Genomic DNA, 57,671 nt, shown 5'->3' on the forward strand with positions numbered 1-57,671 from the left:
GTCGCCGAGTGCAGCCAACACCCCTACAGATTGAAATATGACGAGGATATCAAAGTTTAAGGCGGCCGGAGAGCGAATGGGATAACGTCGTACTATCTACAAGCTCCAACTCCCCCCCCACTGGAACCCCGTGGGCGATACGGCTCGCCGTCACCCCATATTGCGCGCACATTTGCCCAATATAGTTTGCCGTTGCTTCGCCTTCCACCGTCGGATTGGTGGCTAAAATCACCTCGACGATTGATTCGGCGGCTAAGCGCTCTTCAAGCCGATCCAAGCCGATATCCATCGGGCCAATACCATCTAGCGGTGATAGATGCCCCATCAGAACGAAATAACGCCCTGAAAATTGCCCCGTTTGCTCAATAGCGTAGATATCCGCAGGGCTTTCCACCACACAGATCAAGCCATTTTGTTGGCGGCGGGGGTTATCACAAATATTGCATACATCTTGTTCAGTAAATGTTCTGCAATCACGGCAATGGCCAATTTCAGACATCGCACGTGTTAACGACTGCGCTAAACGCATCCCACCACTACGGTCACGTTGTAGTAGTTGGAAAGCCATTCGCTGCGCTGACTTTGGCCCAACACCAGGGAGACAGCGCAGAGCTTCCATTAATGATTCAAGAAGCGGACTAGTTTGCATTAGAATGGCATCTTAAAGCCTGGTGGTAATTGCATACCACTAGAAACACTCGCCATTTTTTCTTTTTGCGTCTCTTCGATACGACGTGCTGCATCATTAAATGCCGCAGCAATTAAATCTTCCAGCATTTCTTTGTCGTCTTCGAGCAGACTAGGGTCAATTTCTACGCGACGACAGTTGTGTGAGCCATTGATAGTGACTTTAACCAGACCCGCGCCAGATTCGCCTGTAGCTTCTAGTTGAGCGATTTCTTCCTGAACCTTTTGCATTTTGTCTTGCATTTGCTGGGCCTGTTTCATCAGGTTACCCAATCCACCTTTACCGAACATAGTTTTCTCTCACAACTGAGGCTACAGCTAAATATAAGACTGTAGCGTTAAACGGGGCGAATACTCTCTTCGTCCAACTGCGCATCAAACATTGAGCGCAGTTTTTGAATCGTCTTATCCGCAATAATAGACTGGCGAGCTTGTGCCAGTTTCTCTTCATAAATCGCCTGTCGCCATTCCAGCGGGGTTTTCACCTCACTATTATCATCGTGAACGATTTTCAGTTCAACAGTACGACCATACAGTTCACTCAGAGCCTCTTCCAATGCTCTATGGGCAGAGGGTTTATCAAGGTGTTTCTGAGCGGGACGCAAATGCAAAGCAATTTGCGACTCACTTAATTCTTCTATATATGAATTCAAAGCTAATTGTTCAACTAGCTTGGGAATATTTAATTTTGCAATTTGACCTGACCAGCTATCTCGTTCACGCCCTTCTTCGATAATTTTTACTGCTAATTCAGGGGTTTTCTCATATTCGAGCGCCTCTTTAATCTCCGTTGGCGTGGTGACCGCCTCTTTCGAGTTCATAACGGCTTCGTTTTGTGGCTTCCACTGATACTGCTTCGGTTTTTCTGGTTTTGCAGACCCCGATGCTTTGTTTTCCACATTTTGTTGATGTTTGCTGGTCACGGCGGCCAGCCTTTCCAGTGCTGATACCGCCGGCTTTGCCCTTTCAGACATCACCGGTTTAGCCTTTTTTGGGCTAGGATCCTCACTTTGTGGCACTTGCAGCGCCTGCCTTGCTTTGAGCAATTGCGCTGTCGGGCTATTTTCAGGCAAATTTTCTGAACGAGGCATCGAAGGTGCAACACGTTGCTGAGTAACGGGCTGGTTCACAACAGCCGCTTGCTGCACTATTCTTGGGGGCGGTTCAATCTCTTCAATCACGCTCTTTGGGTGAAAAGCTAACGCCCGCAATAGCGTCATTTCAACCCCCATACGCCGCTCTGGCGCATAAGGCAGCTCTTTTCTGCCCACCAACAGAGTTTGGTAAAAAAGTTGCAAATCCGCAGGGGAAACCACCCTAGCCACTTGCCGTAAACGCCCCTCTGTTGAAGATGGGTCGGTTTCTTGTTCCGCAGGCAGTAATTGGATCATCGCGATGCGGTGCAGTTGCGATAGAATTTCCACTAATAAGTTTTCCCAATCAGCACCGCGACTTGCCGCGTGCTCCACTTGGGTCATAACCGCAATGCTATCTGCTCGAACAAGGGCTTCGATAATGGCTAAAGGTTGCTCATCATCCAACGTTCCTAACATTTGGCTGACTATGTCTGCGGTGACTTTACCTTGCCCCATAGCAATGGCTTGGTCAGTTAAACTTAATGCATCACGCAAGCTGCCATCCGCAGCACGAGCAATTAATTGACGTGCACGTTGGTCGTGCTCAATATTTTCTGCATTGAGAATAACCTCGAGCTGTTCACTGATTTGCGTGACGTCCAACGCTTTAAGATGGAACTGTAAGCAACGCGATAAAATCGTCACTGGCAATTTTTGTGGATCCGTCGTTGCCAATAAAAACTTGACGTGCTCAGGCGGTTCTTCGAGGGTTTTTAACAGCGCATTGAAGCTGTGCCGTGAAAGCATGTGAACTTCATCGATGAGGTACACTTTAAAGCGCCCTCTCGCAGGTGCATATTGCACGTTGTCTAGCAATTCACGCGTATCTTCGACCTTCGTTCGCGAAGCGGCATCAATTTCAATGAGGTCAACAAAACGGCCTTGCTCAATTTCAAGACAGTTTGCACATTGGCCACAAGGCGTTGCTGTGATCCCTGTTTCGCAATTGAGCCCTTTAGCAAAAAGGCGTGCGATTGTGGTTTTCCCAACACCGCGAGTCCCCGAGAAAAGATAGGCGTGATGAAGCCGCTGGTGCTCCAGCCCATTAGCAAGTGCAGTCAAGACATGTTGTTGGCCAACAACGTCTGAAAATTTTTGAGGTCGCCACTTACGGGCAAGTACCTGATAGCTCATGGATCCCACAGTAATTTAATAATGGTGTGTGAATAAAGGTAATCATAGTACATGCTACCACAGCCTCAACCTCTGCGGCGAGACTGTGATAAAAATAGAGGAAAAATAAAGATTAATGGCCAGGGAATTCAACCAAGCTGTATGAAGAAACGCCTTCTTTTTGTAAGCGTTCAACGCCACCTAAGTCAGGTAGGCTAATGATAAATGCAGCCTCAACTACATTTGCGCCAAGTTGCTTGATCATTTTCACGGTCGCTTCAACTGTTCCGCCTGTTGCCAGCAGATCGTCAATCACCAGCACATTATCTTCTGGACGAATGCTGTCTTTGTGGATCTCAAGGGTATCAGTGCCGTATTCAAGATCATAAGTCATACTTAATACTTCGCGCGGTAATTTTCCTTTTTTACGAACAGGAACGAAACCCACGCCTAAACGTAATGCGACTGGTGCGCCGAATAGAAAACCTCGCGCTTCAGTTCCTACAATCTTAGTGACGCCTTTATTTTGATAATGCTCAACTAACATATCAATCGTTGCTTGGTATGCAGCAGGGTTATTTAACAAAGTTGTAATGTCACGGAAGATCACACCTTCGATTGGATAATCTTGAATGGATGCGATACTTTCTTTAATCAATTGCAGTTGTTGCTCTTTAGCGGTCATAATAAAAGCCATGTAGTAAACACGAAAGTGTAGAATCTATGTAAAGTACCATAAAAATGCAATAAGCAGCCGTCTATTTGCGGTGAGTTTTGTTGCTGAATATCAATTTTACGCGATTTTTCACATTTAATGGGAACAAAAAATGAAAATACAAGCTCTGTTGGATGCGTTAAAAAAGCAAATTGACGAGTTAGAAACCCGTGTCGCTCCCATTAAAGATAACGAGTTTTCCCACTCACGTTTTGATATGCAACTGTTTAGCCATAAATCGACGCGCTTAGGGGATTGCCAAAAAGAGTTAAATAATCTTTATCAGCAGTTGTGCAACAGTGTCACACTGAACCATACCGAACAAGTGAATTTTCTCACCGAAAAAATTGTGCATCAAATGCAGGCTATTTCCCGCGAAATTTCAACGCAATCGTTGCGTGAAAAAGAATCATCCTTTACCAAGAAAAAGGAACAGGTTGATTTATATGAACGTTTATCACAACATCAAGATTATGAGCGCCGCTTACAAGCGATGGTCAGTGAAAAAGAACTTCAATTATCAGGGCTAACAGACCACCGCTTACAGCACCAATGCCAAAAAGAGCTCGCAACATTAGCAGGCCGTTTGTACCGTTGCCGCCAAGCTCTTTTACGTATTGAAAAGGCCATAGAGCACCAAGAAAATCAGTATTTTGAATAATACGACACACCGCAATATAAGGAATACGAATGGACTCACTCAAAGATGCCTCCCTCGAAATACAGCTTGCAGTTGATTTGATTTACTTGTTAGAAACGTCAGATATTGAAACCGATATTGTTCTTAAAGCCCTAGATATTGTTAAAAATGATTATATTTTAAAACAACAAAAGCAAACGGCAGAAACAGCCTGCTTTGAAGAGCTTTAATTATTTCCCGCTATCTTCGCCATTTTCTTTCGAGGAACGTTGCACTTCCTGTACTTCCTCCCCTTTATTATTGTGCAGATGAACTTCCAGCTGATTAAAGGCGATATCAATGTCGTTTTCTCTGCACAGTTTATCAATCGCTCGATTCACTTCATCACTGGTCACGCTGCGATCGCCAATTTGGCGGACGTAGAAGCGCAGTTCATGGTCTAACGTGCTCGCACCAAACGTGGTGAAATAGACGCTCGGTGCGGGCTCTGTCATCACTTTGGCATTACTGGTGGCCGCAGAGAGTAATACACGCTTCACTTTGTCCAGATCCGATCCGTACGCTACGCCCAGTGAAATCGTGATCCGCGTAACTGTATCTGACAACGACCAGTTGATCAGCCGTTCAGTGACAAACGCTTTATTAGGAATGATCACTTCTTTGCGATCGAAATCAACAATGGTGGTCGCACGAATACGAATTTTGCTCACCGTGCCTGAATAGGTCCCGATGGTGACGGTGTCGCCAATACGGATCGGTCTTTCGAATAAGAGGATGATCCCCGAAACAAAGTTCGCAAAAATTTCTTGTAAACCAAACCCCAACCCGACGGTTAAAGCGGCAGCTAACCATTGTAATTTGTTCCATGTCACGCCAATCATGCCCAGAGACGCAATCGCACCGATCCCCACAATGATATACGTTAATATCGTCGTTATGGCATAAGTTGACCCTTGTCTCAATTTTAAGCGTGATAAAACAAGGACCTCTAATAGCCCAGGCAAGTTGCGGGTCATCACCCACGCAACAATAATAATCACCACCGCTAAAATGAGATTGGCGAGTGTCACGGACTGAAGAATATTCGTACCTTCAGGAGAAACATCGGTATAGCGCCACAGTTCCACACTATCAAAAAACGAGAAAATGGTAATAAAATCAGACCAAATACCATAAAACGCCAACGCAAAGATGATAAACAACACCATGGTTGTTAAACGCAAAGATTGCTGGCTAATCAGTTCAATGGTCATTGGCGGCTCTTTAATTGGCTCATTTTCCGCATCTTCCTGCGGTTCCTGCCTTTCTAGCCTTAATGCTTCACGACGTTCGACTGCACGTTGATAAGCCAGCTTGCGCGCCACCAGCGTCAAGCCCCTTAAACAGGCGTTATAGGTGATATACCAAAGCAACAACAAATACAAACTATCAAGCCAACGGTTTGCCAAACGTAGCGTTGTGTAATAGTAACCCGCCATCATCAGCCCCACTAAAATAAGCGGGGAAAACGTCAATAATGTGATGACAATCGTCCGCGTTAAATGGCTGCCTTTCTCTTGCCAGACTTGTTTGCAAAATGGCACGGTAAAAATACACAACAGCAGTAGCGAAACTAAAACTATCAATTGCCCAATCACATCTTCTGATACTTTTAGTGGGTTGATCACGCCATAAGTTGAAAAGAAGATTAATGGGATCAGCGGGATAGATAACCGTGACATACGGCGACGAGTACGTGAGATAGTGCCTTGGTCTATCCCAAAATGCTTCTGTGCAATGCCTTGTGGCTTCAATATGCGGAATGTCAGCTCAAACAACGCCCAAAAAATGGCAAGTTGTTGGCAAAACTGCCAAAAGAACGGCCCTTGGACATTACCTGTTTTTAAGAACCAATAACCTATCGCCAATAATAATAAAGAGATAGGCAGGGTTTGCATCAATGTCAGTAAGAGCGCTATTGGCGTGCTCAAAACACTGTCATTCCGTAGGCTCGATAAGCGTTGGTCAATCTCTTGTAAACGTCGGTTAATTTTGCGATGAAACCAAATAAAAATCACCGCAATCAATACCAGCGGGATCACCACTAACAACGAGTTTGTTATCCCGCGCTGAATACTGCGAGACGATAAACTGAAATCAAAACTGCTGATTTGAGCTGCCGCAGCTTCTGGGAAGGTTTTAATCCACTCCAAATCCATCGGTTTATTGCTGTTCACCCAAAATATTTGCTGAGCTAATGTATTTTCAAGGGAGCTTACCACACTCAATAATTGGTTTTGGTCGAGCTGCAAGTTAATTGCTTGGGAAATTTGCCCGCCCAGTTGCTGGTTAAGCTCATCTAACAAGCCACGCCTGACATCTAAAAGCTTGGTCAATGCGGCCTTATCATCTGTTGATAGCAATGATCCGCTGCTCTGTTCTTCACCTGTTTTGACGGCCAGTTGGCTCTCTAAACCAGAGATGTAGTCATTAGGTTGATACAACGCATCACGCTGCTGATTAATATCAAACTGTTCAAGACGTAAATCCGCAATCGTCACAGGCAAGTTTTTAGTTAAAATATCTGGCGGTAAATCGATTTGCTGTTGGAATAAGATACGAGATAGCAATAAGCTCCCGCGTAAAACGTTAATTTGCTCTTTCAAATTACGTTCTGACTGCGTTGCCCTTTCTAACCACGCTTTAACACGGATACCGTTTTGTACCAGTTTATTGCTTTCCTCGGTCACTTGGATCAATCGGTCACTGAGCGCATTATTAATAGCGACTTCTTTTTGAATAACGGGGTTTTGCTGTGCTTGAATATCCGCTTCAGAAGTATTTAAAGCTTCACGCACAGTTGATTGGGAATCATCTAGACGGCGATTACTGATAGCCGCTTGTAGCTGTTGAACCTGATCCTCAAGCTGCACAATATACGCTGCGGTATAATCACGTTGCTTTTGCAGAACATCTTGCAATTGCGTGTTAGTTTGCAAAATCCGTTTTTGGTATTCATTTTGTTGCTGCAAGAGATACTGCTCGACTTGTAGCATATCAACCTGAGAAGGCCGCAAGCTCACTGAGTCATTAAGTGTACTGTTTAATTCATTACGAATTTCTTGTAATCGCCGCGCATTATCTAACATCAACGCCTGCGCACGTTCTGGTTGAGTTTGTAAACCGATAAGTTGGCTATTATAGGTTGCTAGGTCGTTTTGTTCAGACTGTAAGTTTTCTAAGTAGGTCGATTGTAGGGTTTCTAATTGAGAAAGTGAGCTACTTTTTATCTTTTCAGCGAATTGGGAGGCTTGTCGTTCGCTTTCATTTCTAACTTGTTGCAAACCTTGAATAGCAATTCTTGATTCTTCACTTGTTCGATTAAGTTTTTTTTGCAGTTCTTCCGTTCGTTGCTCAAGTTTATCTAATTCATTATAAAAATCAGATGTTTTTTCTAAGTCCCCACGCACCAATTTTTCTTCTTCACTTAAGCTACTTTTTTTACTTAACGCAGTGAGCGAATTTTTAATGTCGTTTTTACTAGGCAGGTTATTGGGAGCTAAAGCAGATGCGGAGTAAGAAAAAAATATCATTGCGAGTAACAACACAGCGCTAATAAAATACCGCTCTATTCTTTGTTGTTTTATCATCATAATATTCTTATACCCGCTCATATTCTTTCTTTTGTTCCAGCTTTATCCAGAAAAGTAAAGTGCCAGTAATACATTACCAGCACATACGATTAGGCTAACATTTTAAACCAACAAATTAGAATGTTAAGACTTTATCTGATGTTAATGTCCAGCTAGCCAATTCCACTAGTGTGCCAACTTCAACGCCATCCGCTAAAGTTAACTCACTGATACCACGGGCATCGGTACATGTCTTACATAATTTAACAGGCACCCCTTGAGCCGTTAAAATCTCTAACATTTGCTGAAGGTTATAACCTTCTTTCGGCTTTTGAGCAGCTAAACCTGCACAAACCGCATCTGACATTAAAAAAATTTTTAAATCTAAATCTGAATTTTGCTCTTTTAGCGTGATAGCAAGACGCAGGGAGTTGAATAAAGTTTCACTACCATATGGCGCGCCATTGGCGATAATCAGAATAGAGGCCATCTGTTACTCCAGTTTATTATATTTGAGTGGGTTTAAGTCGTATTGCTGGGTTACACTTTAATGTCTCTAATAGTGTCTCAACCAACGTTATCGTGTGTTGATTTATATTAAAGTTCTCAGGTTGTAATAGCCAGTTTTCTAACAAACCCGACATTAATGAACGGATCATGATGGCAGCGCATTCAATATCAAGGTCAGCAGGTAATTGCCCAGCATCGATACAATCTTGCAAATTACCGACAATACGACACTGGCTAGCCACATAATTAGCCCGTTTAAAATCGACTAATTCAGCCATCTCACCAACTAATTCGCATTTTAAAAAGAAAATTTCCATCAACGCACGGTTTTTGGGATTGTCGATAAAATCGGTCAAAATAAAAACTAATAATTCTCTTAGTATTGAAAGTGGATCATTGGTATATTTAGAACGATAATATTCTTCAGCTTGGATTATTTGGTTATCGCCAAACTCACAGGCCTGATAAAAGAGATCAACTTTATTTTTAAAATGCCAATATATTGCACCTCGGGTTACCCCCGCTGCTTTTGCAATATCGGCTAATGATGTGGCTGAAACCCCTCGCTCAGAGAATGTTTTGATGGCAGCATCTAGTATTTCCTGGCGGGTTTCTTCAGCCTGTTGTTTAGTTTTTCGTGCCATTGTGACCCGTTTCTATCGAAAGCTGATTTACATACATTCGTGTATGTTTGTACTATAGCACAGTGATAAATCATATTGTTTACCATTTTTCTTATTTTTGTTTTGAACTCATATTGATTAATTGAGGTTAACTTATGCGAAAAAACAGAGGGGTGTTACCTCTGGCTCTGTTGGTTCTTTCAGGTGGCTTAGCTTTATCAGGTTGTAACGATGAACAACAAGGTGGCGGAGAACGCCCGGCGCCTGAAGTAGGAATTGTTACGCTGAAAGCCGAACCTCTGACTCTCAAAACCGAGTTACCAGGCCGTACATCTGCATTCCGTGTTGCCGAGGTTCGCCCACAAGTGAGCGGCATCATTTTAAAACGTAACTATAAAGAAGGTAGCGACGTAGAAGCTGGAACATCTTTGTATCAAATTGATCCTGCTCCTTTCCAAGCAACCTACGACAGTGCAAAAGCAGAACTTGCAAAAGCGCAAGCGAATGCAAATATCGCGGCTCTGACGGTTAAGCGTTATAAACCATTATTAGGGACGAATTACATTAGTCAGCAAGAATACGACCAAGCGACTTCAACTTATGCCCAAGCGCTTGCTGCCGTCAAAGCAGCCGAAGCAGCTGTTGAGACTGCGCGTATCAACCTGAACTATACCAAAGTGACCGCACCAATCAGTGGCCGTACTGGCAAATCGAATGTGACTGAAGGGGCGTTGGTCTCCACAGGACAAGCAACTGAATTAATGCGAGTTCAGCAACTTGACCCTATCTACGTTGATGTGACGCAATCGAGCGATGATTTTCTGCGTCTAAAAAATGAGATAGCACAAGGCGCTGTGCAAAAAGAGTCTGGTCAGGCACCTGTTAGTTTAATTAATAACAATGGCCAAGAATACGCACAAAAAGGTGTTCTCGAGTTCTCTGATGTCACCGTGGATGAAACCACAGGTTCCATTACTATGAGAGCCGTTTTCCCTAACCCGAACAAAGAGTTACTTCCGGGAATGTTTGTCCGTGCAATTTTAGAAGATGGCGTTGTTGAAAATGCAATTTTGGTTCCTCAACAAGGTTTATCGCGTACTGCTCAAGGTACCTCTCAAGTCATGGTTGTTGGCGCAGAGAATAAAATTGAAGTCAGGACGGTTAAAGCAGGACAAGCGGTTGGCAACAAATGGCTGATTAAAGACGGTTTAAAAGCAGGTGATCGCGTTGTCGTCATTGGCTTACAAAAAATCAAACCAGGAATTGTTGTGAATCCTAAGGAAGCAAACTTAGAAACGCAATCCATAGACAATCAGGCTAAACCTGAAGAAAAGTCTAAATAAGGGAGCGGCTGATTAATGCCTAAGTTTTTTATAGAAAGACCAATTTTTGCGTGGGTAATTGCGATTATCACCATGCTTGCTGGTCTGTTGGCAATTATCCAGTTACCTGTTTCTCAGTACCCGACCATCGCACCTCCAGCTGTTTCTATTTCAGCTAACTATCCAGGAGCGGATGCTGAGACGGTACAAAACACAGTAACGCAGGTTATCGAACAGAATATGAACGGTATCGATAACTTGGTATATATGTCATCGAGCAGTGACTCATCAGGTTCTGCTAGCATTACGCTTACCTTTGAAGCAGGAACTGATGGTGATATCGCGCAAGTACAGGTGCAAAACAAATTGCAACTGGCGATGCCATTGCTGCCACAAGAAGTTCAACAGCAAGGTATTAGTGTCGATAAATCAACAAGTTCGTTCTTAATGGTTGCAGGTTTCGTGTCCAACGATGGGTCGATGGGCCAATATGACATTGCTGACTACGTAGGTTCGAATATTAAAGACCCATTAAGCCGTGTAAATGGTGTGGGTGAAACACAGTTGTTTGGTACCCAATATGCCATGCGTATTTGGTTAAAACCAGAGCAACTCGTTAAATACAATATGACGACGACCGATGTCATTAATGCAATCAAGGTTCAAAATAACCAAGTTGCAGCAGGACAGCTCGGTGGCTCGCCGTCAATTGCAAACCAACGTTTAAACGTTTCAATCATTGCACAGACACGTTTAAACAGTGCAGAAGAGTTTTCTAATATCTTACTGCGTGTTAACCAGGATGGTTCGCAAGTTCGTATTAAAGATGTTGCGGATGTTCAATTAGGTGCGGAAAACTACAGTACCGTAGCGCGCTTTAACGGAAAACCTGCTGCAGGTATCGGTATTAAACTAGCGACAGGTGCGAATGCGTTAGATACCTCTAACAACGTACGTGCTGCGCTGGAAGAGATGAAACCGTTCTTCCCGCAAGGGTTAGAAATCGTTTATCCATACGATACAACACCATTCGTTAAAATCTCGATTAACGAAGTTGTTAAAACATTAGTTGAAGCAATCATGTTGGTTGTCGTGGTTATGTATTTGTTCCTCCAGAACATTCGTGCCACATTGATCCCAACAATTGCCGTTCCTGTTGTATTGTTGGGGACATTTGCCATCCTATCGGCATTTGGTTACTCAATAAACACCTTGACCATGTTCGCGATGGTACTCGCCATCGGTCTACTCGTCGATGATGCCATCGTTGTTGTAGAGAACGTTGAACGTGTTATGCAAGAAGAAGGCTTATCACCGAAGGAAGCGACCAAAAAATCAATGGGTCAAATCCAAGGTGCGTTAGTCGGTATTGCAATGGTGCTGTCTGCGGTATTTATCCCAATGGCCTTCTTTGGTGGGTCAACAGGGGCAATTTACCGTCAGTTCTCAATTACCATTGTTTCATCCATGATCCTCTCAGTTCTGGTGGCGATGATTTTAACACCAGCACTGTGTGCCACGATGTTAAAGCCAATTGAAAAAGGCAGCCATGGTAGTCAAAAAGGGTTCTTTGGATGGTTTAACAGAACGTTTGAAAAACAAGCTCACCACTACACAGACAGCGTAAGCCGCATGCTTAACGGCACAGGTCGTTACCTGGTGATTTACCTGATTTTAGTGGCAGGCATGGCATTCATGTTTGTTCGTTTACCGTCGTCCTTCTTACCAGCAGAAGACCAAGGTGTATTCCTGTCAATGGTTCAATTACCACCTGGATCAACACAAGAACAAACTCAAGCTGTATTAGATGAAGTCAACAATTACTACCATACTGACGAAAAAGACAATGTTGAATCTGTCTTTACCGTTGGAGGCTTTAGCTTTGCGGGTCAAGGTCAAAATATGGGTCTCGCCTTCGTCGTTCTGAAAAATTGGAGCGAACGTAAAGGTGATGAAAACCACGTTGATGCGATTGTACAACGCGCGAATATTGCGATGTCCAAGAAACAAGAGGCACTGATTTACGCCTTTAACCTACCCGCGATTGTTGAGTTAGGTACCGCAGACGGTTTTGACTTCGAGTTAGTGGATAAGGGTAACTTAGGGCATGACAAACTGATGCAAGCACGTAACCAATTACTTGGTTTAGCGGCTCAACATCCAGAAATGCTCCAAGGTGTTCGTCCAAATGGTCAGGATGATACGTCACAATATCGTATCTACATTGACCAACAAAAAGCGCAGGCACAAGGTGTCGCAATCAGCGATATTAACGCAACACTCAGCTCCGTCTTTGGTGGAAGCTATGTAAACGACTTTATCGACCGCGGTCGTGTTAAGAAAGTTTACGTACAAGGTGATGCAGAAAGTCGTATGTTGCCATCGGATATTAGCAACCTGTATGTTCGTAATAACCAAGGCAAAATGGTTCCATTCTCGGCATTCTTAGATGAATCCAAAGACCCTTGGAAATTTGGTTCACCACGCTTAGAACGTTATAACGGTGTGCCAGCAATGAATATTCAAGGCCAAGCAGCACCAGGAAAAAGTACGGGTGATGCGATGCTATTGATGGAAAAACTCACGACTGAAAACCTGCCAGAAGGTATTGGTTATGAGTGGACAGGTATGTCCTATCAAGAACGCTTAGCGGGTAACCAAGCTCCTGCTTTATATGCGATTTCCTTGATAGTGGTATTCCTCTGTCTGGCTGCTCTTTATGAAAGCTGGTCAGTGCCATTCTCCGTTATGTTAGTGGTTCCATTGGGTATTATCGGTGCATTACTCTTCACCAGTATTCGCGGTTTAGATAATGACGTTTACTTTAAGGTTGGCTTATTAACAACCATTGGGCTCTCAGCGAAAAACGCAATCTTGATTGTTGAATTCGCCAAAGACCTAATGGAAAAAGAAGGTAAAGGGTTAGTTGAAGCAACGCTAAATGCCGTTAAGATGCGTTTACGACCAATCCTGATGACATCACTGGCATTTATGCTGGGGGTTATCCCGCTAGTGTTTAGTAATGGTGCAGGTTCAGCTTCTCAGAACTCAGTAGGTACAGGTGTTCTGGGTGGTATGTTTGCTGCTACCTCTCTGGCTATCTTCTTTGTTCCTGTATTCTTCGTGGTGATCCGTCGCCGCTTCTCTAAGAAGTCTGAAGATATTGAACACAGTCATCCACCTGCAGCACACTAGTTGCTGATAAGTAACATATTAATAAGAGCCACTGAAATGTGGCTCTTAGGTTGTTGACAAAACAGGATAAAAGCGTGGTTTTTCCTGCTTTGTGTTATCAGCCGAAAATCAATAAACTGATTTTCCTGATTTATTTTCAAAACCTATCCAACCTGCAGTCAAACCTAATCGGTTTGTCAGCAGTCTGAGAGCCACTGAAATGTGGCTCTTATTTTCTTCTTAACTCAATATAATTACCCCCTTTTACCTGTTTCTATCAATCCCATACTATTTTTTGATTGCTTTGAAAAATGCATTCCCCCTTATACTCCTTAGCGATTAAGGGATTTTTTAATAGCAGGGAGCTGATAAATGAAATCAATAACGACACAAACTATCACTGTCTTTTTCTTATTTTCGCCATTCATTACTAATGCAAATGAGCTCAGTATTGATAAAGCCAAAATCATCAATATCAATGCACCTCTAAAAAACCATATTTCATTCAATACGTTCGAGACCTTATCTTCAAATGAACATGGTTTGATTTTTAATAATGATGTAGCGAGCAATAATAACTTGGGTGATAAGGCTGCAAAGTTAATACTCGCAGAAGTGACAGGTACCGAAGAAACTCAGATTCAAGGGGTATTAGGTATCAAGGGACAACGAGCAAACCTTGTTATTGCAAACCCAAATGGTATTTCTTGGAAAAAAGGCACGATAAATAATATCAATAGCCTGTCTTTAATTGCAGGGAAATTAGAACAGCAATACGTTAGAAATAAAGAAAATAAGAAGCAACTTGAACCTAAAAAAAAGGAGGATTACAGTAATCTTAAATTTTCAACCCACCCGGCTGGGCTAATCAGCATAAGCCAACAACAAGGCAATCCTATTCAGTTATCTAAAATGAATATATTTGCCGATCAAATAAAACTGCAAAATAACCTCAATATCAATGCTGCCTTGCAAAACTACATAAGTACGTCAGGTAGTGGAACACTTTCACCAAGTGAAGGTGTGATAAAACATAACACTAAATTCAAAACAGATATCCCATATTTTCAAGGAAATCACTTTGAATTAAGTGAACAAGCGAAATTAACAGGGCATACTGTGATGTTAGAGAGTCATCAATATCAATGCAGTAATGATTTTCTTTGCCCTCAAAATAAAATCGATATTCATGGGACAATTAAAGCACTGAATTTCTCATTACGTGGTAACAGTGAAATAACATTTTCAAATACAGGAGTTCTTCAGATAGGGAAGAGTCAACAAGCACTCGTCGCACGCCCCCCTCAATAATATCGAAATGCAAAACAACAATGTAAAGCGGCCTCAAAAGAAGAGGCCGTAAGGTAGATTTTTGAATTACATCCAGAAGAACCAAGCAAATAATGAAATCACAATGATACAAGCGACATTCAGTACAGCTCCAACTCTCACCATTTCTATTTGGCGTATATAACCCGAACCAAACACAATCGCATTAGGTGGTGTTGCTACAGGTAACATAAAGGCACACGATGCACCGATACCAATAATCATGGTTAGCACAATGACAGGCATACCCAACGCTTCAGCCACTGTTGCAAAAATAGGAACTAATAACGCAGCACTTGCCGTATTACTGGTAAATTCTGTCAGAATGATAATAAAGGTCGTGACCGCTAAAATAATGACAAACCAATGACTTTGGCCAAATGTTAGCTGCATCCAATCCGCCATAATTTTACTTGCGCCAGAAGAGCTCAAAATTGCACTCAGTGTTAAACCACCACCGAATAACATCAATACGCCCCACTCTGTATTTTTTTGAATCTGAGACCAATTTGCGACGCCCGTGACACAAATTAGAATTGCGGCGCTCATCGCAATGATGGTGTCTAAATCTTTCACACCACCGAATGCATCGCTGATAAAAGTACTAGTGATCCAACAGACTACCGCTAACAAAAATATTATCATTGCAGTAATACGTTTACTGTTCCATTCAACATGTTCTAATTCAATTTCAAAGCGATGTTTAAGGTTTGGGCGCAACATCATGTACATTAAAACAAACATCATCGGCAATAACACAACCATAATTGGAATGCCGTATTTCATCCAAGAAAGGAAGTCTAAGCCTAAAGCAGAAGCCGCAATGGCATTTGGAGGGCTACCAACGATCGTCCCTAATCCGCCAATACTTGCACTGTAAGCCACACCAAGCAAGACAAACACAAATGTATTACGTTCATGACGGACATCAAGATTGGACAAAATACCGAGCACAAGCGGTAACATCATTGCTGCTGTTGCCGTGTTACTGATCCACATTGACAAGCCCGCCGTTACACCAAATAACAGCAATACAGCAACTGAGAGACGCCCACGCGCAGCCATTAATAAGCGATTCGCGATAAGCCTGTCTAAACCTTGAATATGCAAGGCTGTGGCTAATGCAAACCCACCAAAGAATAAGAAAATAATGGGGTTCGCAAAGGATTTAAGCGCATCCCCAGTATTCATTAGCCCAAGTCCCACGGCTAAAATAGGAATGCATAGCGCTGTCACCGTAACGTGTATAGCTTCAGTAAGCCAAAGCACGCCAATGAAAACCATCATCGCTAACCCTGCATTCGCTTTCTCATCAAAAGGTAGGTATTTCAAAAGTAAAACCAACAGCACAATATCAATTGCTAAAATAATCCAACCACGCTTATTGGCGGGAGTTGGACTTACTGCCGGCGTCAAAGATTCAGAAGCATCCATGTAAGACTCCATAGCTCGGAAGCAAATTGTTTTCGAGTATTATTGTTAATATTTATTTACAAGGTCTGAAATATAGAGTTAATTGAATGGAATGAAAATGTGGAGTAACCAAAAGTGCGATCTATGCCGTGTAATTTGCTAATCTTTACCATAAACTCCAAAAAAACCGAGCTATTGCATCGCAAAAATCGAAGAGTTAAAAACTATCATATGAAAAGTGTGCAATATAAATCTCTTTTTATTCCCTTGGGTAAGAATAAACATAACTTGCTGATTTTTATATAATAAAACAACTTATTCCATTGGTTAATTTATTGCTATAAAAACCAGCTATGAAATCAATCAGTTAAATCTATAAGTAAGGTGATAAAAGTGGTGGCATCAAACTTAATGCACGTTCTGATGGAAAATAAGCACCAGTGTCTTGCTGTGATAAATCAAGGTCAAAATTAAACATCACTGCTTTTTCAATAATTAATTGAGTTTGATGTTCACTCATTGCGCTAAAATCACCTTGTTGTGCATTAAATAAACTTTCTGTATGTATTGTATCACGAGTAAATTCACTCAGACTCATAGAGTATGATTGATTGTGTATTCGGATCTTTAAATGATTATGTGTTTTAGCGTTTTGACCAAACACCTGCCTAATAACTAATGATGTTGATGAATTTATATCAAAAATAACTAAGTCATCATCACGACGAAACGTCATAAGTGAACGGCGATTTAATGCAGGCAAAATGAGAAGATCCTCTTTTTCATCATAGCTATCATTATCAATAATAATCGTTTGGTAATTCAGCCATGATTCTTGGCTGATTAAATAACTATCTTGTCCTTCTCCGCCACTTAAAATAATATTTTTCACGTTTTTGATTATTGATGGGCTAAGAATATCATGCTCTTTTCCACCTTGAACAATCAAAGAAGAACTTAAATGATTAGCACTAAATTCATTATTTGACTGGCTGTTTAATAAACCAACATAAAGTATTTCTCCATTTTCAGCGGAAATTAATAAACCTTCATCTACTCGTTCTACTTTATTAATTTGAAAGCCAGAGTAAAGGTCAATTATAGCAGGTAAATCAGTTGGGTTATTGAGTACTGAGCCTTCAGAAAATGCAGCCATTAATTCTTTTTCTGTTGCGAAGTGTTGTTCATACAATTTTTTTTGCTTTCTATCAAAAATTAACCCTCCAGAACACGTTGCGTTCAGACCTAAAAATTGCAGTTCATTTTCTGAAGAAAGTTGATGTGCAATGATGACTTTCCCTTGAACACTCCATGCTGGAAGTATTTTGCTATTATCAACACTTCTAATACCAAGTAATGGAAGAACCGTTTTATCCCGATAATCAGATTCTAAGTCCCGCCACCAATATGCATGCTCTCGAAGCCATTTATCAGTCAATGCAACTGTAGATGAAGACCTATTAACATTTAACTGGCTAACAACACCAATGCTATCAACAAGTAGTAAATTTCCTTTCCATGTAAATACACGCTCTAAATTAGGCATGAACATAAACCAGGCTGAAGGTTTTATTACATTTAATACATCTTGCCCCGCACCTCTTTGTTGATATAGTGATTTTTCCTTATCACTATAAAAGTAAAAGACTTCAGTCCTATCGTTATCAAATAATGATGAGACTAAATGTAAATCCTCAGGGATTGCCCAATGACTTTGCCTCAAAGTACGATCGACGGGAAAATGACCAAACCCTAACGAAGCAGATAGGTTAGGCTTAATCAGTTTATTATCTTTGAGTCTAATCCAGTAGCGGTGCTGAGCTTGATTGTAGTCACTTCCAGATATCATCACCAAACTGGCTAAGCTGGAGTATTTCAATTGTGACATTCCAAAATTATTTTTATTATCAATTAAGTAACGCTGTAAAATGTCTTCAGGTTCAGTACTTCCTAACTGAGTATGAGTGCTAGCTAAATCGACTAACAGTTCAGGTGCTGAAACAAGACTCACCAATTCAATGTTATTTTCTACAATTTGGTAATTTGCTACCTCGAGTGAATCTTGATAGCGACAAGAAAAATAAATAATATCTTCTTCTGACCATACTTTTAAAACGTCTAAATTACGTGCCATTTTGTTTTCTAATCGGTATTCAGAAAGAACCTTTCCACTATTAAGGTCTGTCACCCAAATCAGAGGCGAGCCTACTGAATAAAAAATAGCCTTATCTTTTCTAACCCACGCTAACAGTGCATTTTTTTTCTCTGCATCAATTGAGTCTGTAAATAGTATTTTTTCCGTTTTCACATCAAAATAAGCACGGCCTACATTGTTTCCATTATGCTGATAATTTTCAATAATAACATACTGTTGATGTGTTCTATGTTCCAAGGCTAAAGTGTGTAAATATGCATCAAAACCTTTTATGTTATTTTTCCATACTGTTTCATCAATACTCACAACTGTCATCGATTTTGTTTTGAAATTTATTTCGTTTACTTCATTCTCATTTCCAATAATATAATATTTACTTCCTGGATTTTTATTCTTGATAAAAAAATCAACCTCCCCAACGCTTACTCGATCATCAAATATTTTTATATTATTATTATCTTTTGAGTTAATTATCCATTGAGAAGAGTTCTGGCAGCTTGAGCAATCTGATAATAATACATTGACTCCTTCATTAATATTAATGGTATATTTTCCCCCACACCCTTCTAGATCATAACTAACAAATCCGTGCCACTCTTTTGGTAAATTAGGTATAATTAGATTACGTTTTTTATTGTCTAACCTAACACTTATTGGGGTATTAACATACTCATGGTAAATATGAGTAATTGTATTTTCGCTTGGGAAAATATAAAAATCATAATCAAATTTATCAGTCCGCTCTAGCCTACGAATAACATCAAAACCATTGTCGTGCCTTGTTGTTGCCCCAGGCCATAAATTATAGTCATACTTTATATATGATTTTGGTGTCACTGGTAAAAAAACATTCTCCTGTGAAGCGAAATCCACAGTACGGTACCTACTTACATAGCCTATTCCTGTACGAATATTAATTGCTTGTTGTCTATCATGTACCATAGTTGGAAAATTACCCGCCCAAAAAATATAATTTTTTCGCCCCCCGCCAGAAGATTTCTCACTCGTGCGATAAATATATTGACTATCAAATTCGATTTTATCCGCTTGTAAGTCGATAGTTTTAAATACAGCACCATATTTAGGTATTAAAGTTTTATTATCTTTCGAATATTCATAACCGTTACCTTGGTATGCTTTATCCAGTGTGCTAAAATACAAACCAACCGCTTTGGCATCCTCACCTATGATGGCAAAATTACGCGCAAGTGCTGTGAAACCAATCCCAAGCCCAGAAACAATGACCCCCATTCCACCGAAAGAGGCTGATGCAGTCGTGTAACCAAAAGCATCAGCACCTATAGCCATAGTATTAGCTAAAAAACTTGCAGAATCAAAAACGAGTTGAGTACTAAAAGTGATTGTCTGTGGCTCATTTTCAGCTTGTGTTATTTCATAAATATCAAACCCAATCAATGCACCATTAAATAATGTCGATAGCCCCTCATTAGCAACTTTAGCGAGTGATGATGAAAAGAGATTCATTGAGGGAGCTACTGCTTTTGTTTGGTAACTTAATGCGGTTTTAGCTAATTGCGTTATATGAGCAATATCTTTTACTGTGCTCTGGGTGATTAATGCATAATTTACATAGGTATGAATTTTTAAAGCTATAGCTAAATTTGATGTATTCGAAGTCTTTGTATTTTCATTCCGGTTTCTGTCTTCTACCCATTGGATGATTGATTGAATCACAACCCCCGCATTTAAACCATCAATAGAATTACCTTCTACAGTTAGGCTTTTTTGTCTGAATTCTTCTTCAATAAAATGATAATCGCGCCCAAACTCCGTCATTTTTTCAAGGCTATATTGGTGAAAATCTTTAAATGTTTTATCGGTTGTTTCAACCCATTGAGTTAAATCTGTGTCATCTAAGTGAATAAATTGAATACGATAATGCCCCTCTTTCTCTTCTTCTATATTAGAAAACAAGGGAAGCCATCGATCATCAAGGTTATTTTCTACAGATAATTTAACGCTTGCTTCATGAATTTTTTCTGCCCACTGGTTTGCATCCAAGATGGATAGTGAACATTTTAATTGTAAATCTTGGTATATTTCATTTTGGCCTCTTAATATTAATCTTGCTTTATTCTGCCTCGCTTCTATTGTGCTAATCTCATTTTCATCGCTTAAATTTTCAACGGTAAGCTGGTTACCTATCGAAACCTCACTCATTTTATGGGTATCGATATAAACCAGATTAAAAGCCGGCTTTCCATCTACGTCAAATGCAGAGTAATAAGGTGCAAATTTTTTCTCAATAAAGAACTTTGTTATTGCATTAAATAAACTTTGGCTATTATCAAATACAAAAATACCAAAGTTAGGATCATAAAAATAGTAGTTACTCTTACCATTTTCCACTTTTTTCCCTAACATCATTGAATGACTATTAGTATTTAATGCAAACATCATTGTGTCATCACGAACAGTTAATAACTCATGGATCTTGTTTAAGCTCATTTTCCCATAGGAAAAAGAAGATTCAACAGCACCGGTATTTGAGTGTAGGTTATTCAACCCCTCCTTTAATAAAATGGAATTTTCATCATCTGGATTTGCAGCAGCGACATAGAGTTTATCTATGAGTTTATCAGCACTATTTTGTCCCCCTTTTGCCAATGCAACAGACATCGCCCTAACCAGTGGATAACAGCGTCCACCAGATTCACTTTTAATAATTGATAAGTAAAAGTCCTGAGGGATCAACCTATTTCTTTTACTACCATTTTCATAAAAAAACTCACTGATCTTACCCGTTTCAATAAGAATTTTATCGATATACTCCGCATAATCAGCATCTTGAATCAATCGATATAATGCACCTCTTTCTTTTGCGGAAATCTCCGCTAATACATACTGTTTTTTTAATTGCCAAGACGTTGCATTACTATTAATTTCTTTAATTATAATATTATTATAATTTTTCATTCCTTCATTAAATTCATTTCTAAAATCAATATTCTTTGATGTTCTATGTAAATACAATAAATTTTCATAGCGCTCGATTATTGTTAGCCGACTACGTTCATCTGCTTTAGATGATGAAGACCCTGAGTTTATTCCTCGAACCACAAAGTCCATACCTTTATTCTGTTTAAGTGTTTGCAAATAAAAAGCATATTCAACCTCAAGCAAGCTCGAGTATATCTCATTAAATTGTTCATTTTTTATTCTATCTAAAACTTGATTAACATCTATCGTTGCTTGCATATCAGAAATAATATCTTCATCATTAATTCTCTTTAAATTTAGTTCTATATTTCTAATTCTATTTTTTAACTCATCTGAACTCGATTGGACTTTTCTTTTTACTTCATTAGCTAAATTTAACCAATGAATAGAGTTAACTTTTTTTTCATCTGTGACTGAATACTCTTCAGCTGTAGAAAAATAGACGTCTATTTTTTTTGCAAAAAGATTCAACTTTTCGTGTACATTTTTTCTGTAAAGATTAAATTCCGTTTTTTTTCATCTAAAAAATAACTCTCTGCTGATTTAATTTTTACATTATCAGGCAAAAAGTGTAATCCATCCTGATTCGTTCTATCTTGAAAAACCAACTTCCAATTTTCATCATCAAAATATAAAAAAATAAAGGGACTATCATGCTCCCTATTTTTATAATCCCGCTCATCTATAGCCATGGTAACATTATCATAAAGTAAAGAACTGTTATAACGACTATCATAGAAAACTCTATATTTTTCTGAATCTAACTCTGTGACAATAACAGAGCCTTTATTAACCTTACTTAAAAATAAAAATTTATTTTCTGGAGATGTTTTTTCTATATCAATATAATTAGAAAAGTCTTTATCTGCCCCTTTTGAGTTAGTATCTAAAAAATAACTCTCTAGTGCATAAGCAGGATTTGAATGATAAGTATCATCAACATACTTTATTTCATATTCAGATTTTTCATTACGGTAAAATACAAATTTCCCACTTACTGGTATTTCGTCTATATCATTGAGATAACCTGCATTAACTTTATATGAGTAGCAAAATTGCTCGGGGGTTAATACAAATTGTTGTATATCTCGACTTGGATCAGTAGTACCTAACTCTAAATTTGAACCATTCAGCCCTGTTTTCAAAAACCTATCTTTAATCGTTTGAGAAATAAGCGCAGGGTCTTTAGGATCATAGCCAAAACGTTGTAATGTTCTTGGTAATGTGTTTATTAACCTTTCACCTGTTAATAACGATTCAGTGACTGCCTTGGCCATAATCACTGCCCTTGATTCACCATAGCTACTAGATTGCCCCTCTACCGTTTCAGAATAAGAGATCCCAGTCATTAGCCTTTTCATACCAACGGGCGTATGTTCAATAAGTGCATCTGGTGGTAGCAGTGATTTTAATTGCTGGCTAACTTCTTTAGCAGACACAGAACTCGCCTCTGCAAGGTAAATAACGGCTTGATCGGTTCTGTTACCTAATTTTCTTGGCCCCATAATTTTTGATTGAAAGACATTTTTTTGGGGATCATTGTCATATAACTTAATCAAAGCATTTGCTAAATCAATGTAATTTTTCTTATTAACATTAACCGTTAATCGAGCCATTAATTTGGATCTACTCAAATAACGTTGACGGTAATCTTTTGGTAAAATACGATAAGCACTTGCATTCAATTGTTGTTCTGAACTTAATTTAAAAAAAGATTCTTCATTTTGCCCTTGGACTCTAATACTGACTTTATCCCTAACCTCTGAATTTAGAAGAGTTTTAAACTCATCAAAAAATAAATTTCTTTCTTCAAGATTTAACCCACTTGATTCTGCCGGGATATCATTACTATATAATTGATAAATAATGTCAGTTATTTTATCTTCAATATAATTCTTTTTTTCTATTAATGTCGAATCCCAATTAAAACTATTATTTTTATAACCAATTTTAATCTCTTTAATTAAATCGATAATTTCCTGAGCAGTTCTTGCTTTATCTCTGCCTTCCCTTGAAATGGCAAGTAACGACTCATAACCTTCCTTTTCCATATTCCACCATTTAATATCAAAATTAATTTATTTTAAAGACTTATTTCTATCACAGAAAATAAATATTATTGAATTCGTTTTAATAAAATAGGTAAATTTAAGATTAACTTTAATATGGAAAAAATGATTTTTTTATCGTTTTTTAAAATATCATTTATTTTAAGCATAAAAAACGGGAAGCCGATGCCTCCCGTTGCAATCAATTAGCTTAGCAATTAAATTATGCTTGGCCTTTAACTTCTTTTAAACCGTTGAATGGTGCACTGTTACCCAGAGCTTCTTCAATACGGATTAATTGGTTGTATTTAGCAACACGGTCAGAACGACTCATAGAACCTGTTTTGATTTGCCCCGCTGCAGTACCCACTGCTAAGTCCGCAATAGTTGCATCTTCAGTTTCGCCTGAACGGTGAGAAATAACAGCAGTATAGCCTGCATCTTTCGCCATTTTAATTGCAGCCAAAGTTTCAGTTAACGAACCGATTTGGTTGAATTTAATTAGGATTGAGTTAGCGATACCTTTGTCGATACCTTCTTTCAGGATCTTAGTATTAGTTACAAATAGGTCGTCACCAACCAATTGGATTTTGTCACCAAGAACTTTAGTTTGGTATGCAAAACCATCCCAGTCAGATTCGTTCAGACCATCTTCGATAGATACGATTGGGTACTGTTTAGTCAGCTCTTCTAAGTAATGAGTGAACTCTTGAGACGTAAAGGTTTTACCTTCGCCTTTCAGTTCATAATTACCTGTTTCAGCGTTGAAGAACTCAGATGCTGCACAGTCCATCGCTAACGTTACGTCTTTACCTAATACATAACCTGCTTGTTCAACCGCTTCTTTGATAGCGGCTAACGCTGCTGCGTTAGACTCTAAGTTAGGTGCATAACCACCTTCATCACCTACAGCCGTGTTCATACCTTTAGATTTCAGTACTTTTGCTAAGTGATGAAAAATCTCAGAACCCATGCGAACCGCTTCTTTCAGCGTTGGTGCGCCAACAGGCTGGATCATGAATTCTTGGATATCAACGTTGTTATCTGCGTGCTCACCACCGTTGATGATATTCATCATTGGCAGAGGCATTGAATATTGACCGTGAGTCCCATTCAGATCAGAAATATGCTCATACAGAGGCATACCTTTTGCCGCTGCTGCTGCTTTTGCGTTTGCTAAAGAAACAGCCAGAATTGCGTTCGCACCAAATTTAGATTTGTTTTCAGTGCCATCAAGGTCAATCATGATTTTATCGATATTTGCTTGATCTTTTGCATCTTTACCGATCAGGGCTTCTGCGATTGGGCCATTAACTGCACCAACAGCTTTCAGAACACCTTTACCCAGGAAACGTGCTTTATCACCGTCACGCAGTTCCAGAGCTTCACGAGAACCTGTCGATGCACCTGATGGTGCAGCTGCTAAACCAACGAAGCCACCTTCTAAGTGAACTTCAGCTTCAACAGTTGGGTTACCACGAGAGTCAATGATTTCACGGCCGATCACTTTAACAATTTTGGACATTAGGTTTTCCTCAGTACAAGTTAAATTTCGGGAAGTTGGTGCCAATGCGCCGACTTCCCCATATCTTATTTCAACTCACCTTTCTGGTACTTACCAGCGGCTTTAACAAAACCTGCAAATAATGGGTGACCATCTCTTGGGGTCGAAGTGAACTCTGGGTGGAATTGGCAAGCCACAAACCAAGGGTGATTTGGGTTTTCAATAATTTCTACCAGTTTGTTATCTACTGAGCGACCTGCGATTTTTAGGCCCGCATCTTCGATGCGTTTCAGTAATAAGTTATTCACTTCATAACGATGACGGTGACGTTCAACGATGGTTTCAGCACCATACATATCACGCACTAAGCTACCATTCACTAAATGGCATGGCTGCCCGCCAACACGCATTGTACCGCCAAGGTCGCTCTCTTCAGAACGCACTTCAACGTTACCCTCTTCATCACGCCATTCTGTAATCAGCGCAACAACTGGATATTTACAATCTGCTTTGAATTCTGTTGAGTTTGCATCTGTCATATTGGCAACGTTACGTGCAAATTCAATCAGGGCAACTTGCATACCCAAACAAATACCTAAATAAGGGATTTTATTCTCACGTGCGTATTGCGCTGTCAGAATTTTCCCTTCTACACCACGCTCACCAAAACCGCCTGGAACTAAAATTGCATCAAGCCCTTTCAGTAATTCAACACCACGGGTTTCGATATCTTGCGAGTCAATTAGCTTAATATTCACGGTTAAACGATTTTTCAAGCCGCCGTGTTTCAGTGCTTCGATAACTGATTTATACGCATCTGGTAACTCAACGTATTTACCCACCATTCCGATAGTTACTTCCCCAGCAGGATTGGCTTCTTCGTAAATAACTTGTTCCCACTCAGACAGATTCGCTTCAGGCACATCGATACGGAAACGGCTACAGATGTATTCATCCAAACCTTGGGATTTTAACAAGGCTGGGATTTTATAAATAGAATCAACGTCTTTTAGTGAGATAACTGCTTTTTCTGGCACATTACAGAATAACGCGATTTTCGCGCGCTCGTTTGCAGGAATCACACGGTCTGAACGGCAAATTAATACGTCAGGTTGAATACCAATGGACAGCAATTCTTTCACAGAATGTTGCGTTGGTTTGGTTTTTACTTCACCCGCAGCTGCAAGATATGGCACTAAGGTTAAGTGCAAATATAGTGTGCGTTCACGACCCACTTCCGCCGCCATTTGACGAATAGCTTCTAAGAATGGCAGAGATTCGATATCACCGACAGTTCCGCCAACTTCAACGAGAACAACATCATGGCCTTCACCACCACGGATGATACGGTCTTTGATTTCATTCGTAATATGCGGGATAACTTGGATGGTAGCGCCTAAGTAGTCGCCACGGCGCTCTTTGCGCAGAACTTCAGAGTAGACACGGCCTGTCGTAAAGTTATTACGACGTGTCATTTTGGTACGGATGAAACGCTCATAATGACCCAAATCCAAGTCAGTTTCAGCGCCGTCTTCTGTAACGAAAACTTCCCCGTGTTGGGTTGGGCTCATTGTACCTGGATCTACGTTAATGTAGGGATCCAGTTTCATAATCGTTACATTGAGTCCACGGGCTTCGAGTATAGCCGCCAACGAGGCTGCGGCAATGCCTTTACCCAGAGAGGATACGACCCCGCCGGTCACAAAAATATAGTTAGTTTTCATGCTGAACCTGAAAGTTTAGGTTTAAAAGATGATGGATATAACAGGACGGGAAAACAGTATACCCGAACCTTAATTTCGCTACAAATGTTCTAAGCATAATAAGGCTAAATTTCATCAACACTCTAATATTATCAGCAAGTTAAAAACGAAAATTATTTATCGCTTCAAAAATAGTCATCTGCGTCTGTTTTTATACATTAACACAGTTTAAAGGCAAAAGCTAAATCCTTTCAGCTCATTCTATAGCATAAAAAATGCAATTCTGCACTAAGTTTGATTTTGAATAACTATTTACTCTATCACTCGCTATTTGACGCCTAAAAATGCCATTCTATTCATTGTTTTTGAAGCTTTATTTGGGAATATTAAATAAATTACTTTTAGAATAAACCAACAACATCCAAATCTTAAAACGACAAATAGTTTCAATACTTACATGTAATGGCTCTAAATAGTTCGCATTACAGCTAGGCGGCAAGAGAGGATATCTCGGGGAGCATACATAAGTATGTGACCCATGTGCCGAACGCAGCCAACAACGCTGTAGTGTGAAATATGACGAGACATTTTATTCTTGGCTTTTAACCTGCAGCCAAAGTGCCTCCATCTCTTCAAGTGTAGCACCTTCTACAGACTTACCACTTTCGGATAAGCTTTTCTCGATTTGCCTAAAACGTCGTTCAAATTTATTACAGGCTTTTTGCAGTGCAATTTCGGGCTTATGGCCTAGGTGACGAGACAAATTTACTGTCGCAAACAGCAAGTCTCCAATTTCTTCTTCTAAGCGGTTTTGATCTACAACCACCTGAGTGGCTTCTTCCATGACTTCTTCAAGTTCTTCATGCACTTTTCCAACCACTGGGCCAAGCGTATCCCAATCAAAACCGACAGAAGCACAACGTTTTTGAATTTTATAGGCTTTCATCAGTGCAGGGAGTGAGTTTGGAATATCATCAAGTACAGAAAATTGAGACTTTTCAGCACGTTCTTTTGCCTTACGCTTTTCCCATCCCTCAATCACTTCGGAACTTGAAAGTTGGTTGTTCGCATCAAAGATATGTGGGTGACGATGCTCAAGTTTGTCACTCACCGCTTGGCAGATATCATTAAAATCGAAAAGTGATTTTTCATTCGCCATTTGTGCATAAAAAACGACTTGGAATAATAAGTCACCCAATTCGCCTTTTAGATCAGAAAAGTCCTCACGCTCTATCGCATCAAGTACCTCATAGGTTTCTTCAAGTGTGTAAGGTGCGATGGTTTTAAATGTTTGTACTTTATCCCAAGGGCACCCCGTTTTTGGGTCGCGCAGCTGTGCCATGATGGATAGTAAGCGTTCAATTTGGTGATTTTGCTGACTCATTGTATTACCCTTTGATTTTCTTTTGTTTCTACATTGCTACCTTTATTTCAAACTTACCAGATATAAAGGCTAATCAACAAAGAAAACTTGAAAAGGATCATTTCAAAATAGTTGGTGTTGTCGCGAGGAGAGCGCGCAGCCAACAACGCTGCGGCTCAAAATATAAAAATGGTTAATTATAATGGTGCCGATTTTCAAAATAGTTTGCGTTGTAGGTAGGCGGCAAGATTAGCTATCTCGAGGAGCATACATAAGTATGTGACCCGAGTAGCTAAGTGTAGCCAACACCCCTACAACGCAAAATATGAAGAAAATCACTGGGAATGGCGTTTTGCCTCAATAACATCCGGCAACTGATTTAATTTTGCTAACACCCGGCTCAGCACCTCAATATTATACAGCTCAATTGTCATATCTATCGTTGCTAATTGCTGCTTCACATCGCTGCGGCTACTGACGCCAAGCACATTAACCTTCTCATTAGCTAATATTGTCGTGATATCACGTAGTAGACCACTACGGTCATTGGCGATAACTCTAACCACGAGAGAATAACCACTGGAATAGTTTTCTCCCCAAACTGCATCTATCACACGTTCTGGTGCGTGACTTTGCAGCTCAGCTAATTGTTCGCAATCCGCACTGTGAATAGAAATACCTCGTCCTTTCGTGATAAAACCGACAATTTCATCCCCTGGAATTGGCTGGCAGCAACGTGCAATATGGTGCATTAGGTTACCAACCCCTTCAACCACCACTCGACCACTACCATGGGATGGTGCTCTTGGGAGTGAAGACTTACTTTCTAATGTCTTCATTGCCGCGCGGTCTTCTTCTTCCGCCGTTGCTTTATTGAATTTGCTTTGTAAGAAATTCACCAACTGGTTAATTCGAATATCACCGCCACCAATACCTGCTAATACTTCGTCCAGAGAATGAACGTTATAGCGGGCAATAAGCAGTTTTTCCGCTTCACGCAGGCTAATATCAAGCTGAGATAGTTCACTATCTAAAATCTGGCGTCCAGCAAGAATGTTTTTATCTCTGTCTTGTTTACGGAACCAGTTTTGAATTTTGGCACGCCCACGGCTGGTTGTGACATAGCCTAAGTTTGGATTTAACCAATCACGGCTTGGGTTCGGATGTTTTTGGGTGATGATTTCAATTTGATCCCCCATTTGCAGTTGATAACTAAATGGCACGATCCGACCACCAATTTTCGCACCGATACAACGATGCCCTACATCACTGTGAATATGGTAGGCAAAATCAAGTGGAGTTGACCCTGTCGGTAAATCGACAACATCCCCTTTCGGTGTAAAGACATAAACGCGATCATCAAATACCTGGCTACGAACTTCATCAAGCATTTCACCTGAGTCTGCCATTTCTTCCTGCCATGCAATTAATTTACGCAGCCATGCAATACGATTTTCGTAGCTGCTTCCCTTGCCAATTCCTGTTGCGCCTTCTTTATATTTCCAGTGTGCAGCGACCCCTAACTCTGCATCTTCATGCATTTGGCGGGTACGAATTTGAATTTCAAGGGTTTTACCGTTGGGGCCCAACACAACTGTATGAATTGATTGATAGCCATTTGGCTTGGGGTTTGCTACATAGTCATCAAACTCATCAGGAAGATGGCGAAAATGGGTATGCACAATTCCCAGTGCCGCGTAGCAATCTTGCAAACGTTCAACCACGATACGTACAGCCCGCACATCGAATAGCTCATCAAACGCCAATGATTTCTTCTTCATTTTGCGCCAAATACTGTAGATATGCTTGGGGCGACCGTAAATATCAGCCTGAATGTTTTCTTTTAGCATATATTTACGCAACGTACCGACAAAATTATCAATATAATCTTCACGGTCAATACGGCGTTCATGGAGTAACTTAGCGATTTTTTTGTATTCATCAGGGTGCAAATAACGGAAGCAGAAGTCCTCTAACTCCCATTTTAATTGCCCTATCCCTAAGCGATTCGCTAATGGCGCATAAATATTGGAGCATTCTTTTGCGGCTAATACGCGTTCATCTTCTGTGGCGTCTTTGACTTCACGCAAATGCGCGATACGCTCTGCTAGCTTGATGACAACACAACGAAAATCTTCCACCATCGACAATAACATACGACGGATATTATCGACTTGGACTGAGCTTGTTTCACTGGATTGTGTCGCTTTTAATTGACGAATAGCATCCATCTCAAGCACGCCTTTAACAAGTTCGTGTATCGAATTTCCGAACTGTTCAATGACTTCCTGCTCTTCCAGCTTGCCTTCTTCTACTAATGGAAATAATAATGCGGCTTGTAAGCTGCCGATGTCCATGCTGAGCGTAGATAAGATTTCGGTCATCTCGATGCCACGCCACAGCAATAAAGGCCCAATTTCTTGGCCTGCTAATTTATCGTGACAAAACTGCCAGGTATGGATGAGCTTTTCTTCTGATTGTTTATTACTCAAACCCAGACCGCCTACCCATTTTTCTGGGGCAAACTCACCTGCTGGGGTAAGATGTGCGCTTCTTACTGCAACCATATATTCTCCCTACCTGTTAATGCTCTGGCCGACGGATAAATAGTGCCATTGATTCTAAATGGCTAGTGTGCGGAAACATGTCTAACATCCGCAAATGTAACAATTGATACCCCTCATCAAGCAAAACTTTACTGTCCCTTGCTAATGTCGTTGGGTTACAAGAAACATAGACAATTTTTTCAGGCATCAGTTTAATTAAATGTTCCATCACGCCCGCCGCCCCTGCTCGTGCAGGGTCTAATAATACTTTATTGAACCCTTGAGCTGCCCACGGTTGTGTATGAATTTCGGCTTCTAGGTTCTCATTATAGAAGGTCGCGTTGGAAATAGTATTGAGCTGAGCGTTGTTTCGCGCCTGTTCGACTAAATTTTCGACACCTTCAACCCCAACAACTGATTGCGCTAATCGTGCTATTGGTAACGTAAAATTACCCATTCCGCAAAAAAGGTCTAATACCCTATCTTCACGCGTTAGATCTAACCATGCTAACGCTTGTGCCACCATCAATTGATTTACTTGCCCATTCACTTGAATAAAATTCAATGGGTTAAATTTAAGCACTTCACCTACCACTTGATATTCTGGCATTGGTGAGCTCGACGTCAGCGCTTCTAATGCATTGTCATTTCCTGCCAACCAGATAGACACGTCATATTGCCTTTCAAAATCGTTAAGTTTCTGTTTATCTGCATGTGAAAAAGGCACTAAATGACGGATCATGATGATATTGCTGTTATCCGCATGGATAAGCTCAACATGGCCTAATTTCGGCTTAATGCTAAGTTGGTTAAGACACTCAGAAAGGGGGGTAAGTAACATATCCAGTTCAGGCACTAACACTGGACAGTTTTTAATATCAACCAGCGTATTGGACTGTACTTGACGAAACCCCATCACCAACCGTTGATGTTTAGGTTGATATTGCAAGCCTAAGCGAGCACGGCGGCGATAGCCATAAGGTTCACCACTCATTACGGGAGCTGCACTTTTATCAACTCCCGTTTCTCGCATCATTAAATATTGTAAAGCCTCGGCCTTACTTGCTCTTTGTAATTCAATATCAATATGTTGCTGTTGGCAGCCACCACACTGATTAAAATAACGGCATTGTGGCTTCACTCTCTGTGGACTTGTTGATAAGCGCTTAACCACTTTCGCTTTCGCAAAACTACGCTTATCTTCCGTTAACTCAATCTGAGCTTCCTCCCCTGGTAATAAATCCGCAACAAAAATTGTTTTCCCGTCAAGACGTGCTATACCTTGCCCTGCTGCATCTAAGCTATCAGCAATGACCGTAAGTTGACGGCGTGGAGTGGTGCGGCGGTTCGGAGAGTAAAATTGAGCCATAAGTAGTCACAACGAAGTATTAGTTACAAAAAAGGGTCCTTGTTTGTTTCCATTTCAGGCATTTTTTATTTCTGAAAAGAGAAAAACAGACACGCCTAGTATACCTGTTTTTCCTTTTATTTTATTGCCTACTTTTCGATTTTATTACTTAGCGAATTAATATTATTAATTACTCACCATAAATTTTCTATATTCTTCATAAGCATAGTGATCTGTCATACCGCTGATGTAGTCTTGAATCAAGCGGGCTCGATAGTAAAACTCAAGAATAGATTTATCCGCTTCATTCGTTGCAGAGACTTTCTCAAGCGCCTCGTTATAGGATAAACGGTGCTTATTGGATAACTTATGGAATAACCGCGTTTCAATAAAAAAGTGTTTGTGGTAATTTTTTTCCACTAAATCTGCAAAGTCAGTTCGGTTCATCATTAGCAACGGACTATAAAAATCGAGTAATCCACTGATAATTTTATAACCTTGTAACTCTAGCTGCTCGACTTCGTGATGGTTAAATACATGTTTAAATGCAACGGTTTTCAACACTTTCAGCAAACGATGCTCAGGGCTTTTGTCTTCCAATAATGCGCTATTAAAACAACCATGATAAATTTCAGGTAGGTTTTTAATAAAGCGCTGGGCACTATAGTGCGCTAACTTACCTGTAATATTAACGCGTAAGTACATAAAAAACTGGTCTTGCTGAATCCGCCTTGTGTGGTTATCACTAATATTGTTATAAGCACGCATAATGGTTTGATCGAATAAATCATTCTGCTCAACTTTCCCCCACTCTGCGCGCAAATAATCAATTAATTGCTCAACGGTAAAGATCCCTTTTTCTGCAGCGTCATCCAAATCAGCAATACAATAAGAGATATCATCTGCCGCCTCCATAATGTATGAAAGTGGGAAACGGCAATATTTCTCCATATCGAGTTTCTTGGTAAGTTCACTGACAAAATCCGCTTCAGACCAGTAATACCCTGGTTTTTTCATCAAATAATCAAATTCTGCTGGGATTGGTTCTAAATCATAAGCTCCTCGCGTATATTTCAAGATAGAACCAATTTGTGCGTAGGTTAGGTTAAGTTTCAACAAGCGGTGAGCCATTCGTAAACCTTGTGCATTCCCCTCAAATGAACATAAATCTCGCTTCAATTGGCGACGAAAAAGGTCTTGCTTTTCATTGCCTGTTAATTGCAATGCTTCAATTTGACAAGGGTCGGGTAGGTCAGATGAAAATAGATACTCAGGGGCGAGTAGTTTGCTAAACCAGCGCTGAATAGCAGCCTCACCAAAATGTCCGAAAGGTGGGTTACCAATGTCATGCATCAGGCAGGACATCTCCACTAAGCTTTCAAAAGCATCACAACGCTCATCTAACCCATAGGTTTCTAACAATTTTTTCTTTTTCAGCTCACCAAGCACAGTTTTACTGATATAGCGCCCCACTTGCTGAACTTCAAGTGAATGAGTTAATCGGCTGCGCACCGCCGCATTTTGTTCTAATGGGAAAACTTGTGTTTTTTGCTGTAAACGACGAATAGCAGCGGAATTAATAATACGCCCACGGTCACTTTCAAATAAGCGGTTTACGGCGTCTTCATCCTGTGGTGAGACTTTCTGGTTTTTAGCACTGCTCATATAGTTACGCTGAAAGCTCAGTTTCTTTAGAAAATTAATTTCACCCACGCTGCCACCTTCCCTATCTCAATTGATGCTTCATTATATAGCCTAAACACAGGAAAAATACTTCACGACTCACCTTTCAATGTTACACTTCGTGCATCTTTGTAATTTCGTTGTCGAAATTCGAGTTGTTGCAATAAAATTTGCGAACCCGCTCGAAGAACACAGCACTAACACAATAAAACATTATCTTCCCTAGTCAAAATATTGACACTAATCGTACAAATTGAGCAGGGAAAAGGAGACAAAATGAAAGTTGGGATCATTGGAGCGATGGAGCAAGAAGTTGCTATTCTTCGCTCACAAATTGAAGGCTGCCAAACCATTAGTCGTGCAGGTTGTGAAATTTACACAGGGAAAATTAACGGTGTTGATATTGCCCTATTAAAATCAGGTATTGGTAAAGTTGCTGCTGCTATTGGTACGACTTTGTTGTTAGAACATTGTCAGCCTGATGTTGTGATTAATACAGGTTCCGCTGGCGGGTTAGACCCTCGCTTAAATGTGGGTGATATCGTTGTTTCGACCGAAGTACGCTATCACGATGCTGATGTTACGGCATTTGGCTACGAGCCCGGCCAGATGGCACAATGCCCACCTGCTTTTGTCGCTGATAACAAACTCATTGATGTTGCTGAGCAATGCATTAAGTTGCTCGATATGAATGCAGTTCGTGGCTTAGTGTGTAGCGGTGATGCCTTCATTAATGGTGCAGAACCTTTAGCACGCATTAAAGCGACCTTCCCACAAGTTGCTGCTGTTGAAATGGAAGCGACGGCGATTGGCCAAGTCTGCCATCAATTCGGCGTACCATTTGTTGTGGTTCGCGCGATTTCAGATGTTGCAGATAAAGAATCGCATACCAGCTTTGATGAATTTCTTCCCGTTGCAGCTCGCCAGTCTTCACTGATGATCAATGCAATTTTAGCTAAGCTGGCTTAAATTCAACAAAAAAGGCATAACTAATTGTCAGGTATGCCTTTTATCGCCACATGATGATGCGCCATGAAAAAATTAACTGCCTATTCATCCCACGTTATTACTTTATTATTGGCTTGTTTTATCTCCTTTTCTGCTCTGTCTGAGCCAAAACAGCGCGTGGTTAGTTTATCCCCCGCAAATACAGAGCTTGCCTATGCTGCTGGGTTAGGTGATAACTTGATTGCAGTTAGTGCTTACTCCGATTACCCCGAACAAGCAAAGAAGCTGGAGCAAGTTTCTGATTGGCAAGGGGTTAATGTCGAACGTATTATCGCGCTTAAACCTGATTTAATTTTGGCATGGCGAGGGGGAAACCCGCAACGGCCGCTTGATCAGTTGGCATCCTTTGGCATTCCCATTATCTATTTTGACCCACAAACCATTGATGGAGTCATCGACGCTGTCAATGAGTTATCCCAATACAGTCCTAGACCTGAGCTGGCTCAGCAAAATATTAGCGCTATGCGAGCTAAGTTGACTCCTTATCGAAATCAAAAAAAGTCAGATCTCAAAACCAAAAAAATCTTTATCCAACTGGGGACTCAGCCTTTATTTAGTACGGGTAAACATACATTGCAAAATGATGTCGTGACATTTTGTGGAGGGGAAAATATTTTTGCTAACAGCGCCGTGCAATGGCCGCAAATTAGCCGTGAGCAAGTGCTCACTCGTAATCCTGATGTGATTGTAATGACTGGCTCAATTGAACAGGAAAAAGTTGTAAGAAATTTTTGGCAATCACAACTGGATGTCCCAATCATTCGTCTAAATGAAGATTGGTTCCATCGTGCAGGCCCACGAATCATCGACGCCACCGAACAACTTTGTGAGCAGTTAAACGCTTTATCCGATTGATAAAGAAGAATTACGAATTAAGAATTAAGAATTAAGAATTAAGAATTAAGAATTAAGAATTACAGAAATTTTCTAAATAGTTCGTGGTGTGGCAAGGCGGCAAATGAAGATATCTCGGGGAGCATACACAAGTATGTGACCCGAGTAGCTGAATGAAGCCAACACCGCCACGTAGCAACTCTGCAAACAATAAATGTCTTATCCAATTAAGAATTAAGAATTAAGAATTAAGAATTAAGAATTAAGAATTAAGAATTACAGAAATTTTCTAAATAGTTCGCGGTGTGGCAAGGCGGCAAATGAAGATATCTCGGGGAGCATACACAAGTATGTGACCCGAGTAGCTGAATGAAGCCAACACCGCCACAGCACGAAATATGACGAAAATTAGACGCTAAAGGATGAACCACATCCACACGTAGACTTAGCATTTGGATTTGTTACGATAAAACGAGAACCCTCTAAGCCCTCTGTATAGTCGACACTTCCACCCACCAAATATTGCAGACTCATTGGGTCGACGACCAGCGCAACACCTTGTTTCTCAATGGTCATATCACCATCGTTGATTTGATCATCAAAGGTGAAACCGTACTGGAAGCCGCTACATCCGCCACCAGTGATATAAACACGCAGACGCAGATTTGGGTTGTCCTCATCAGAGACTAAATCTTTAACTTTAATTGCTGCCGCATCAGTAAATTGCAATGGCAGAGCTGCATCATCACTCATTTTTCACTCCAAACCGGTGACCGGTAAATTCATGTGTGGGCTAAAAACCACTCAGATCAATTAACCCAATTATCCGCCACTTGACTAAATCGTTCAAGTGTTGTTACGCAATTAGACACATTGTGCATATCTTGCTAGCAACATTTGGTTTAATTGATGCAGTGCTTTAGAATGGTGGCAAATTTTTATTTCGCCCTTTTCTGGAGCCCTGCCATGTCGCAATCTGAAATTCTGTATGAGCAAGCAAAACAACAAATTCCTGGCGGTGTGAATTCGCCAGTTCGCGCCTTTAATGGTGTCGGTGGTACGCCTTTATTTATCGAAAAAGCGGATGGTGCTTATATTTATGATGTTGATGGTAAAGCGTATGTCGATTACGTTGGCTCATGGGGACCAATGGTCTTAGGTCATAACCATCCAGAAATTCGCGATGCGGTGATTAAAGCCGTCCATAAAGGTTTGAGTTTCGGCGCACCAACTGCCGCCGAAGTTGAAATGGCCGAATTAGTATGCGAACTTGTTCCTTCTATGGATTTAGTTCGCATGGTGAACTCTGGTACTGAAGCTACCATGAGTGCTATTCGCCTAGCTCGTGGCTATACAGGCCGCGATAAAATTATCAAATTCGAAGGTTGCTACCATGGCCACGCAGATTGCTTATTAGTGAAAGCAGGTTCTGGTGCGCTGACCATGGGCGAACCAAACTCGCCAGGTGTTCCTGAAGATTTCGTCAAACATACGCTCACTTGCACTTACAATGATCTTGCATCTGTGCGCCAAGCGTTTGAAAATTATCCTGAAGATATCGCTTGTGTCATCGTGGAGCCTGTTGCTGGGAACATGAACTGCGTGCCACCCACTGCAGAATTCCTACCTGGTCTACGTGCGTTATGTGATGAATTTAATGCCGTACTGATCATTGATGAAGTAATGACAGGCTTTCGTGTTGCATTAGGTGGCGCACAAGATTACTACGGTGTTGAGCCAGACTTAACCTGCTTAGGCAAGATTATTGGCGGTGGTATGCCTGTGGGTGCATTTGGTGGTCGTCTTGAAATCATGGAAAAATTAGCGCCTATCGGCCCTGTTTACCAAGCTGGTACTTTATCGGGTAACCCTGTTGCAATGGCAGCGGGCCTTGCTTGCTTAAAAGAAGTGTCCCAACCAGGCGTTCATTCACGTTTAAATGAGCTAACAGAAAAATTAGCCCGTGGGTTAAAACGTGTTTCCCAAGAACAAGGCATTCCAATGGTCATCAACCATGTCGGGGGGATGTTTGGTATTTTCTTCACGGATGCAGCAACAGTGACTTGCTACCAAGACGTGATGAAATGCGATGTGGAGCGCTTCAAAAAATTCTTCCATTACATGTTAGAACAAGGCATTTACCTCGCACCATCCGCTTTTGAAGCTGGGTTTATGTCTATCGCACACAGCGATGAAGATATTGAAAAAACCATCAAAGCTGCTGAAACAGCGCTGGCGAAAATCAAAGCGAATTAATTTGCATTAAAACCAAAGAGGTGAAGCACTCTAGTTTCACCTCTACCTTTCTAAGGTTAACTTTTATAGTTATACATCTTACACAATAATTCCTTATATAGTTCGCCTTGTGATAGGTTTCGGGAAAATTATTTTCTAGGCATTGAAGTGGTCAATTAAAAGAATTAGATAGCAGAAAGTTAGAAAACTGAATATATCGTTAATTTTCTAAATAGTTCGAGTTGTGGCAAGGCGGCAAGTGAAGCTATCTCGGGGAGCATACACTAGTATGTAACCCGAGTAGCTGAATGTAGCCAACACCGCCACGGCTCTAAATATGACGAAAATTTAGGGATTATCGCCAAACATATCCTTCACCCAATCTGGCGCATCACTTTTTTGCTCATCATTATTGCCATTTAAATTCCACGTTGGTGCTTGGTCTTCTGAGGCTTGGCATAGACTGTCTGGGTTATCAGTCCAAATCGGCAACATTCTACCACCACCAAAGTTTGAGCAGCTTAACTGACCATCAGCCGTGACTTGCATATCGACAATGCCCTCTGGTGCACGATTAATCAGAGCTAATGGCGCTTGGTTATCAAGGTAGCGTTGGTAGACTTTTAAAGCCCCTGTTGCCCCTGTTAACTGTGTCGGACCATTGTTATCACGCCCTACCCAGACGATTGCCACCTCTTTGCCATCAATACCCGCATACCAGCTATCACGCAAATCATTGGTTGTCCCTGTTTTACCAGCCAAATTGTACTTACCGTATTTGGATAATAAAACGCGACCTGTTCCTTGATTCACCACTTGCTGCATACCATAAAGTGTTAAATAAGCAGCTTGTGAAGGTACAGCACGCTCTGCGGATGGGTAACTTTGATAAATTTCGTTACCATCACCGTCGATGACGGAACGCAGGGAGGACAATTTCGCCCGATTGCCTTCACCACCAATGGTTTGATAAACCTGAGCCACTTCCGCTGGCGTTAAGTTAACAGCACCTAAGAACATTGCTGGCACTTTTTCCATCGCTGCGGCTGGTGCCCCTAGACGAACAAACGTATTAAACACTTGGTCGAGGCCAATATCTAACCCTAAGTTTACGGTTGGGATATTCTGTGATTTTGCAAGCGCATCAACTAGCATCATACGGCCATTGAAATTACGGCTGTAGTTTCTTGGGCTCCAATTTTGGTTGCCGACTTTAACCGTCAGCGGTTCATCTTTTAACCATGTGTTCAAACGGTAACGATCAGGCTCACTCAGTGCGGCGAGGTACACAGGCGGTTTTGCTAATGAACCAATACTACGACGTGCGTTCAAGGCACGGTTAAACCCTGAGAATTGTGGCTGAGAACCACCCACCATGGCACGCACTTCACCGTTAATACGGTCAACCACCACCATTGCACCTTCAATATCGTCTAATTTACGGGTTTTGCGTAAATCTGCGACACCATTTTCTACGGCATTTTCTGCTGCAGTTTGCGCGACAGGGTCTAAGGTTGTGAAAATTTTCGCACCTGATAATTCTTTGACTTTATCGCCCAATTTTTCATTGAGTTCTAAGCGAACCATTTGCATAAAGGCAGGTTGGGATGCCACCAGCCCTTCTTTATTTTTCACGCCAAGTGGCCTTGCGCTAAGGACTTGGTACATTTCTTGGTCAATCACACCGCGCGTTTCAAGAATTTTCAACACGATATTACGGCGTTTGATGGCATTTTGTGGTTTTGTCCAAGGGTTATAGGTTGATGCCCCTTGTACCATTCCCACCAACAAGGCTTGCTGATCGAAGCTTAATTCATTAATTGGACGACCAAAATAGTACAAGCTCGCTAATGGGAAACCACGAATTTCATCATTACCATTTTGACCTAAGAAAACTTCGTTTAAATACAGTTCTAAAATACGCTCTTTGCTGTAATTATAGTCCAACAGGAGAGCCATATAGGCTTCGTTAGCTTTACGCTTTAAGGTTCGCTCATTAGTCAAAAACAGGTTTTTAACTAATTGCTGTGTCAGGGTACTTCCCCCTTGTACTGAGCGCCCAGCAGTTAAGTTAGCAACAACAGCACGGCCGATAGAGTACAAACTGACACCATCGTGCTCGTAAAAGTTTCTATCTTCGGTTTCAAGTAAGATTTTCACCAGAGATTCAGGAAAATCCGCTAATGGTAGCACCAAACGCTGCTCATTATTTGCAGATTGCATCATGGTGATAAGTTTTGGATCTAAACGGAAAAAACCAAATGAGCGGCCATTCTCCATATTTTCAATCTTACTTAAGGCATTATTTTCAAACACCATACGAGCCAGAATCTGCCCTTCTTTTTGATCAGGGAAGTTAAATGGACGGCGTAAAATTTCAATGGTATTGCCACGCACCACAAACTCACCCGATGTGGTGATTTTACTGACTTTGCGATATTGCATACCTTCGAGCAAGCGTGTCATTTCCGCTTGGCTATAATCCATCCCTGGCTCCAGGTTGACCATGCGACCGTAAACCGCAGCGGGTAGATCCCAAACTTTGCCATCGAGACGCTCTTTAATTTGTTGATTTAAATAAAAACCATACGCCGCTAATAGCACCGCAAACACGATCATCAACTTGACGAGTAGCCAAAACCAACGCCATTTGCTTTTTACTTTGCGCTGTTTTTTATTTTTTGAGCCTTTTTTAGCCATGTGCTCTTCTTCATCTTCATCATCGAGATATTGTTCTTCAATATCATCATCTTGGTATAAATCTTCATCATCATAATCATCGCGATCTCTACGGCGGCGTGATGAGGATTGTTTTTTATCAGCCGTTTTTTTATTACGTCGGCCAATTGGTTCAAAATCTTTACCGGACATGGTCGCTCCATATCACCTTACAAAATTACTTAACAACTTAATTATTCACTAATTGCTTAACGCCTAGTGGTTAATTTTGGCCCATAACCCTTGAGATTTCACCAAAGAAAGCTCTTAATTACATTTCCTTACTCTGCTTTGCCCATTCAAGCCCGTTTTGGAAACCCGCTATTAGAGCACAAAAATCGGTTATTTCGTACTCATCATCGCTTTTTTTGTTTGCCTTGTGGGTGCCGTATTCGCGGGGTCATCTGGCCACAAATGCTTTGGATAGCGTCCTTTCATCTCTTTTTGAATCTCTTTGTAGCTACCTTGCCAAAACGCACCGAGGTCTTGAGTAATTTGCAGTGGTCGCATGGCAGGCGATAATAAAGACAGCGTTAAAGTAAGTTTTCCCTGAGCAACAGTTGGGTTTGTTTTTTCACCGTACATTTCTTGCATGCGAATTTCGATAAATGGCGGTTTATCTAAGGCATAGTGAATACTCACATCGTGTAAGGATGGCGCGTGGTAAGTGTCTGGAAACTGACTCTGCAACCACTGCTGTTGCTGCCAATCCAAACGGTTGATTAATAACTTAGCTAAATTAATTTGCTGCAATTTTTGCTTGTTCGTCACGCCATCCAAATAGGGCTCTAACCATTCATCCAAAGAATCCAATAGTGCATTTTCATCAAAATCAGGGAAGTTAACTTCAGGAAACAACTGTTTCGCTAATGTGCAACGAATACACAATTGAAGTGCATCTTCCTGCCAATTCAATTGTTGTAAGCCATTTTGCTTTAGCCAGTAAACCAAAGCTTGGCGAATTTCCGTTTTATCTGGGTTAGTAAGCCGCTCTGATTTCACCACCAGTTGCCCACATTGCAAGCGTTTCCACGCTAATAAAGTGCCCTTTTGCTCATCCCATTCCACGGTTTCTTGCGACCTAAATAAAGTAGGGTTATCAACTTGCAACTGTTCAATTTCAATCGGATAAGCTAATGAAATTCGTGCATCTGCCGAATTTTCAGGCTGCCAAACCGAGACGACCATTAACCATGGCGAGCCAATAAGCGAATCCGATTCATTCAGGGATGCACCTAAGCCGCTAGCGAGTTGATAACGCAATTGGTTATCACGAGATTTGGCGATACGATCTGGGAAAGCCGCAGCTAACAATGTTGGTAACCACTCACTTATCAGCGCACCTTGTTGACTAATTTTATTCGATACTTTTTGTTCACTCAGCATTGATGCACGTTTACACCAATTGTCTGTCGGCCTTTCTATAAAACTACGTAAGTCGCATCCCCCATTACGTGGAGGTTCTTCAATGATTGCCGTTAACAATGCGGCGAGCTGCATCACATTTTTATTTTGACTTTCTTGCGCTTTACAGAGCATCGCAGCAGTTCGCACCTCGCTAGCGAAAGCCGCCATCTTTTGCCCCAATACCGTTAACTTGCCTTGGCTATCTACAGCTCCTAATTTTGTTAATAACCCCTTCGCAGCGGCAATCGCAGGTTGCGGTGGTGGCGATAACCAATTTAGTTGCGCCGTATCATGACATCCCCATTGTAATAAAGAGAGCCATAACCCACTGAGATCGCTTTGGTTAATTTCAGCCTCGCTAAACTGGGCAGCACGTTCGGCTTGCTCCTCACTGAATAAGTGCCAACACATACCCGCTTCTAAACGTCCTGCTCGCCCAGCTCTTTGAGCCATTGACGCTTGGCTTATTCGCTGTTTTACCAATTTTGTTAACCCTGTACGTGGGTTAAACTGCCCAACACGTTCAAAACCGCTATCTACCACTAAACGAATACCCTCTATGGTTAAACTGGTTTCTGCAATATTGGTTGCCAACACCACTTTGCGTTTTCCTTTGGGAGCAACTTGGATGGCTTGTTGTTGAGCTTGCAGTGAAAGTGCACCATATAACGGACACAAAAGTATGTCCTCACTTACCATAGAGGAGAGTTCTGCTCTCACTTTCTCTATTTCCCCAACGCCTGGGAGGAACAAAAGTAGTGAGCCTAGTTCTTGTTGCAATAATTGCCACACCACTGATGCCACTTCTTTATGGAATAACTTGTTAGAGTTAATGGGATGGTATTCACGCACAACAGGGAAAGTACGACCTTGAGATGTAATGACCGGCGCTTCAGGAAATAACTGTGTCAGGCCTTGGTTATCCAATGTTGCTGACATTAATAAGATACGCAAATCATCTCGCAGTGCTTGCTGAGTATCTAATAACAGGGCAAGGCCGAGGTCTGCCTGTAAATTTCGCTCGTGAAACTCATCTAAAATCACCAACCCAATACCTTCAAGCATCGGGTCACTTTGTAACTGCCGTGCAAGTACGCCTTCCGTTACCACCTCTAGACACGTATGGCGGCTCACTTTCGTTTCCGAACGCATACGTAACCCTATCGTGTTACCTACCTCTTCGCCAAGCTGCTGTGCTAAACGCGTTGCGACTGAACGCGCAGCAAGACGACGCGGTTCTAACATAATAATTCGCCCATCAATGACGCCACTTTTGAGTATTTCAAGGGGTAATACCGTTGATTTACCCGCGCCTGTTGGGGCGTGTAATAAAACTTGTGGAGAAGATTTTAAGGCTGCCAGTAACGATTCACTGACTTCTAATATAGGTAACACGAAAGTAACTACTCCCTGCATTTAACTTTTGCTATCAGACATTGTAGCATTAGCCTCTTTCATCAGTCAGCTTATCACTGGTTAGCACCGCGGAGACCTTATGGAATTTCATCCCCCTTTACAACCTGCCACTTTAATTAAGCGTTATAAACGGTTTCTAGCGGATGTCACCTTACCTAATGGCGAAGAGATAACAATTCACTGTGCCAATACAGGTGCGATGACTGGATGTGCAACTCCTGGAGATACCGTCTGGTATTCCACCTCTGACAATGCAAAACGCAAATATCCCCACAGTTGGGAGTTAACTCAAACAACACAAGGACACTTTATTTGTATCAACACCCTTCGTGCAAACCAACTTGTCGCTGAAGCCTTAACCGGAAAGTGCATTCCAGAATTATCTGACTACAGCAAGATAAAACCTGAAGTGAAATATGGAACAGAAAATAGTCGCATTGATTTTCTTCTCTCACACGATGGGTTACCTGACTGTTTTATTGAAGTTAAATCAGTCACTTTACTGGAAAATGAACACGGTTTTTTCCCTGATGCGGTGACGCTTAGAGGACAAAAACACTTAAGAGAACTCATGCATATTGCGAAAGAAGGAAAAAGAGCCATACTATTGTTTGTTGCGTTACATACAGGTATTCACGTAGCATCAGCAGCGGCGCATATTGATAAGAAATATGCGCAATTATTAGAGGAAGCAAGGCAAGGCGGTGTTGAAGTACTTTGTTATCAGGCAGATATAACTGCTCAACAAATGTCGTTAAGTAAACAGATTAGTTTTACATCTATTAAATAATATTTTTTAATAGATTTTTATACGGGGCCGCTGAGTTCTGGGGCGCTAAAAGGGAATAAACACGCTCGCCCTCACAGCATTACAAAACTCATTGCATGAACGATTGCCAAGAGAGCTCTCTTCTGCTATTTATAGCGACCTTAAATTTTCCCCCTTGGGGTTTTTGTAAAATTTGCGTGTGTAGGAGAAGCATTATGCAAGAAGGGCAAAAACGTAAGACATCGTCCTTAAGCATTCTCGCCATTGCTGGGGTTGAGCCCTATCATGAAAAAGCTGGCGAAGAGTACATGAACGAAGCCCAATTGGCGCATTTTAAGCTCATTCTCGAAGCATGGCGCAATCAACTCAGAGATGAAGTGGACCGGACTGTTACTCATATGCAAGATGAGGCAGCTAACTTTCCAGACCCCGTTGATAGAGCCGCTCAGGAAGAAGAATTCAGCCTTGAATTACGTAACCGGGATCGTGAACGTAAATTGATTAAGAAAATCGAGAAAACGCTGAAAAAAGTTGAAGATGACGACTTTGGCTACTGTGAATCATGTGGTGTAGAAATTGGCATCCGTCGTTTGGAAGCCCGTCCTACCGCTGATTTATGTATCGACTGTAAAACATTAGCTGAAATTCGCGAAAAGCAAATGGCAGGCTAATTGCTCAAATGGAGTCCTGAACGGCGCATATTGCGTGCGCCGTTGTAAGGGTTTCGCCCCTTTAAAATCCCCTCTTTTTCACACAATCTAATACGCGCCTTTATTCATTCCTTATTTTTGCTATCATTTTTGATAAAATTCATGGCTAGCAAACGAATACGTTAATCGGGTCTTAATAAAAATGCGATTTTTCAGTAAATTTTTTATTGAATTTTACAGTGTATTTTTCAGATTATGGTTTAAATAGCGCTTAATGTCTTTGTGGTAAAAACCCACTAAAATAAGGTATTCTGCGCCATAAGTGATGAAACCAAGAAAAATATCGCTTGTTTTTTAATCTATTTTTATTGATAAAAAAAATGATTAGACGTGACTTTTATTCGTTTAACCATTCTCAAAGAAACTTCTGTGAGCTATGATTAGCCGCTTATTTTGTTTATTGAACATTGGTAATCACATCGAGGTGTACTATTTTTAACCGAGTAGCAAATTTCTGCCGTCACATTTTATCTCGTAATACCACTGCATCGAATAGTGAAGATTCCTTGCAGCACACGCATACTCAGCGAGATACCTCGGCAGCCGGTAAAAGGCCAGTCACTCATTCCGATAAGGAGCAGACATCTCCTCGTACTCGGAACGCTAAACAAACGCCAAAAACAGCGTCTATTAAAAAAACGGTTCGTCAATCTCAACGTGCCGATTCTTCGTCTGAGAAACACCCTACAATGACAACCGAAAATAACGAAAACATTACTGTTATTCCGCGTTCTGAACACTCTATTTCCCGCAGTGACATCAGCGATAATGCGCTGAAAGTCCTCTATCGTTTAAATAAAAGTGGCTATGAAGCCTACTTAGTGGGTGGTGGTGTTCGTGATTTATTATTAGGCCAAAAGCCAAAAGACTTTGATATCACAACAAATGCAACGCCAGAGCAAATCCGTAAGCTATTTCGCAATTGCCGCCTTGTTGGCCGCCGATTCCGCTTAGCGCATATTATGTTTGGCCCTGAGATTATTGAAGTTGCAACTTTCCGCGGACATCATGACCAGAATGCCTCAGATGATAAGAACTTGTCATCACAGGCACAAAATGGCATGTTGCTGCGCGATAACATTTTTGGTTCTATCGAAGAAGACGCTATTCGTCGCGATTTCACCGTTAATAGTCTGTATTACAACATTGATGATTTCACTTTACGTGACTACGTCAATGGATTGGCTGATCTTAAAGCGGGTGTTATTCGTCTTATTGGTGCCCCTGAAACTCGTTACCGCGAAGACCCTGTTAGAATGCTCAGGGCAGTACGCTTTGCGTGTAAGTTGGATATGACTATTGAGCCAAAAACCGCAGACCCAATTTATCATCTTGCTCCATTATTAAGGGAAATTCCTTCTGCAAGATTATTTGAAGAGTCCTTAAAATTACTTCAAGCAGGTCAAGGTTATTCAACGTACAAGATGCTCAAGAAATTTGGTTTATTTGAGCAACTATTCCCTGTTATTTCGAGCCGTTTTAGTGAAACTGATGACTCGCCAATGGAAAAAATCATTGAGCAAGTCTTGAAAAACACAGACTTCAGGCTTAAAAACGATAAGCGTGTCAACCCTGCATTTTTATTTGCGGCCATGTTATGGTATCCCGTTACTGAACATGCAGAGAAGCTGTCCCAAGAAGGTGGCCTCGCTTATTATGATGCCTTTGCCCTTGCGATGAATGATATTTTAGATGAGCAATGTCGTTCAATTGCCATCCCTAAACGTATCACGACAACAATGCGTGATATCTGGTTACTGCAATTACGCTTACCACGCCGCCAAGGGCGACGCGCCAATAAATTAATGGAGCACCCAAAGTTCCGTGCCGCCTTTGATTTATTAGAGCTTAGAGCCAATGTAGAACATCGTAATGAGCTACAAGAACTGGCACTATGGTGGGCAGATTTTCAGCAAGCTAACAACAGTAAGCAGCGTGAGATGATTTCAGAATTAGGCAATGCCCCAACTCGCCGCCGTCATCGCCCGCAACGCTCCTCTCATGCAGGGGCACGCAAACCCAATAAATCGTCATAAATAGAGAGCCCGTTATGGAACAAGTCTATATTGCTGTAGGAAGTAACCTTGGTGAGCCTCTTAAACAGGCACAACAAGCTATTGCAGCATTAGACGCTATTCCTAATAGCCATGTTACTGCAACATCATCTATTTACCGCACGAAGCCGTTAGGCCCGCAAAATCAGCCAGATTTTTTAAATCTGGCTGTATGCCTTGAAACAACGCTTGAGCCAGAAGCACTACTCAACTATACCCAACAAATCGAGCTTGACCTTGGTCGTGTGCGCAAAGACGAACGCTGGGGGCCGAGAACCCTCGATCTCGATATCATGCTTTTTGGTAACCGTGTTATTAATACACCACGATTAACGGTTCCACACTATGGGCTGAAAGAGCGAGAATTTATGTTGTATCCACTCAGCGAACTTGCCCCTACTCTTGTTTTTCCAGATGGTGAATTGCTGTCTGAAAGACTCACACACGTCCCGCGTAACGGCCTAACATTTTGGGATATTAACGCCTAAAATAATCAACCTCTTCTGAGGTGTGGTCGTTGGGAGATCATTTCCGGAGGTTATTATAATGAAACCAATTTCTCTGGCTGATTTATGTCAGTTTAAAAAAGACAAACGCAAATTTGCTACCATGACCGCCTACGATGCAAGCTTTGCTCAATTATTTTATGAGCAAGGGATCCAAGTGATGCTGGTAGGTGACTCGTTAGGTATGACTATTCAAGGTGAAACCAGCACATTACCCGTTACTGTCGAACAAATTGCCTACCATACCCGCTGCGTCCGCAAAGGTGCACCAGACGCCTTTATCATCGCAGACATGCCATTTATGAGCTACGCTACCCCAGAGCAAGCCTGTGCTAATGCCGCTATTCTCATGCAGGCAGGAGCAAACATGGTTAAAATCGAAGGTGGTAGCTGGTTATGTGATACGGTCAAAATGCTAACTGAACGTTCTGTGCCTGTTTGTGGCCATTTAGGGTTAACACCACAAGCGGTGAATGTACTGGGTGGGTACAAAGTACAAGGTCGTGACGAAGTGACAGCTAATCAGCTAGTAAAAGATGCAATTGCCCTCGAAAATGCAGGGATACAGCTGTTAGTACTTGAATGTGTGCCAACGTCATTAGCTAACCACGTCACAGAAGAATTGTTATTACCCGTTATTGGTATTGGCGCAGGAAATGGAACGGATGGGCAAATTTTGGTGATGCATGATGCGTTAGGGATTACCGCTCGCCCACCGAAATTTGCGAAAAATTTCCTTGCGCAGGCAGGCAACATGCATGATGCCATCCGCTTGTATATTCAAGAAGTGGAAGCAGGCATTTACCCAGCTGAAGCTCATTCATTTTCTTAATTGACTCATATATAAGGACGACTTGTATGCTTATCGTTGAAACGGCACTGATACTTCGCCGCGAAATTCGCCGTTGGAAACAAGAAGGCAAACGCATCGCACTTGTCCCAACGATGGGAAATTTGCATGATGGTCACTTAACGCTGATTGACCAAGCCAAACAGCAAGCTGATATTGTTATTGCGAGTATTTTTGTTAACCCAATGCAATTTGATAGACAATCAGACCTCGCAAATTACCCTCGCACACTGCAAGAAGACTGTGAAAAACTCAAACGTAAGGGCGTAAATTTAATTTTTGCACCCTCTTCGCAAGAATTCTACCCTGACGGTATGGAAAAACAGACTTTTGTTGAAGTGCCTGAGTTATCAACGATGTTAGAAGGTGCAAGCCGCCCTGGGCATTTTAAGGGCGTAGCTACGGTTATCACAAAGCTGTTTAACCTCGTTCAGCCTGAAATTGCCTTATTTGGTGAAAAAGACTATCAACAACTGCAATTAATTCGTAAATTAGTTAATGACTTATCTTTTGATACCCAAATTATCAGTGTCCCAACAGTGAGAGCCAAAAATGGTCTAGCACTGAGCTCTCGTAATAACAATTTATCTGCCGATGAGCTAAAAACCGCACCTATGTTGTATCAAATTATGCAACAAGCGGGAGAAAAATTAGTAATTGAGCCAAGTTCATCTGACGATATTATTGCCGATATGAATAACAGCTTACGTGAAGCAGGTTTTACCCCTGACGAGCTGTTTATTCGTGATGCAGAAACATTATTGCCACTTAGTGATGCAAGCAAACGTGCTGTAATTTTAATGGCTGCATGGTTAGGTCAAACTCGTTTAATTGACAATTTACAAGTTGACCTGAAACGCGATATTAAATAAAACAATAAGACTTATAATACTTTCACAGCAACCATCTTGCTGCGTTGATAATCCAGTTACGACTTACATTGCACGTAGCCAACAACGCTGCAGTTTGAAGGCACAATGATTTCTTCAAAGTCATTCAGATTGCAGCTAGGCGGCAAGTAAGTGAGTTCCTGGGAACATACATAAGTATGTGACTAGGGCGAATGCACGTAGCCAACAACGCTGCAGTTTGAAGGACGAAGAAGAAAAAAATGTTAAGAAAAATGTTACAAGGCAAACTCCACCGAGTCACTGTCACTCAGGCTGACCTCCACTACGAGGGTTCTTGTGCTATCGACCAAGACTTTATGGACGCTGCGGGTATCCTTGAATACGAAGCCATTGATATTTATAACGTTGATAATGGTGAACGCTTTTCAACTTATGCTATTTCGGGGGAAAGAGGCTCGCGTATCATTTCCGTTAATGGCGCTGCTGCTCGTCGTGCTGCGGTGGGTGATAAACTGATCATCTGTTCATATGTGAATATGAGTGATGAAGATGCTCGCACTCACAAGCCAAACGTCGCTTACTTTGATGAAAATAATGTGATGAGCCGAATTGCAAAAGCAGTTCCTGTACAAGTGGCTTAGCCCGTAACTTACATATTTAACTAACTGATAATTATGTTATTTAAATATAAAAAGCTGCTTTTGCTATATTGCATAGCAAAAGCAGCTTTTTCATACAGAATTCAATCGTCCATTCTTAGCTTCTAAGCCCTCTACCCTGCTCAATTAAATACCAGGTCAGTAAATAGAAAACGACTAAGAAAATCATTAGTACTCCAAGTGTAATTGCAATTGACACATCTGCAATACCAAGAAAACCATACCTAAACCCGCTAATCATATAAACGATGGGGTTTAACTTTGACACGGCTTGCCAGAATGGCGGCAATAACGATAAGGAATAAAATACCCCACCCAAGTAAGTTAAGGGTGTTAGTACAAACGTTGGTACAATACTAATATCATCAAATGTTTTTGCAAAAATCGCATTTAATAGCCCAGCAAGTGAAAACACAATCGCTGTGAGCAATAGTGTCACCACGACCATAATCCATGAATGCACTTGTAGTGGAATAAAAAACAAAGAAACCAATGTGACGAGGAAACCAACTAAAATTCCTCTCGCAACACCACCACCAACAAAACCAGCGATAATAATATGCGTTGGAACAGGCGCAACAAGTAATTCTTCAATATTTTTTTGGAATTTTGAACCAAAAAATGATGAACAAACATTCGAATATGAATTGGTAATAACAGCCATCATAATCAGACCAGGAACGATAAATTGCATATAATCTACCCCTCCCATATCACCAATTCGTGAACCAATTAAATTACCAAAAATCACAAAATACAGCGACATGGTGATCACGGGTGGTAATAATGTTTGTATCCAAATACGGCCAAACCGAGTGACTTCTTTTATCCAAATCGTTTTTAATGCAACCCAGTATAATGAGATCATCTTGTTATCTCCTTTTCGGTCGCATTACTTTCTTTTTTGACTAAACTAACAAATAATTCTTCCAAACGATTTGCCTTATTACGCATACTTAAAATTTGGATACCTTGTTCGCTAAATTGACTAAAGACACTATTTAGCCCCTGCTCTCTCTTTACATCCACTTCAATCGTTGATGTGTCTACCAAACGAGATTCATACCCTAATAATTGTGGTATAGGACTTTTTGGCATTAAATCAAAAATAAAGGTCTCTGACTCTAATTTGCTCAACAACTGTTTCATACTGGTATTTTCAACAAGTTCACCGTGTTGAATGATACCGATATTACGACACAGCATTTCTGCTTCTTCTAAATAGTGCGTTGTTAAAATAATTGTTGTGCCTTGTGCATTCAAATTCTTTAAAAAAGACCACATAGAACGGCGTAATTCAATATCAACACCCGCAGTAGGTTCGTCCAAAATTAATAACTTTGGTTGATGCATTAACGCTCGAGCGATCATTAATCGGCGTTTCATCCCGCCTGATAAATTACGAGCGCGTTCATCACGTTTCTCCCACAAATCCAGTTGCGTCAAATATTGTTCAGCACGTTGGATGGCAACAGAACGCGGGACACCATAATAACCCGCTTGGTTTAGGACAATCTGCAAAACGGTCTCAAATGGGTTGAAGTTAAATTCTTGAGGGACCAACCCGAGTTGCTGCTTCGCAAGTACAACTTGTTTTTCTAAGTCATAGCCAAATACTTTAACTGAGCCGCTCGTTTTATTTACTAATGAGCTGATAATACCGATAGTTGTTGATTTGCCTGCGCCATTAGGCCCAAGCAAAGCATAAAAGTCACCATCTTCAACATATAAGTCGATTCCTCGCAGAGCCTTAACGCCACCTGAATAGGTTTTTGTTAACTGCGATAACTCAAGTGCATACGTCATATATAAAAAAACCCTTTATTCTTAGGACGGTTTGGAGGCAATATACTCTTATGATGCCACTTTTTTCTGCTCTATGTTATGCAGAAAAGAGATAATTAGTTTATACAATATAATTCAATATGTTATAAATTTAGGGTTGTCTTGTCTAAAAGACAGGTTCATCATAAGGGCATTAAAATTAGTATAACTAATTATTAATTAATCAATAAATGTTGTATAAGATTTTATCGCAAAGTAACACAACTAGGCTATAAGTCATGATGAGAAAAATCGAAGAGCTGTTTGCTAACAATGAAGCATGGTCAGCATCAGTCAATGAACAAGACCCCGAATTCTTCAAAGAATTATCAAAAGCGCAAAAGCCGAGATTCTTATGGATAGGCTGCTCTGACAGCCGAGTACCTGCAGAAAAACTCATTAACGCGGCACCTGGGGACCTTTTTGTGCACCGTAATGTTGCCAACTTAGTCATTCACACTGACCTAAACTGTTTATCTGTCATTCAATATGCGGTTGATGTCTTACAAGTTGAGCACATCATTATTTGTGGCCACTATGGCTGTGGTGGTATTGAAGCAGCGGTTGATAACACCGAACTTGGCTTAATTAATAACTGGCTATTACACATAAGAGATATTTGGTACAGACATAGCTCTATGTTGGGTGAATTAAAGCCTTGTGAGCGTCTTAACCGTTTATGTGAATTAAATGTTGTTGAACAAGTTTATAACTTAGGACATTCAACGATCATGCAATCTGCATGGAAACGCGGCCAAAAAGTAATGATCCACGGTTGGGTATATGGGATTAACAATGGTCGGTTACAAGACTTACATATTACTGCCGATAGTCGAGAAAAGCTTGAATTGTGTTACCGTGAAGCCATTTCTACTTTAACTCAAAAAAAGTAATTTAAAATATAAATTGGAAGCTCTTATAACTAAGAGCTTCTTTCTAATTAAATCCTAAATCAGCGTAATTAAAATATAAAAAACTTTTCTTTCAATTGTCTAAAAAAAAGAAAATAAAAATAAAATCCAATTAAATCAAATTTATCATTAACAACAAATGTGAGTAAACAATTAAATATATGACGGTAGGTGTTATTACATAATTATTCTAATACGGAGTAAAGCTTACCTTTTGATTATAAACGAGTTATACAACTCCGTCACATATTCATCTATAATAACACCATAAATAATATTTAATATTAAGGTGGGCAAATCACTATCAAATAAGTATTTTTAAATATACTTATTTTTATTTTGGCTCATAATTCACTAGCTATAATGGAATATTATTATTTTGTAAATATTAATCTCAAAACATATTTAGGGATATTTTTATGAGTCAACCTATTAAAGTCGAGTCCTATACCTCTACGTTAAAACTAAAACCAATCGTTTTATGTGTTTCTGCCATTTTAGGCATCACATCGATAGCTCATGCTGAAATAATTAATACTAATGGAGCGGGAGTTATGACCAACAGTAATGGTCCTACTATCGTTCATATTAATAAACCCAGTGATAAAGGTGTTTCTCACAATATATATAATAAATTTGATGTCGATAATAAGGGTGTTATCCTAAATAATAGTAAGGACAATATTAACACTCAATTAGGTGGACTGATTAACGGAAACCTTAATTTATCAGGTGGTGAAGCCTCGGTTATTATTAATGAGGTTAACTCAAATAATGCAACAACACTAAACGGGATGGTCGAAGTTGCGGGTAAAAAAGCACAAGTGATTGTTGCTAACCCATCAGGAATTACCTGTAATAGCTGTGGTTTTATTAATACCGAAAGCACAACTCTCACAACAGGTAAACCGATTATCGGTAATGGGGAATTACTGGGTTATAACGTAGCCAAAGGGCAAATTATCGTTAATAAAGGTTTAACTTCTGATTCCCCTACTGAAATTATCGCGCGTTCAGCGGTGATTAACGGCCAACTAAAAGCAAAAGAGCTCAAAGTCGTCACTGGACATAACTTTGTCGATACTAACGGTGATGTTGTCTCTACTGTTGCAGCTACAGGTAGTAGACCTTCTGTGGGTATTGATGTTTCTGCGTTAGGTGGTATGTACGCTGATAAAATCACCTTAATCTCTACTGAAAATGGAGTCGGTGTAAAAAATAAGGGGATTATATCAGCGGGTGATAAAGGCTTATCGGCTAAATCTGCATGGGTTTTCTCTAATGAGAGTAACAAAATAGAGTCTTCTGGTGATATTGACTTAAACGTAAACACTTTTCATAACAAAGGGTTAGTCAGTGCTAAAAATGATCTTAATATTCTGACGAATGAAACTAATTCTGGATATGTAACCTTTGATAACGATAAAGGCAAACTTATTTCAACCTCAGGTGATATTAATTTACGCACCAATAATACTGTTTTAAACCGTAACGGTGGGAGCATCCAAGCTAAAAATAATATTAATATTAAAACCAATGAGATTCAAAATGGTGGCGGTTTAATCAAATCCGAGACAGGTGATGTCAATATTGACGCTAGAGGTACAATTTATCAGTGGCGTGAATATTCAAGTGTCAGACCTGAAGATAGAATTATTGCTGGTAGAGATATTAATATTACCGCAGATAGAATTATTAGTGAAAATGCTAAAATTGATGCAGGCAGAGATGTCATTTTAAACACTGTATCCTCTATAGAAAATACTAACTCTGTTATCACGGCTAAACGTAGAATGAGCATTGACGCGAATAGTCTAACAAATAAATCATCATCGATTACTGCCACTAATGCTAAATCTGATTTAAATGTCACTAATTATATTACTAATGACGCAAACTCAGTCATCAGTAGTGGTCGTGGATTAAACATTACTTCGGCAAAACTTGTGAATGCGGGAAAAATTATTTCCCCAACTAATATACCGAATACCGTTCCAGTTCCTACTTACGAATCAAATATCAAAGTTAACGACCTTGATAATAGAAGCGGATTTATTTCGGGTGATCACCTAAGCATTACATCTAATACGATTAATAATGACCAAGGTTTCATTGATGCTAAAAAATTAAATGTTGATGCTAAATCATTAAGCAATAACGCAGGGTATGTTCGTTCATATAACGACATGATATTAAATATTGATCAATTAACTAACTATTATTCAAGTAATTTTAGCAGAGTTGCGAGTAAATTTGGGTTAACAAATAAAATTGGTGGTATTGAAACTTTAAATGGTGGAATTACCGTCACTGGCACTAACGTAATTAATAATTATGGATTGTTCAAAAGTACTGCTCAAGAAAGAGCAGCATCTTTCGGTGGTATGGAATTTAATTTAACGGGTGATTTTAATAATACTAATGGTGAGCTAACAAGCTACGGTAATATTGCTATTAACACTAAATCCCTCAATAACTATGCTGGAAAGATTGACTCTGGTAATAAATTAATCATTAAATCGACAAATAACATTAGTAATTATTATGGTAAATTATCATCAAAAGGTGTTACTGAAATTTATGCGCCTTCCGTTTCAACTAGTGATGTAAATGATACTTATAGCCTTGATGGAACCGGAATTATCTATAGACCTGATGGCTTAAATATTATTCACATCAAAAAACCGACTGATAAAGGAATTTCGCATAATACTTATCAAAGCTTCAATGTGAAAGATAAAGGAACTATCTTTAATAATAGTAGTACAATAACTTCAACACAGTTAGGAGGTGATATTGCGGGTAATGAAAATATAACCGCAGGGAATGAAGCTAGGATTATTCTAAACGAAGTCATCGGCAATAACATCAGTACTATTAATGGTATGATGGAAGTTGCCGGTAGTGCCGCTCAAGTTATTGTCGCTAATGCATCAGGTATTACTTGTTATAGTTGTGGTTTTATTAATGCGGAACGTGGGGCTTTTGTTACTGGTACACCATTAGTCATTGCTGGTAATTTAATTGGTTATAACGTTAATAAAGGACAGGTAACAATAAATAAAACAATGACATCGGCTGATGCGATTGATTTTATTGCTCGCTCAGTACTCATTAATGGTAATGTTAAAGCAAAAGAGCTAAATATCGCTACAGGTAATAGCTTATTTGACCCTAATGGTAATGAATTATCTGAGCTGACTAACACTTACAGTTCAGCTAATGGATTAACAATTGCTAACACAGGTAAATTAGATGCTGACAAAATAAATATTAACTTAGTCGGTACTGGCGGTACTCTAGTTAATAAAGGTTTAATTAATGCAGGAAATTCAGGTTTAAATGTAAATGCCTACAGTATCAATAATGAGACGAAGATCGAATCTATTGGCGATATTCATATAACTTCTCATAGTGGTAATCAATTTACTAATGGTAATGGTGCCTCTATTATTTCTAATGCTGGTGATATTAATTTGACATCTAATGGTAAATTCGTCAGCCAGCATGGCGCACTTATCAGCGCGAATAAAAATGTGAATATGAATATCTTTAATGATTACTATGCTACTGGAGGTTTAGTTAAAGCTGAAAATGGAGATATTAATATCAATGTTGAACGAAACCTTATCACCCAAAGTGGCTATTACAGCAAATGGGGAAGTGATAGATTTATCGCTGCAAATGATATTAATCTAACTGCCGCATTAGCTGCTTTTACAAACTCAAAAGTCAGCGCTGGTCGAGATTTTAATTTTACTGGCGGGTCTTTAAGTAATAGAGACAATAGTACAAATAGCGCTAACCGCCAAATTAATATTAATGCTGATACTGTCATTAATAATGCTTCCGTCATTAAGACTGAAACTGGTCGCATAGATATCACTGCAAATAAAGAGATTCAGAATGATTACATCTCAACTATTAGCAGTGCAAAAGTATTAAATATCACAAGTCCTAAATTAAGCAATAGTGGAGTTATTGCTTCAGGGAGTGGTAAATCAACCTTCCGTATTGATAATTTAACTAATAACGCAGGTTATATTAAAGGGTTTAACCTTAACTTTATCTCTGAATATTTAAATAATTCTAATGGGTTGATTAAAGCTGACAATAACATTGTTATGAATGCTGGTTATATTAGTAATACAAATGCAACTAACTTTAGCAGGAATACAGCGTACCTTGGCTTAGTGAAACAAAATGGTGGAATTATCGCTGAGAATGGTAGTATCAAAATGAAAGGTAACCAATTGAATAATACTTCTGGCATTATTCAAACCAACGCTATTTTCCCTGCACCTGGGGAAGCTGATATTGATATTGCAATGGATAAGGAAATCATTAATATCTATGGACAAATTAGAAGTGCAGGGAATCTGAAAGCAACCGCAGATACGATTTCCAACAATGGTGGTATCATGAATGCAGATCTTGACTTAACAGCTAAAGCCGCACTTTCTATTAATAACTATAATGGAAAAATTAACTCAAGAAATATCACTACAGTGACAACACCTAGCCTGTCAAACAGCTACGGGCAAATCACGGGTAGTAATGTCATCATTACTACCAACTAAAATATGATTGGTATACGATAAAACAAAAGGACAGCTTTGCTGTCCTTTTTCATTGAATTCACCTGAAAATACTAATCTTCAAGTAATGTTACATGGCCAATATAAGGCAAGTGACGATACTGTTGAGCGTAGTCGATACCGTAACCCACCACAAATTTGTCTTCGATAGAATAACCAATCCACTCAACTGGAACCTGTACTTCTCGGCGCGAAGGTTTATCCAGTAATGTACAAATAGCGACAGATTTAGGCCCGCGTAATTCGAAAATCTCACGCACTTTATTTAAGGTATTACCTGAATCAATAATATCTTCAACAATTAAGACGTGTTTATCGCGAATGTCTTCGTCCAAGTCTTTGACGATTTTAACATCACGACTTGATGTCATCGCATTACCGTAACTTGAAACTGTCATAAAATCGACTTCATGGGGAACATCAATCTTACGACATAAGTCGGCCATAAAAATAAATGAACCTTTTAGTAAGCCAACAAGGACTAATTCACCATCAAGTTTTTGATAATGAGCACTAATTTTATCGGCTAATTCGCTGATTCGCTGGGCAATCTCTTCTTCAGAGATCATCACTTCAAGGGTATGTTTCATCTTCTATTACGCATCTATGGGAATGGAAAGCGCGTAATTTTATCATAGGCAGCACGTATATACTAATAAAGGAAAATGCAGTGCTAAAATTTCACACTGCATTTTCTCTGAAAGTAAATGTGGTTGTTAACTCACAGTGAAGCCCAA

At 40.3% G+C, this 57,671-nt stretch carries 40 protein-coding genes (1 of these 40 running past the window's edge); 17 read left to right on the forward strand and 23 right to left on the reverse strand.

The features are described from left to right. Nucleotides 1–49: 49 nt before the first annotated feature. The 4 genes from recR to apt form a co-directional block, all read right to left on the reverse strand. Nucleotides 50–649 (reverse strand): recombination mediator RecR, encoded by a 600-nt coding sequence (gene recR / locus PSF27_RS14570; RefSeq protein ID WP_206082930.1) that lies wholly within the window; start codon nt 647–649, stop codon nt 50–52. Then, the gene (locus PSF27_RS14575) at nt 649–978 is read right to left on the reverse strand and encodes a YbaB/EbfC family nucleoid-associated protein (RefSeq protein WP_004260403.1); all 330 of its coding nucleotides are present in this window, start codon (nt 976–978) and stop codon (nt 649–651) included. Before PSF27_RS14575 ends, recR begins: the two co-directional genes overlap by 1 nt. 47 nt (nt 979–1,025) lie before the next feature. Next, complete coding sequence (gene dnaX, locus PSF27_RS14580) at nt 1,026–2,957, reverse strand: DNA polymerase III subunit gamma/tau (protein WP_206082931.1); 1,932 nt, start codon at nt 2,955–2,957, stop codon at nt 1,026–1,028. Between the two features lie 112 nt (nt 2,958–3,069). Beyond that, complete coding sequence (gene apt, locus PSF27_RS14585; RefSeq protein ID WP_272681750.1) at nt 3,070–3,621, reverse strand: adenine phosphoribosyltransferase; 552 nt, start codon at nt 3,619–3,621, stop codon at nt 3,070–3,072. 142 nt (nt 3,622–3,763) lie between these two features. On the opposite strand from apt, the gene priC reads away from it, so the two are divergent. Both priC and PSF27_RS14595 read left to right on the forward strand, forming a co-directional pair. Then, nucleotides 3,764–4,312 carry a primosomal replication protein PriC gene (priC, locus tag PSF27_RS14590; RefSeq protein WP_206082933.1) on the forward strand — a complete coding sequence of 183 codons (549 nt, stop codon included), beginning with the start codon at nt 3,764–3,766 and terminating at the stop codon, nt 4,310–4,312. A 29-nt stretch (nt 4,313–4,341) separates the two neighbouring features. Continuing rightward, the gene (locus PSF27_RS14595) at nt 4,342–4,521 is read left to right on the forward strand and encodes a DUF2496 domain-containing protein (protein WP_206082934.1); all 180 of its coding nucleotides are present in this window, start codon (nt 4,342–4,344) and stop codon (nt 4,519–4,521) included. Here the strand turns inward: PSF27_RS14595 and mscK are convergent, their stop codons facing one another. The 3 genes from mscK to acrR all read right to left on the reverse strand — a co-directional run bounded on the left by mscK (nt 4,522) and on the right by acrR (nt 9,056). After that, complete coding sequence (gene mscK / locus PSF27_RS14600) at nt 4,522–7,920, reverse strand: mechanosensitive channel MscK (RefSeq protein WP_272681800.1); 3,399 nt, start codon at nt 7,918–7,920, stop codon at nt 4,522–4,524. A gap of 118 nt (nt 7,921–8,038) precedes the next feature. Continuing rightward, the gene (locus PSF27_RS14605; protein ID WP_206082936.1) at nt 8,039–8,392 is read right to left on the reverse strand and encodes a DsrE/DsrF/TusD sulfur relay family protein; all 354 of its coding nucleotides are present in this window, start codon (nt 8,390–8,392) and stop codon (nt 8,039–8,041) included. Nucleotides 8,393–8,408: 16 nt separating this feature from the next. Then, nucleotides 8,409–9,056 (reverse strand): multidrug efflux transporter transcriptional repressor AcrR, encoded by a 648-nt coding sequence (acrR, locus tag PSF27_RS14610; protein ID WP_272516294.1) that lies wholly within the window; start codon nt 9,054–9,056, stop codon nt 8,409–8,411. 134 nt (nt 9,057–9,190) lie between these two features. Here acrR and PSF27_RS14615 point away from each other — a divergent pair, with 134 nt between their 5' ends. The 3 genes from PSF27_RS14615 (at nt 9,191) to PSF27_RS14625 (ending at nt 14,842) form a co-directional block, all read left to right on the forward strand. Further along, entirely contained in the window at nt 9,191–10,378 is a 1,188-nt protein-coding gene (locus tag PSF27_RS14615) for an efflux RND transporter periplasmic adaptor subunit (RefSeq protein ID WP_219246126.1), read from the forward strand. A 15-nt stretch (nt 10,379–10,393) separates the two neighbouring features. Next, nucleotides 10,394–13,552 carry an efflux RND transporter permease subunit gene (locus PSF27_RS14620; RefSeq protein WP_272681751.1) on the forward strand — a complete coding sequence of 1,053 codons (3,159 nt, stop codon included), beginning with the start codon at nt 10,394–10,396 and terminating at the stop codon, nt 13,550–13,552. 351 nt (nt 13,553–13,903) lie between these two features. After that, nucleotides 13,904–14,842 (forward strand): two-partner secretion domain-containing protein, encoded by a 939-nt coding sequence (locus PSF27_RS14625; RefSeq protein WP_272681752.1) that lies wholly within the window; start codon nt 13,904–13,906, stop codon nt 14,840–14,842. Between the two features lie 66 nt (nt 14,843–14,908). Here the strand turns inward: PSF27_RS14625 and PSF27_RS14630 are convergent, their stop codons facing one another. From PSF27_RS14630 to dgt, 9 genes are all read right to left on the reverse strand, one after another. Continuing rightward, nucleotides 14,909–16,294 (reverse strand): SLC13 family permease, encoded by a 1,386-nt coding sequence (locus tag PSF27_RS14630; RefSeq protein ID WP_206082941.1) that lies wholly within the window; start codon nt 16,292–16,294, stop codon nt 14,909–14,911. Between the two features lie 352 nt (nt 16,295–16,646). Beyond that, complete coding sequence (locus PSF27_RS14635) at nt 16,647–21,860, reverse strand: TcdA/TcdB pore-forming domain-containing protein (RefSeq protein ID WP_272681753.1); 5,214 nt, start codon at nt 21,858–21,860, stop codon at nt 16,647–16,649. After that, entirely contained in the window at nt 21,857–23,440 is a 1,584-nt protein-coding gene (locus PSF27_RS14640; RefSeq protein WP_272681754.1) for a T3SS effector HopA1 family protein, read from the reverse strand. The genes PSF27_RS14635 and PSF27_RS14640 overlap by 4 nt, the downstream gene beginning before the upstream one ends. A gap of 220 nt (nt 23,441–23,660) precedes the next feature. Further along, complete coding sequence (gene eno / locus PSF27_RS14645; RefSeq protein ID WP_206082943.1) at nt 23,661–24,962, reverse strand: phosphopyruvate hydratase; 1,302 nt, start codon at nt 24,960–24,962, stop codon at nt 23,661–23,663. Between the two features lie 65 nt (nt 24,963–25,027). Next, nucleotides 25,028–26,665, reverse strand: a complete 1,638-nt coding sequence (gene pyrG / locus PSF27_RS14650; protein ID WP_272681755.1) for a glutamine hydrolyzing CTP synthase — start codon at nt 26,663–26,665, stop codon at nt 25,028–25,030. 568 nt (nt 26,666–27,233) lie between these two features. After that, nucleotides 27,234–28,028, reverse strand: coding sequence for a nucleoside triphosphate pyrophosphohydrolase (mazG, locus tag PSF27_RS14655; RefSeq protein WP_206082945.1), 795 nt, complete (start codon nt 28,026–28,028; stop codon nt 27,234–27,236). A gap of 314 nt (nt 28,029–28,342) precedes the next feature. Beyond that, nucleotides 28,343–30,574: a GTP diphosphokinase gene (relA, locus tag PSF27_RS14660; protein WP_272681756.1), complete on the reverse strand. Its 2,232-nt coding sequence runs from the start codon at nt 30,572–30,574 to the stop codon at nt 28,343–28,345. 16 nt (nt 30,575–30,590) lie between these two features. Further along, complete coding sequence (rlmD, locus tag PSF27_RS14665; RefSeq protein ID WP_206082947.1) at nt 30,591–31,922, reverse strand: 23S rRNA (uracil(1939)-C(5))-methyltransferase RlmD; 1,332 nt, start codon at nt 31,920–31,922, stop codon at nt 30,591–30,593. Nucleotides 31,923–32,087: 165 nt separating this feature from the next. Further along, a complete protein-coding gene (gene dgt, locus PSF27_RS14670; protein WP_206082948.1) occupies nt 32,088–33,614 on the reverse strand; it encodes a dGTPase in 1,527 nt (508 codons plus the stop codon). 246 nt (nt 33,615–33,860) lie between these two features. Between dgt and mtnN the strand changes: the two genes are divergently transcribed. Next, complete coding sequence (gene mtnN / locus PSF27_RS14675; protein ID WP_206082949.1) at nt 33,861–34,553, forward strand: 5'-methylthioadenosine/S-adenosylhomocysteine nucleosidase; 693 nt, start codon at nt 33,861–33,863, stop codon at nt 34,551–34,553. A gap of 63 nt (nt 34,554–34,616) precedes the next feature. After that, on the forward strand, nt 34,617–35,447 hold the full coding sequence (btuF, locus tag PSF27_RS14680) for a vitamin B12 ABC transporter substrate-binding protein BtuF (protein WP_272681757.1): 831 nt from the start codon (nt 34,617–34,619) through the stop codon (nt 35,445–35,447). A 387-nt stretch (nt 35,448–35,834) separates the two neighbouring features. On the opposite strand, the gene erpA is transcribed toward btuF, so the two are convergent. Further along, a complete protein-coding gene (gene erpA, locus PSF27_RS14685; protein WP_154623408.1) occupies nt 35,835–36,179 on the reverse strand; it encodes an iron-sulfur cluster insertion protein ErpA in 345 nt (114 codons plus the stop codon). Nucleotides 36,180–36,392: 213 nt separating this feature from the next. Here erpA and hemL point away from each other — a divergent pair, with 213 nt between their 5' ends. After that, the gene (gene hemL / locus PSF27_RS14690) at nt 36,393–37,682 is read left to right on the forward strand and encodes a glutamate-1-semialdehyde 2,1-aminomutase (protein ID WP_206082951.1); all 1,290 of its coding nucleotides are present in this window, start codon (nt 36,393–36,395) and stop codon (nt 37,680–37,682) included. Nucleotides 37,683–38,009: 327 nt separating this feature from the next. On the opposite strand, the gene mrcB is transcribed toward hemL, so the two are convergent. Further along, on the reverse strand, nt 38,010–40,532 hold the full coding sequence (gene mrcB / locus PSF27_RS14695; RefSeq protein WP_206082952.1) for a bifunctional glycosyl transferase/transpeptidase: 2,523 nt from the start codon (nt 40,530–40,532) through the stop codon (nt 38,010–38,012). 189 nt (nt 40,533–40,721) lie between these two features. Continuing rightward, on the reverse strand, nt 40,722–43,181 hold the full coding sequence (gene hrpB / locus PSF27_RS14700) for an ATP-dependent helicase HrpB (protein ID WP_272681758.1): 2,460 nt from the start codon (nt 43,179–43,181) through the stop codon (nt 40,722–40,724). Nucleotides 43,182–43,281: 100 nt separating this feature from the next. Here hrpB and sfsA point away from each other — a divergent pair, with 100 nt between their 5' ends. The 7 genes from sfsA to panD all read left to right on the forward strand — a co-directional run bounded on the left by sfsA (nt 43,282) and on the right by panD (nt 49,583). Beyond that, complete coding sequence (gene sfsA / locus PSF27_RS14705) at nt 43,282–43,992, forward strand: DNA/RNA nuclease SfsA (RefSeq protein WP_206082954.1); 711 nt, start codon at nt 43,282–43,284, stop codon at nt 43,990–43,992. Nucleotides 43,993–44,186: 194 nt separating this feature from the next. Then, a complete protein-coding gene (gene dksA / locus PSF27_RS14710) occupies nt 44,187–44,642 on the forward strand; it encodes an RNA polymerase-binding protein DksA (protein WP_004260494.1) in 456 nt (151 codons plus the stop codon). A gap of 728 nt (nt 44,643–45,370) precedes the next feature. Next, the gene (pcnB, locus tag PSF27_RS14715; RefSeq protein ID WP_442958951.1) at nt 45,371–46,717 is read left to right on the forward strand and encodes a polynucleotide adenylyltransferase PcnB; all 1,347 of its coding nucleotides are present in this window, start codon (nt 45,371–45,373) and stop codon (nt 46,715–46,717) included. 14 nt (nt 46,718–46,731) lie between these two features. Further along, nucleotides 46,732–47,223 carry a 2-amino-4-hydroxy-6-hydroxymethyldihydropteridine diphosphokinase gene (gene folK / locus PSF27_RS14720; protein WP_206082956.1) on the forward strand — a complete coding sequence of 164 codons (492 nt, stop codon included), beginning with the start codon at nt 46,732–46,734 and terminating at the stop codon, nt 47,221–47,223. Nucleotides 47,224–47,281: 58 nt separating this feature from the next. Continuing rightward, nucleotides 47,282–48,073, forward strand: coding sequence for a 3-methyl-2-oxobutanoate hydroxymethyltransferase (gene panB / locus PSF27_RS14725; protein ID WP_206082957.1), 792 nt, complete (start codon nt 47,282–47,284; stop codon nt 48,071–48,073). A 26-nt stretch (nt 48,074–48,099) separates the two neighbouring features. After that, on the forward strand, nt 48,100–48,963 hold the full coding sequence (panC, locus tag PSF27_RS14730) for a pantoate--beta-alanine ligase (RefSeq protein ID WP_272681760.1): 864 nt from the start codon (nt 48,100–48,102) through the stop codon (nt 48,961–48,963). A gap of 239 nt (nt 48,964–49,202) precedes the next feature. Next, a complete protein-coding gene (gene panD, locus PSF27_RS14735; protein WP_206082959.1) occupies nt 49,203–49,583 on the forward strand; it encodes an aspartate 1-decarboxylase in 381 nt (126 codons plus the stop codon). Between the two features lie 115 nt (nt 49,584–49,698). Here panD and PSF27_RS14740 read toward each other — a convergent pair whose 3' ends face one another. After that, the gene (locus PSF27_RS14740; protein ID WP_206082960.1) at nt 49,699–50,469 is read right to left on the reverse strand and encodes an ABC transporter permease; all 771 of its coding nucleotides are present in this window, start codon (nt 50,467–50,469) and stop codon (nt 49,699–49,701) included. Beyond that, a complete protein-coding gene (locus tag PSF27_RS14745; protein WP_206082961.1) occupies nt 50,466–51,407 on the reverse strand; it encodes an ABC transporter ATP-binding protein in 942 nt (313 codons plus the stop codon). Before PSF27_RS14745 ends, PSF27_RS14740 begins: the two co-directional genes overlap by 4 nt. 257 nt (nt 51,408–51,664) lie before the next feature. Here PSF27_RS14745 and can point away from each other — a divergent pair, with 257 nt between their 5' ends. Together can and PSF27_RS14755 are read left to right on the forward strand one after the other, a co-directional pair. Further along, entirely contained in the window at nt 51,665–52,318 is a 654-nt protein-coding gene (can, locus tag PSF27_RS14750) for a carbonate dehydratase (RefSeq protein ID WP_042851647.1), read from the forward strand. A gap of 437 nt (nt 52,319–52,755) precedes the next feature. Then, nucleotides 52,756–56,916: a two-partner secretion domain-containing protein gene (locus PSF27_RS14755; RefSeq protein ID WP_272681761.1), complete on the forward strand. Its 4,161-nt coding sequence runs from the start codon at nt 52,756–52,758 to the stop codon at nt 56,914–56,916. 71 nt (nt 56,917–56,987) lie between these two features. Here PSF27_RS14755 and hpt read toward each other — a convergent pair whose 3' ends face one another. Together hpt and cueO are read right to left on the reverse strand one after the other, a co-directional pair. Continuing rightward, complete coding sequence (hpt, locus tag PSF27_RS14760; protein WP_125891608.1) at nt 56,988–57,524, reverse strand: hypoxanthine phosphoribosyltransferase; 537 nt, start codon at nt 57,522–57,524, stop codon at nt 56,988–56,990. 126 nt (nt 57,525–57,650) lie between these two features. Next, a protein-coding gene (gene cueO / locus PSF27_RS14765) for a multicopper oxidase CueO (protein WP_272681762.1) crosses the window boundary here: on the reverse strand, nt 57,651–57,671 show its 3' end. 1,611 nt of this gene lie beyond the right edge of the window; the window shows 21 of its 1,632 coding nt (coding positions 1,612–1,632); its start codon lies off the right edge, out of view; it ends in the stop codon at nt 57,651–57,653.

Origin of the sequence: Providencia sp. PROV129, from assembly GCF_028482245.1 — a bacterium.
GTDB lineage: Bacteria > Pseudomonadota > Gammaproteobacteria > Enterobacterales > Enterobacteriaceae > Providencia > Providencia vermicola.

Bases quoted from the DNA above. Each gene is read 5' to 3' on its own strand.
- recR (WP_206082930.1), bottom strand. From the start codon at position 649: ATGCAAACTAGTCCGCTTCTTGAATCATTAATGGAAGCTCTGCGCTGT.
- PSF27_RS14575 (WP_004260403.1), bottom strand. From the start codon at position 978: ATGTTCGGTAAAGGTGGATTGGGTAACCTGATGAAACAGGCCCAGCAA.
- dnaX (WP_206082931.1), bottom strand. From the start codon at position 2,957: ATGAGCTATCAGGTACTTGCCCGTAAGTGGCGACCTCAAAAATTTTCA.
- apt (WP_272681750.1), bottom strand. From the start codon at position 3,621: ATGACCGCTAAAGAGCAACAACTGCAATTGATTAAAGAAAGTATCGCA.
- priC (WP_206082933.1), top strand. From the start codon at position 3,764: ATGAAAATACAAGCTCTGTTGGATGCGTTAAAAAAGCAAATTGACGAG.
- PSF27_RS14595 (WP_206082934.1), top strand. From the start codon at position 4,342: ATGGACTCACTCAAAGATGCCTCCCTCGAAATACAGCTTGCAGTTGAT.
- mscK (WP_272681800.1), bottom strand. From the start codon at position 7,920: ATGATAAAACAACAAAGAATAGAGCGGTATTTTATTAGCGCTGTGTTG.
- PSF27_RS14605 (WP_206082936.1), bottom strand. From the start codon at position 8,392: ATGGCCTCTATTCTGATTATCGCCAATGGCGCGCCATATGGTAGTGAA.
- acrR (WP_272516294.1), bottom strand. From the start codon at position 9,056: ATGGCACGAAAAACTAAACAACAGGCTGAAGAAACCCGCCAGGAAATA.
- PSF27_RS14615 (WP_219246126.1), top strand. From the start codon at position 9,191: ATGCGAAAAAACAGAGGGGTGTTACCTCTGGCTCTGTTGGTTCTTTCA.
- PSF27_RS14620 (WP_272681751.1), top strand. From the start codon at position 10,394: ATGCCTAAGTTTTTTATAGAAAGACCAATTTTTGCGTGGGTAATTGCG.
- PSF27_RS14625 (WP_272681752.1), top strand. From the start codon at position 13,904: ATGAAATCAATAACGACACAAACTATCACTGTCTTTTTCTTATTTTCG.
- PSF27_RS14630 (WP_206082941.1), bottom strand. From the start codon at position 16,294: ATGGATGCTTCTGAATCTTTGACGCCGGCAGTAAGTCCAACTCCCGCC.
- PSF27_RS14640 (WP_272681754.1), bottom strand. From the start codon at position 23,440: ATGGAAAAGGAAGGTTATGAGTCGTTACTTGCCATTTCAAGGGAAGGC.
- eno (WP_206082943.1), bottom strand. From the start codon at position 24,962: ATGTCCAAAATTGTTAAAGTGATCGGCCGTGAAATCATTGACTCTCGT.
- pyrG (WP_272681755.1), bottom strand. From the start codon at position 26,665: ATGAAAACTAACTATATTTTTGTGACCGGCGGGGTCGTATCCTCTCTG.
- mazG (WP_206082945.1), bottom strand. From the start codon at position 28,028: ATGAGTCAGCAAAATCACCAAATTGAACGCTTACTATCCATCATGGCA.
- relA (WP_272681756.1), bottom strand. From the start codon at position 30,574: ATGGTTGCAGTAAGAAGCGCACATCTTACCCCAGCAGGTGAGTTTGCC.
- rlmD (WP_206082947.1), bottom strand. From the start codon at position 31,922: ATGGCTCAATTTTACTCTCCGAACCGCCGCACCACTCCACGCCGTCAA.
- mtnN (WP_206082949.1), top strand. From the start codon at position 33,861: ATGAAAGTTGGGATCATTGGAGCGATGGAGCAAGAAGTTGCTATTCTT.
- btuF (WP_272681757.1), top strand. From the start codon at position 34,617: ATGAAAAAATTAACTGCCTATTCATCCCACGTTATTACTTTATTATTG.
- erpA (WP_154623408.1), bottom strand. From the start codon at position 36,179: ATGAGTGATGATGCAGCTCTGCCATTGCAATTTACTGATGCGGCAGCA.
- hemL (WP_206082951.1), top strand. From the start codon at position 36,393: ATGTCGCAATCTGAAATTCTGTATGAGCAAGCAAAACAACAAATTCCT.
- mrcB (WP_206082952.1), bottom strand. From the start codon at position 40,532: ATGTCCGGTAAAGATTTTGAACCAATTGGCCGACGTAATAAAAAAACG.
- sfsA (WP_206082954.1), top strand. From the start codon at position 43,282: ATGGAATTTCATCCCCCTTTACAACCTGCCACTTTAATTAAGCGTTAT.
- dksA (WP_004260494.1), top strand. From the start codon at position 44,187: ATGCAAGAAGGGCAAAAACGTAAGACATCGTCCTTAAGCATTCTCGCC.
- pcnB (WP_442958951.1), top strand. From the start codon at position 45,371: ATGACAACCGAAAATAACGAAAACATTACTGTTATTCCGCGTTCTGAA.
- folK (WP_206082956.1), top strand. From the start codon at position 46,732: ATGGAACAAGTCTATATTGCTGTAGGAAGTAACCTTGGTGAGCCTCTT.
- panB (WP_206082957.1), top strand. From the start codon at position 47,282: ATGAAACCAATTTCTCTGGCTGATTTATGTCAGTTTAAAAAAGACAAA.
- panC (WP_272681760.1), top strand. From the start codon at position 48,100: ATGCTTATCGTTGAAACGGCACTGATACTTCGCCGCGAAATTCGCCGT.
- panD (WP_206082959.1), top strand. From the start codon at position 49,203: ATGTTAAGAAAAATGTTACAAGGCAAACTCCACCGAGTCACTGTCACT.
- PSF27_RS14740 (WP_206082960.1), bottom strand. From the start codon at position 50,469: ATGATCTCATTATACTGGGTTGCATTAAAAACGATTTGGATAAAAGAA.
- PSF27_RS14745 (WP_206082961.1), bottom strand. From the start codon at position 51,407: ATGACGTATGCACTTGAGTTATCGCAGTTAACAAAAACCTATTCAGGT.
- can (WP_042851647.1), top strand. From the start codon at position 51,665: ATGATGAGAAAAATCGAAGAGCTGTTTGCTAACAATGAAGCATGGTCA.
- PSF27_RS14755 (WP_272681761.1), top strand. From the start codon at position 52,756: ATGAGTCAACCTATTAAAGTCGAGTCCTATACCTCTACGTTAAAACTA.
- hpt (WP_125891608.1), bottom strand. From the start codon at position 57,524: ATGAAACATACCCTTGAAGTGATGATCTCTGAAGAAGAGATTGCCCAG.